The 57671-nt window shown below is 58.6% G+C and carries 49 protein-coding genes, 1 tRNA gene and 5 pseudogenes (2 of these 55 running past the window's edge); 31 read left to right on the forward strand and 24 right to left on the reverse strand.

The features are described from left to right. Together cysD and ACLI1T_RS10335 are read right to left on the reverse strand one after the other, a co-directional pair. On the reverse strand, positions 1–652 hold the 5' portion of the coding sequence (cysD, locus tag ACLI1T_RS10330) for a sulfate adenylyltransferase subunit CysD (RefSeq protein ID WP_411702620.1). Its footprint begins 248 nt before the window's first position; only the first 652 of its 900 coding nucleotides appear in the window; the start codon lies at positions 650–652; the stop codon falls past the left edge of the window. Further along, positions 652–1437 (reverse strand): phosphoadenylyl-sulfate reductase, encoded by a 786-nt coding sequence (locus ACLI1T_RS10335; RefSeq protein ID WP_411702621.1) that lies wholly within the window; start codon positions 1435–1437, stop codon positions 652–654. Before ACLI1T_RS10335 ends, cysD begins: the two co-directional genes overlap by 1 nt. A gap of 172 nt (positions 1438–1609) precedes the next feature. On the opposite strand from ACLI1T_RS10335, the gene ACLI1T_RS10340 reads away from it, so the two are divergent. From ACLI1T_RS10340 to ACLI1T_RS10350, 3 genes are all read left to right on the forward strand, one after another. Beyond that, entirely contained in the window at positions 1610–2026 is a 417-nt protein-coding gene (locus tag ACLI1T_RS10340) for a methylenetetrahydrofolate--tRNA-(uracil-5-)-methyltransferase (RefSeq protein ID WP_411702622.1), read from the forward strand. A gap of 125 nt (positions 2027–2151) precedes the next feature. Further along, positions 2152–3894, forward strand: a complete 1743-nt coding sequence (locus tag ACLI1T_RS10345) for an ABC transporter ATP-binding protein (protein ID WP_411702623.1) — start codon at positions 2152–2154, stop codon at positions 3892–3894. Beyond that, on the forward strand, positions 3894–5858 hold the full coding sequence (locus tag ACLI1T_RS10350; RefSeq protein ID WP_411702624.1) for an ABC transporter ATP-binding protein: 1965 nt from the start codon (positions 3894–3896) through the stop codon (positions 5856–5858). The genes ACLI1T_RS10345 and ACLI1T_RS10350 overlap by 1 nt, the downstream gene beginning before the upstream one ends. A 21-nt stretch (positions 5859–5879) precedes the next feature. Here the strand turns inward: ACLI1T_RS10350 and ACLI1T_RS10355 are convergent, their stop codons facing one another. From ACLI1T_RS10355 to ACLI1T_RS10365, 3 genes are all read right to left on the reverse strand, one after another. Then, positions 5880–6407: a hypothetical protein gene (locus ACLI1T_RS10355; RefSeq protein ID WP_239269257.1), complete on the reverse strand. Its 528-nt coding sequence runs from the start codon at positions 6405–6407 to the stop codon at positions 5880–5882. A 98-nt stretch (positions 6408–6505) separates the two neighbouring features. Beyond that, positions 6506–7273, reverse strand: coding sequence for a DUF6114 domain-containing protein (locus ACLI1T_RS10360; protein WP_411702625.1), 768 nt, complete (start codon positions 7271–7273; stop codon positions 6506–6508). Continuing rightward, entirely contained in the window at positions 7263–7703 is a 441-nt protein-coding gene (locus ACLI1T_RS10365) for a DUF6230 family protein (RefSeq protein ID WP_232208551.1), read from the reverse strand. Before ACLI1T_RS10365 ends, ACLI1T_RS10360 begins: the two co-directional genes overlap by 11 nt. Here ACLI1T_RS10365 and ACLI1T_RS10370 point away from each other — a divergent pair. The 10 genes from ACLI1T_RS10370 (at position 7702) to ACLI1T_RS10415 (ending at position 20654) form a co-directional block, all read left to right on the forward strand. Further along, positions 7702–7878 carry a hypothetical protein gene (locus tag ACLI1T_RS10370; RefSeq protein ID WP_349853653.1) on the forward strand — a complete coding sequence of 59 codons (177 nt, stop codon included), beginning with the start codon at positions 7702–7704 and terminating at the stop codon, positions 7876–7878. The two genes, ACLI1T_RS10365 and ACLI1T_RS10370, sit on opposite strands and share 2 nt — an antisense overlap. Positions 7879–8251: 373 nt before the next feature. Then, positions 8252–9328: an oxygenase MpaB family protein gene (locus ACLI1T_RS10375; RefSeq protein WP_239269260.1), complete on the forward strand. Its 1077-nt coding sequence runs from the start codon at positions 8252–8254 to the stop codon at positions 9326–9328. A gap of 78 nt (positions 9329–9406) precedes the next feature. Further along, positions 9407–10993, forward strand: coding sequence for a succinic semialdehyde dehydrogenase (locus tag ACLI1T_RS10380; protein ID WP_349853654.1), 1587 nt, complete (start codon positions 9407–9409; stop codon positions 10991–10993). A 166-nt stretch (positions 10994–11159) separates the two neighbouring features. Next, a complete protein-coding gene (locus tag ACLI1T_RS10385; RefSeq protein WP_349853655.1) occupies positions 11160–11966 on the forward strand; it encodes an NAD(P)-binding protein in 807 nt (268 codons plus the stop codon). Next, complete coding sequence (locus ACLI1T_RS10390; protein ID WP_349853656.1) at positions 11966–12865, forward strand: oxygenase MpaB family protein; 900 nt, start codon at positions 11966–11968, stop codon at positions 12863–12865. The genes ACLI1T_RS10385 and ACLI1T_RS10390 overlap by 1 nt, the downstream gene beginning before the upstream one ends. Before the next feature lie 106 nt (positions 12866–12971). Then, positions 12972–15917, forward strand: coding sequence for a (Fe-S)-binding protein (locus tag ACLI1T_RS10395; protein WP_411702626.1), 2946 nt, complete (start codon positions 12972–12974; stop codon positions 15915–15917). A gap of 34 nt (positions 15918–15951) precedes the next feature. Beyond that, the gene (locus ACLI1T_RS10400) at positions 15952–17259 is read left to right on the forward strand and encodes a cation:proton antiporter (RefSeq protein ID WP_349853658.1); all 1308 of its coding nucleotides are present in this window, start codon (positions 15952–15954) and stop codon (positions 17257–17259) included. Positions 17260–17334: 75 nt separating this feature from the next. After that, positions 17335–17985, forward strand: coding sequence for a DUF1707 domain-containing protein (locus tag ACLI1T_RS10405; protein ID WP_349853659.1), 651 nt, complete (start codon positions 17335–17337; stop codon positions 17983–17985). 55 nt (positions 17986–18040) lie between these two features. Further along, positions 18041–19270, forward strand: coding sequence for a pyridoxal phosphate-dependent aminotransferase (locus ACLI1T_RS10410; RefSeq protein ID WP_349853660.1), 1230 nt, complete (start codon positions 18041–18043; stop codon positions 19268–19270). A gap of 256 nt (positions 19271–19526) precedes the next feature. Next, positions 19527–20654: a YibE/F family protein gene (locus ACLI1T_RS10415; protein WP_411703316.1), complete on the forward strand. Its 1128-nt coding sequence runs from the start codon at positions 19527–19529 to the stop codon at positions 20652–20654. Here the strand turns inward: ACLI1T_RS10415 and ACLI1T_RS10420 are convergent. Continuing rightward, on the reverse strand, positions 20651–21973 hold the full coding sequence (locus ACLI1T_RS10420) for a UDP-glucose dehydrogenase family protein (RefSeq protein ID WP_411702627.1): 1323 nt from the start codon (positions 21971–21973) through the stop codon (positions 20651–20653). The genes ACLI1T_RS10415 and ACLI1T_RS10420 overlap by 4 nt on opposite strands. Positions 21974–22009: 36 nt before the next feature. Next, positions 22010–22579 carry a dCTP deaminase gene (dcd, locus tag ACLI1T_RS10425; protein WP_349853663.1) on the reverse strand — a complete coding sequence of 190 codons (570 nt, stop codon included), beginning with the start codon at positions 22577–22579 and terminating at the stop codon, positions 22010–22012. Between the two features lie 63 nt (positions 22580–22642). Between dcd and ACLI1T_RS10430 the strand changes: the two genes are divergently transcribed. Beyond that, a tRNA-Gly gene (locus ACLI1T_RS10430) sits at positions 22643–22716 on the forward strand. 262 nt (positions 22717–22978) lie between these two features. Here ACLI1T_RS10430 and ACLI1T_RS10435 read toward each other — a convergent pair. The 3 genes and pseudogenes from ACLI1T_RS10435 to ACLI1T_RS10445 all read right to left on the reverse strand — a co-directional run. Continuing rightward, positions 22979–23362, reverse strand: a pseudogene (locus tag ACLI1T_RS10435) (IS30 family transposase); the annotation flags it as partial. Positions 23363–23517: 155 nt separating this feature from the next. Beyond that, complete coding sequence (locus ACLI1T_RS10440; RefSeq protein ID WP_411703317.1) at positions 23518–23751, reverse strand: integrase core domain-containing protein; 234 nt, start codon at positions 23749–23751, stop codon at positions 23518–23520. A gap of 118 nt (positions 23752–23869) precedes the next feature. After that, entirely contained in the window at positions 23870–24097 is a 228-nt protein-coding gene (locus ACLI1T_RS10445; protein WP_411702628.1) for a DDE-type integrase/transposase/recombinase, read from the reverse strand. A gap of 121 nt (positions 24098–24218) precedes the next feature. On the opposite strand from ACLI1T_RS10445, the gene ACLI1T_RS10450 reads away from it, so the two are divergent. Then, positions 24219–25435, forward strand: a protein-coding gene (locus tag ACLI1T_RS10450) for an IS3 family transposase (RefSeq protein WP_411702629.1) whose coding sequence is annotated in 2 segments (ribosomal slippage) — positions 24219–24480 and positions 24480–25435 — 1218 coding nt in all. Because the reading frame shifts where the segments join, the coding sequence is not laid out codon by codon here. Positions 25436–25451: 16 nt separating this feature from the next. On the opposite strand, the gene ACLI1T_RS10455 is transcribed toward ACLI1T_RS10450, so the two are convergent. After that, positions 25452–25766 (reverse strand): IS3 family transposase, encoded by a 315-nt coding sequence (locus ACLI1T_RS10455; protein WP_411702630.1) that lies wholly within the window; start codon positions 25764–25766, stop codon positions 25452–25454. Beyond that, a pseudogene (locus ACLI1T_RS10460) lies at positions 25763–26105 on the reverse strand (transposase). The gene ACLI1T_RS10455 and the pseudogene ACLI1T_RS10460 overlap by 4 nt, the downstream one beginning before the upstream one ends. Positions 26106–26134: 29 nt before the next feature. Between ACLI1T_RS10460 and ACLI1T_RS10465 the strand changes: the two are divergent. Next, the gene (locus ACLI1T_RS10465; RefSeq protein WP_411702631.1) at positions 26135–26389 is read left to right on the forward strand and encodes a hypothetical protein; all 255 of its coding nucleotides are present in this window, start codon (positions 26135–26137) and stop codon (positions 26387–26389) included. An 80-nt stretch (positions 26390–26469) separates the two neighbouring features. Beyond that, positions 26470–26835 carry an SdpI family protein gene (locus ACLI1T_RS10470; protein ID WP_126318322.1) on the forward strand — a complete coding sequence of 122 codons (366 nt, stop codon included), beginning with the start codon at positions 26470–26472 and terminating at the stop codon, positions 26833–26835. A 183-nt stretch (positions 26836–27018) separates the two neighbouring features. Here the strand turns inward: ACLI1T_RS10470 and ACLI1T_RS10475 are convergent, their stop codons facing one another. Both ACLI1T_RS10475 and ACLI1T_RS10480 read right to left on the reverse strand, forming a co-directional pair. Continuing rightward, a complete protein-coding gene (locus ACLI1T_RS10475; protein ID WP_411702632.1) occupies positions 27019–28707 on the reverse strand; it encodes a VanW family protein in 1689 nt (562 codons plus the stop codon). Between the two features lie 34 nt (positions 28708–28741). Next, positions 28742–29869 (reverse strand): glycoside hydrolase family 3 N-terminal domain-containing protein, encoded by a 1128-nt coding sequence (locus tag ACLI1T_RS10480; RefSeq protein ID WP_411702633.1) that lies wholly within the window; start codon positions 29867–29869, stop codon positions 28742–28744. A gap of 58 nt (positions 29870–29927) precedes the next feature. Here ACLI1T_RS10480 and ACLI1T_RS10485 point away from each other — a divergent pair, with 58 nt between their 5' ends. From ACLI1T_RS10485 to ACLI1T_RS10495, 3 genes are read left to right on the forward strand one after another with little or no spacing between them, the layout of a single operon-like run. Continuing rightward, positions 29928–30434: a universal stress protein gene (locus tag ACLI1T_RS10485; RefSeq protein ID WP_034657804.1), complete on the forward strand. Its 507-nt coding sequence runs from the start codon at positions 29928–29930 to the stop codon at positions 30432–30434. A gap of 22 nt (positions 30435–30456) precedes the next feature. Then, the gene (locus tag ACLI1T_RS10490; protein ID WP_023024221.1) at positions 30457–30654 is read left to right on the forward strand and encodes a DUF2613 domain-containing protein; all 198 of its coding nucleotides are present in this window, start codon (positions 30457–30459) and stop codon (positions 30652–30654) included. Between the two features lie 14 nt (positions 30655–30668). Continuing rightward, positions 30669–33851 (forward strand): alpha-(1->3)-arabinofuranosyltransferase family protein, encoded by a 3183-nt coding sequence (locus ACLI1T_RS10495; RefSeq protein ID WP_411702634.1) that lies wholly within the window; start codon positions 30669–30671, stop codon positions 33849–33851. Here the strand turns inward: ACLI1T_RS10495 and ACLI1T_RS10500 are convergent. Beyond that, complete coding sequence (locus ACLI1T_RS10500; protein WP_411702635.1) at positions 33739–34890, reverse strand: acyltransferase family protein; 1152 nt, start codon at positions 34888–34890, stop codon at positions 33739–33741. The two genes, ACLI1T_RS10495 and ACLI1T_RS10500, sit on opposite strands and share 113 nt — an antisense overlap. Positions 34891–34940: 50 nt before the next feature. Between ACLI1T_RS10500 and ACLI1T_RS10505 the strand changes: the two genes are divergently transcribed. Both ACLI1T_RS10505 and ACLI1T_RS10510 read left to right on the forward strand, forming a co-directional pair. Continuing rightward, positions 34941–36131 carry a porin PorA family protein gene (locus tag ACLI1T_RS10505; RefSeq protein ID WP_411702636.1) on the forward strand — a complete coding sequence of 397 codons (1191 nt, stop codon included), beginning with the start codon at positions 34941–34943 and terminating at the stop codon, positions 36129–36131. After that, positions 36112–37590: a hypothetical protein gene (locus ACLI1T_RS10510; RefSeq protein ID WP_411702637.1), complete on the forward strand. Its 1479-nt coding sequence runs from the start codon at positions 36112–36114 to the stop codon at positions 37588–37590. Before ACLI1T_RS10505 ends, ACLI1T_RS10510 begins: the two co-directional genes overlap by 20 nt. On the opposite strand, the gene ACLI1T_RS10515 is transcribed toward ACLI1T_RS10510, so the two are convergent. Then, a complete protein-coding gene (locus ACLI1T_RS10515) occupies positions 37484–38593 on the reverse strand; it encodes a glycosyltransferase family 4 protein (RefSeq protein WP_411702638.1) in 1110 nt (369 codons plus the stop codon). The genes ACLI1T_RS10510 and ACLI1T_RS10515 overlap by 107 nt on opposite strands. A 24-nt stretch (positions 38594–38617) precedes the next feature. Here ACLI1T_RS10515 and ACLI1T_RS10520 point away from each other — a divergent pair, with 24 nt between their 5' ends. From ACLI1T_RS10520 to ACLI1T_RS10530, 3 genes are all read left to right on the forward strand, one after another. Further along, positions 38618–39364 carry a class I SAM-dependent methyltransferase gene (locus ACLI1T_RS10520; protein WP_411702639.1) on the forward strand — a complete coding sequence of 249 codons (747 nt, stop codon included), beginning with the start codon at positions 38618–38620 and terminating at the stop codon, positions 39362–39364. 46 nt (positions 39365–39410) lie between these two features. Next, positions 39411–40112, forward strand: coding sequence for a lysostaphin resistance A-like protein (locus ACLI1T_RS10525; RefSeq protein ID WP_411702640.1), 702 nt, complete (start codon positions 39411–39413; stop codon positions 40110–40112). A gap of 138 nt (positions 40113–40250) precedes the next feature. After that, on the forward strand, positions 40251–40979 hold the full coding sequence (locus ACLI1T_RS10530) for a hypothetical protein (RefSeq protein WP_232018304.1): 729 nt from the start codon (positions 40251–40253) through the stop codon (positions 40977–40979). A 1011-nt stretch (positions 40980–41990) separates the two neighbouring features. On the opposite strand, the gene ACLI1T_RS10535 is transcribed toward ACLI1T_RS10530, so the two are convergent. After that, positions 41991–43817, reverse strand: a complete 1827-nt coding sequence (locus tag ACLI1T_RS10535) for a phosphoenolpyruvate carboxykinase (GTP) (RefSeq protein WP_284636780.1) — start codon at positions 43815–43817, stop codon at positions 41991–41993. A gap of 361 nt (positions 43818–44178) precedes the next feature. Between ACLI1T_RS10535 and trmB the strand changes: the two genes are divergently transcribed. Genes trmB through ACLI1T_RS10560 form a run of 5 tightly spaced genes read left to right on the forward strand, consistent with a single transcriptional unit; the run spans position 44179 to position 49081 of the window. Continuing rightward, a complete protein-coding gene (gene trmB / locus ACLI1T_RS10540; protein WP_411702641.1) occupies positions 44179–44955 on the forward strand; it encodes a tRNA (guanosine(46)-N7)-methyltransferase TrmB in 777 nt (258 codons plus the stop codon). Next, positions 44956–45549 carry an NYN domain-containing protein gene (locus tag ACLI1T_RS10545; RefSeq protein ID WP_005285198.1) on the forward strand — a complete coding sequence of 198 codons (594 nt, stop codon included), beginning with the start codon at positions 44956–44958 and terminating at the stop codon, positions 45547–45549. 14 nt (positions 45550–45563) lie between these two features. After that, on the forward strand, positions 45564–47717 hold the full coding sequence (locus tag ACLI1T_RS10550) for an MMPL family transporter (protein ID WP_411702642.1): 2154 nt from the start codon (positions 45564–45566) through the stop codon (positions 47715–47717). Next, entirely contained in the window at positions 47718–48746 is a 1029-nt protein-coding gene (locus tag ACLI1T_RS10555) for a lysylphosphatidylglycerol synthase transmembrane domain-containing protein (RefSeq protein WP_411702643.1), read from the forward strand. Next, positions 48743–49081 (forward strand): DUF3054 domain-containing protein, encoded by a 339-nt coding sequence (locus ACLI1T_RS10560; protein WP_239275399.1) that lies wholly within the window; start codon positions 48743–48745, stop codon positions 49079–49081. The genes ACLI1T_RS10555 and ACLI1T_RS10560 overlap by 4 nt, the downstream gene beginning before the upstream one ends. A 177-nt stretch (positions 49082–49258) precedes the next feature. On the opposite strand, the gene ACLI1T_RS10565 is transcribed toward ACLI1T_RS10560, so the two are convergent. From ACLI1T_RS10565 to ACLI1T_RS10585, 5 genes and pseudogenes are all read right to left on the reverse strand, one after another. Then, on the reverse strand, positions 49259–49732 hold the full coding sequence (locus ACLI1T_RS10565) for a hypothetical protein (protein WP_411702644.1): 474 nt from the start codon (positions 49730–49732) through the stop codon (positions 49259–49261). A 128-nt stretch (positions 49733–49860) separates the two neighbouring features. Beyond that, the gene (locus ACLI1T_RS10570; protein ID WP_411702645.1) at positions 49861–50781 is read right to left on the reverse strand and encodes an IS3 family transposase; all 921 of its coding nucleotides are present in this window, start codon (positions 50779–50781) and stop codon (positions 49861–49863) included. Positions 50782–50784: 3 nt separating this feature from the next. Then, positions 50785–51121, reverse strand: a pseudogene (locus ACLI1T_RS10575) (transposase). An 85-nt stretch (positions 51122–51206) separates the two neighbouring features. Then, positions 51207–52551, reverse strand: a pseudogene (locus tag ACLI1T_RS10580) (IS256 family transposase). Between the two features lie 231 nt (positions 52552–52782). After that, positions 52783–52956 carry a hypothetical protein gene (locus ACLI1T_RS10585; protein WP_411702646.1) on the reverse strand — a complete coding sequence of 58 codons (174 nt, stop codon included), beginning with the start codon at positions 52954–52956 and terminating at the stop codon, positions 52783–52785. Positions 52957–52996: 40 nt separating this feature from the next. On the opposite strand from ACLI1T_RS10585, the pseudogene ACLI1T_RS10590 reads away from it, so the two are divergent. Next, a pseudogene (locus tag ACLI1T_RS10590) lies at positions 52997–53185 on the forward strand (transposase); the annotation flags it as partial. 405 nt (positions 53186–53590) lie between these two features. Here ACLI1T_RS10590 and ACLI1T_RS10595 read toward each other — a convergent pair. Further along, positions 53591–55147, reverse strand: coding sequence for an acyl-CoA carboxylase subunit beta (locus ACLI1T_RS10595; RefSeq protein ID WP_411702647.1), 1557 nt, complete (start codon positions 55145–55147; stop codon positions 53591–53593). Continuing rightward, positions 55122–57671: the 3' portion of a beta-ketoacyl synthase N-terminal-like domain-containing protein gene (locus tag ACLI1T_RS10600; RefSeq protein ID WP_411702648.1), read on the reverse strand. The gene runs 2211 nt beyond the window's last position; the window shows 2550 of its 4761 coding nt (coding positions 2212–4761); its start codon lies beyond the right edge, outside the window; it ends in the stop codon at positions 55122–55124. Before ACLI1T_RS10600 ends, ACLI1T_RS10595 begins: the two co-directional genes overlap by 26 nt.

The raw sequence follows: 57671 nt of genomic DNA on the forward strand, positions 1-57671 counted from the left end.
CGCCGCGGTTGAAGACCTCGCGCTGGTGCGAGTAATAAATGGGCGGCAGCTCGAGCCCGCGCGCGCCGATGTATTCCCAAATATCGGATTCGGTCCAGTTAGAAATGGGAAAGACGCGCACGTTTTCGTCGGCCATCTTGCCGCCGTTGTACAGGTCCCACAGCTCGGGGCGCTGGCGGCGCGGGTCCCAGCCACCGAAGGAATCGCGGATGGAAAAGATGCGTTCCTTGGCGCGGGCGCGCTCCTCATCGCGGCGGGCCCCACCCAGCACGGCGTCGTACTCGCGCTTGGCGATGGTCTCTACCAGCGGCACCGACTGCAGCGGGTTGCGCGTTCCATCGGGCCGTTCCTGCAGTTCGCCGCTATCGATCCAGTCTTGAACGTGGGCGACGTGGAGGCGGGCACCGGATTCTGCGACCAAGTCATCGCGGAATTTGATGACCTCGGGGAAGTTATGGCCGGTATCCACGTGGAGCAATTCAAATGGCACCGTGGCCGGGGCGAAGGCGCGGCGGGCCAGTTCGAAGACGACGACGGAGTCCTTGCCGCCGGAAAAGAGGATGCCTACCTTATCGAATTGCCCGGCCACCTCGCGCAGGATGTGGATGGATTCATTTTCTAGGTCTTGTAGGTGTGGGGAAAGTGTGCTCATTATTCGTGTAACCCGCATTCTGTCTTGCCATCTCCAAATACTCGCCCGGAGCGGGCGTCTTCACCATCGCCGACCGGGAAGGTCAACGGCGCGTCGCCGATGGACCGGTATCCCTGCAGGGTCAGCGGGTGGATGATGAGGTCATTATCTGCGATGTACTGATCGGTATCGTCCAAGTTCCAAGTGATCATCGGCGAAATCTTTAACCGCCCAGTGCGGTCCAGGCTGAGCGCTGGGGCGTGGGCGCGGTGTTCGGAATCGGCCCGGCGCAGGCCCGTGACCCATCCGACATAAGGATCCATTGCCATATTCAGTGGCTCGACCTTGCGCATGCGGTTATAGGCGGAAGTATCGCGCGCGTAGAGGCGCGGGCCGTACACCTCGTCTTGTTCTTCGGGGCTCAGCAGCGGCAGCACGCGGACAAGGGGGCGATCCGGGTAGCGCTTTTCCACCTCTTCGGCCACCTGAAGGGTCTCAGGGAAGTGCCAGCCGGTATCGATGAAGAGCAGATCCGCTGCGAGCCCGGCGCGGTGGGAGAGCTCTGCCAGCACGGTATTTTCCATGGACATGGTGACCGCAAGCCGGCCAGGGGCGTGCTCGGCGGCCCACTCGGTGATGTTTTCTGCGGATTCGTAGGCGAGCTTATCCGCCCACTTTTCCACTAGCTGTTCATTGCGCGCGGCCACGTCAGTGGAAAGCGGCGCGGTATCGCGCGTGCCTTCGGGCGAGATGTGGGGATCGCGGAAGGGCTTTCCGCCATCCAGCAAGTTCGTCGTTGGGTTCATGAGCTCACACACTAGGCAACCCCGGTAGCTCACGCAGCACGTTTTTCCGGAAACGGCGCTGAGCTTGGCCGAAGGAAAGAATAAAATGTTTTATTTCTGGACCAAGCTGACTAGATTTATAGACAATGTAGTCTATCTCGGACCGACTGGATTCGCCTGGGGAGGAACTTTTATGCAGCGTGTTGCCATCATTGGAGAAGGTCCTGCCGCCTTATCCGCCACGGAAAGGCTCCTGAGCGCCGGCATGTGCGTAGACCTCATCTCAGAAAAAACTGCACCGTTCGGTCTACTTCGTCGGTTTGCGGGGCTTGCCGGAGTGCTCGAGGAGGCCGTGCCGCACGAGTGCGCACCGGGTACTACTCCGCGGCTGCGCCTGCTGGGAAACGTGCGCGTGGGAGTAGACGGCGATATCACCCATAACGAGGTCCACCAGTTGGCCGCCCACGGTGACCGCGAGCTCATCGTCATGGAGTTAAAGGCCCGTGGTATTCCCGTCACCACGTGGGAGGGACTGTGCACGCCAATCACGGATTTTGAGGACTGGACCAGCGTCATCGCTCAGGCACAGATGGCACACGTCTTGGTCTAGATTCGGCCTTGCGGGCAGGTACCGAACGGGCAGGTACCAAAAAATAAATATCGTTCGACCCGCGTGCGCCAACCAGATATACTTGCGTGGTTAACCCCTATCAATCCCGAAAGAAGCGCAGGTTTATGGATCTTGTCCGAATCCTCTTCACCCGCTCGGCGCCTTATACGCTCTACGTCATAGCGGTACTTATCCTGCAGGCGCTGTCCACCGCGGCGACCCTGTATCTGCCGTCGTTGAACGCCAAGGTCATTGATGAAGGCGTATCTAAAGGCGATATCGACTATATCTGGCGCACCGGCGGAATCATGCTCATCGTGGCCTTTGTCCAAGTCATTACCGCCATCGGCGCGGTGTGGTGCGGAAGCCGCACCGCTATGGGTGTGGGCCGGGATCTGCGCAGCGAGGTCTTCCGCAAGGTCACCACCTTCTCCGCAGAAGATATGAGCGAGTTCGGCACGCCCACGCTTATTACCCGAGGCACCAATGACGTGCAGCAGGTGCAGATGGTCTACATGATGATGCTGAACTTCATGGTCACAGCACCCATTATGTCCATCGGTGGCATCATCATGGCTATCCGCGAGGACGCCGGACTGTCCTGGTTGGTCTGGGTTTCTGTCGCGGTGTTGCTCGGCACCATCTCCGTCCTCATCGCGCGGCTTATGCCGCTTTTTCGTGCCATGCAGGACAAGCTGGATACCATCAACGGCACCCTGCGCGAGCAAATCACCGGCATCCGCGTCGTGCGCGCCTTTGTGCGCGAGGCCTATGAAGCTGAGCGCTTTACCAAGGCCAATAAGGACATTACCCAGCTTTCGCTGAAAATCGGCCAGCTCTTTGTCCTCATGTTCCCGCTTATCACCGTCATCTTGAACGTGGCCACGGGCGCCGTGCTGTGGTTCGGTGGCCAGCGCGTGGATGCCGGGCTTGTCGATGTCGGCGGGCTCACCGCCTTCCTCCAGTACCTGCTGCAAATCCTCGCCGCCGTCATGATGGGCACGTTTATGGCGATGATGCTCCCGCGCTCCCTCGTATGCGCCCGCCGCATCACCGGGGTCTTAAGCCACGAGCCATCCATTACCCCGCCGAAAGATACCGTCACCCCGGCGACCAATTCCGGCACCGTGGAATTTCGCAATGTCAGCTTCTCCTATGCCGGCGCGGATGCCCCAGTGCTAGAGGATATTTCCTTTACCGCCACTCCCGGCACCACCACCGCGATCATTGGTTCCACCGGCTCGGGCAAGACCACGCTACTTTCCCTCATCCCGCGCCTGTACGTTCCGAGTAAGGGCGAGGTGCTTATCGATGCCACCCCGACAACCTCCCTCTCCCGCTCGGACATCGTCAGTCGCGTCTCGCTGGTGCCGCAAAAGGCCTACCTCTTTAGCGGCACGGTGGCCTCCAACCTGCGGTTGGGCCGCCCCGAGGCCACCGATGATGAATTATGGGAGGCGCTTCGCGTGGCGCAGGCGGACTTCGTCGATGACTTGGACATGCCCATCGCGCAAGGCGGTACCAATGTATCGGGCGGGCAGCGCCAACGCCTATCCATCGCCCGCATGCTCGTAGCCCAGCCGCGCATTTATCTCTTCGATGATTCTTTCTCCGCGCTGGATGTGGTTACGGATGCCAACGTGCGCGCCGCCATGCACAAGTCTTTTGCTCAGCGCGGCGAGGCCGTCACCACCATCATCGTCGCCCAGCGCGTGGCCTCCATCCAGGATGCCGATCAGATTTTGGTCATCGATAAAGGACGGATTGTCGCCCGCGGTACCCACACTGAGTTGCTGAAATCTTCGGGCGTGTACCAGGAAATCGTTGAATCACAAGAAACCGCTGGAGTAACTGGAGGAGAGCACTAATGGCCAAGGACACCACCCACAACTCCTCCGCTGAGGACGCCGAGCTCCAGGAGCTTGAGGCCAAGGTCGCCGCCGATGAATGGTCCGGTTCCGCGCCCCGCCAAGCCAAGAATTTCTGGCCCTCTGCCAAGCGCTTGCTACTACTTCTCATGCCCTATAAACGGCTGCTAGCGGTAGTGGCAGCGATGAATGTCGTCTGCGTCTTCCTCGCGGTCTTCGCACCCAAGGTCTTGGGCGATGCCATGGACGTCATTTTCTCCGGCGTTATCTCTCGCGAGCTGCCGACTGACATCTCGGCGCAGCAAGCCATCGACGGCATGCGTGCCCAGGGCCAGGATCAGGTGGCCGATATGGCCTCAGGCATGGATTTCACTCCCGGCGAGGGCATCGACTTTACCCGCTTGGGCACGCTTATCATCGCGGTGATCGCGATGTACATCGTCTCTGCCGGCTTCCAGCTCTGGCAGGGGCTCATCTTAAACCGCCTGACCATCGACACGGTCTACGAGCTGCGCCAGCGCGTGGAGGCCAAGGTGCATGCGCTGCCGTTGAATTACTTCGATTCCCACCAGCGCGGCGATATCCTCTCGCGCACCACCAATGACATCGACAATGTGCAACAGGCCCTCCAGCAGGCGCTCTCCCAGCTGTTTTATAACATCCTGATGATCCTGGGCATCACCGTGATGATGTTTAGCATCTCTTGGCAGCTCGCCCTAGTGGCGCTCTTGGCGCTGCCGCTAACTGGGCTGATCATCGGGGTCATTGGCGGGCGCTCGCAGCGCCAATTCAAAACCCAGTGGCGCGCTACCGGTCAGCTCAATGGCCAGGTAGAAGAGTCCTTCTCTGGCCACGATCTGGGCATCGTCTTTGGCCGCACTGAGGATATGACGCGCCAATTTGATGAGCGCAATGACGAGCTCTTCCGCTCCTCTGCGCTAGCGCAATTCCTCTCCGGCATCATGATGCCCATCATGCAATTCGTGTCCTACTTGTCTTATGTGGCCATCGCCGTCCTGGGCGGCCTGCGCGTGGCACACGGACAGATGACCCTGGGCCAGGCCACCGCTTTTATCCAGTACTCCCGCGAATTTAACCAGCCGCTGGGCCAATTGGGCGGCATGATGCAGCAGGTGCAATCCGGCGTGGCCTCTGCCGAGCGCGTCTTCGAGTTCCTCGATGCAGAAGAGCAATCGTTGGAGACCACCAGCGATGAACTAACTGGCCGCGCCCGCGGCCGCGTGGAGTTCCAGGACGTTAACTTTTCCTATTCGCCGGAGAAAGAACTTATTACCGGGCTCAATCTGCGCGTGGAGCCAGGCCAAACCGCGGCGATCGTAGGCCCCACCGGCGCGGGCAAGACCACCATGGTCAATCTGCTCATGCGCTTTTATGACATCGATTCTGGGCGCATTCTTATCGATGGCCACGATACCGCCCACATGCCCCGCACCGCCCTGCGCTCCCAAGTGGGCCTGGTGCTACAAGATGCCGTCCTCTTTGAGGGCACCATCATGGACAATATCCGCTACGGCCGGCTCGATGCCACAGATGATGAGGTCATCGCCGCGGCCAAGGCCACCTACGTCGATCGCTTCGTGCACTCCCTGCCGGAAGGCTATGACACCGTCATCGACCAAGATGGCGGCGCCATCTCCGCGGGCGAGCGCCAGCTCATTACCATCGCTCGTGCCTTTTTGGCCCAACCCGCATTGCTGATCTTGGATGAGGCCACCTCGTCCGTGGATACCCGCACCGAGGTGCTCGTCCAGGAGGCTATGAATGCCCTGCGCGCTGAGCGCACCTCCTTCGTCATCGCCCACCGCTTGTCCACCATCCGGGATGCGGATCTGATCTTGGTGATGGAAAACGGGGGCATCGTCGAGCAAGGCTCGCACGAAGAACTGCTGCGCGCCCAAGGCGCTTATTGGCGTCTGCACCAATCGCAGTTCAAAAAGGCTTAAAGGCAGGGAGCCGCTGCGTGGTTACTGCACGTTGAGCTGGACCTGCGGGGCGTGCAAATTAGCGCCCTGCAGGTTGACCAGCTCCATAGTGACATCTTGCAGCGAAATGTGCTCCATCAGAACGTTCGGGATAGGAGCATCGGGCACCACGTGCGGGTCAGGAACGCCCAATTGATCAAGTACCGCGTTGAGATCGCCGTTGGATAAATCGACGTTTACCGGAATGGTGGGGTGATCCACCACCGCGGGCGTTGTCTGCAGTCCAGTGGTCAGCACGGTGACCGGCCCGTCCGTGACGGTGGTCTCCACATCACCGGTAGTTAGCTTGCCCTGTCCCATAGCGGCGGGCAGGGTCAACGCGAGGTTTCGCGCGGCCAACTTATCACCTACGAGTTTCAGCGCTCGTTGTTCACCCTGTGCGGTAGGCACAGTAATGAGCGAGGCGCTTACGTTTCCAGTCAGGGTGACGTTATCAGCAGTCACCGTGCTGAGTTCAGATTGCGCTAAGGCCAAGCCTTCCTGCGCACGGGTCTCCTCAGGTTGGTTCACCGCACACACCGCTGTAAAAGCGCAGAGCACCCCGAGCGCACTACTTTTTACCACACGAGCGGAGCGACGACGCGGTAGTGAGCTCAGCCTGAATAGCTTCATGCTGAAACCGCCAGTTCTTTGGCCTGGGACTTTTTCTTCTTCTTGTGCTTCTTAGGAGACTTCTGGCGATCCTGTGGCTGCCAAGCAAATGAGAGCGCACCACCGATAATGCCTAAAAGGCTGCCTATAACGAAGCCACCCAGGTTGGTGGTGGGAAGCGCGACGATCGCTACCAAGATGGCTAAAACACCCAGGTAAGACGACGTCTCCTGCCTAAACCAAGATCCTAGGCCGAACATGATAAGTGCCGCACCAATAAGAAGCGTCGAAACGCCCGACACCGTGGAAATCATGACCAGCAGATCAGAAATGCGCACAGTAATATAGGCCGGCGCAGCGATGGCGATGCCGGACAAGATAAGCAACAAGCCACCCGCGAACGGACGACGCTTGCGCCAGTGTTTAAACCGCTTCCACCAGCTCTCTTTAGGGGCCACTCTGGTTACGGCTTTGTCATTCTTGTTATTCGCTGCGGAATCCTGCGGTTCATTAGCACCTTTGACCGCATCCGCTACCGACTGCGATGTGTTCTCTCCATCGCTTTCCGCCGTGGCCGTGGCTTCAGCACCAGCATCAGCGGTGTCCTCGGTCTTCGTCTCCGCAGCACTAGCATGGTCGGTGCCAACGGCGGCCTCACCAGCGGTATTTCCGGCCGACTCCTGGGAGGAATCTTGGGCGCTGCGTGCAGCTTCGCCGTTATCGGTATCGGTTTCGGTCACCGCAGGCATGCGCAAAGTCTCATCATCAGAAGACTTAGCAGCCATTGTTGTTGCTTCCCCTCTTCACCGTCACATTCACACCAGAGGCAGCGAGCCTTTCTGCTCCCACCGAGGTCGTACGAATATCATCCGCGCTCAGGGTCACCTTCTGCGCGTACAATCCCCACGAACCTGGATCTGCCTTGTCATTGACCTGGCTGGCGTCAACACCCACGTTGGCGTTCGTCAGATCCAGCTGACCCTTAATGTCGGTAGCACCAACCAAGAGGTTTTCTACCTCCACACTGTCATCACCATTCGCGCGAAGAGCGAAGGTGGTCTCGCCAATCCCCGGGACATCAGGAAGATTGGCAGACAGGCACAAGTTGGAAGCCACGGCGTGCTCAAACTTCAAGCGCGCGGCCGGGATGGTTTCCTCTCCCATCTTGTCCCTATCAACGAAGATCGACAATCCCTCACCCTCTAGGTGGCTCATGTTCACCTTAAAGAAGGTTCCTGAAAGTGCGATATTAGCGGTCAAGCCACCTTGGGCTACCGCAAAACCTGTTACACCAAAAGCCGCAAGCCCGGCAGCCAGTGCGGTTGCAAACTTTGGAATGCTAATCCTGCCCATGAAGGAACCTTTCTGTGGAATTGAAAAGGCGGGGTAGCAGCCTGTTTTAGCGGCATCCCCCGTCTACGGTGAATTTTCAGCCCACTCTTTACCGCGGCCAGAGGTACACAAGCCGACGATGAGTATTAGACCTACGCAATCCACTGATTAAATGAGCTTGAACACACGTTAACACTACCTGAGACACGTCACACAAATAGGGGTGCAATTAAATACGCCCGCAACGGTGTAGCCCAAGTCATATGTTTAATGAAGATTATCGCACCCCCTGCCGTTGTCAACTTCCGATCCCCCACTAAACCTGCAGCGCACATCGTTGCACCCCCAAATTTGTGCGCCATGTAATAGGTGCGCACCGGTGTGTGTTACGCTACACAACCATCAGATTTTATCGACTAAGGAGGGTCGAATTGTCCAACTCACTGAAACCCGAAAATGCACAGGCAAACGAAGAAAATACCCACATTGATTCCTCTCAGTCCGGTGCAGAAGAAGTAAACGCTCAGGACAAGAAGGAAGAAAAGCGCGAACTGCGGCGCGCTCCTTTGGGCCCGGATTCCCTGTTGTGGAAGTGGGGCTCGGACAACCGCCTGCAGCTGCTGCGCGGTTACACCGGCATTTTGCAGAATATGCACCCAGCGATTGGTCAGTCCCTTTTGGACCACTCGAAGTTCTTCGACGAACCTTTCGCCCGTCTGCAGCGCTCTACGCCGCAGATTATTCAGTCCATCTACGATGATGGGGACATCGGTGAGCGTATCCGCGACTACCACGTCACCATTAAGGGCACGCTGCAAAATGGCGAGCGTTACCACTCCCTGAACCCAGAGACCTACTACTGGGCACACGCTACCTTCGTCTACCGCGTTATCTACGCCCAAGATCTCTTCGGTACTCCGTTCACCAAGGAAGAGCGCGACCAGATCGTTCGCGAGGGCGTGACTTGGTGGGACAAGTACGGCATGTCTGAGCGTCCGGTCATTGATAACTACGATGACTTGATCAAGTACATGGATGACATGGCAGACACCGTGCTTGAGCGCAACCAGACCGTTGACTTCGCACTGCGCACCGCACGCGTAGAGCCGGTCAAGGCTCCGGAAGGCGTTCCAGAGGCCGTATGGAAGGTTATCTGGAAGCCCATTATGCGCAGCGCCATCTGGTTGACTGTGGCTACCCTGCCGCAGAAGTACCGCGACATCTTGGATCTGAAGTGGACCAAGCGCGACCAAAAGCGCTTCGACCGCATCGCCAAGTCCGTTCGCTTCATCATGGACCACCTCCCAGAGGACAAGCGCTACATGGAGCCTGGTCGTTCCTTGATGATCAAGAACGGCATGATTGAGGGCAAGTACAAGGAGCCGAAGAAGATCCAAGGCTACAACGCCGCCCAAGCTAAGGACTCTGCTGCCACCGCGGAATCTACCGACAAGCCGGATTCCGATGATGCAGTAGCCGCACGCCGTGCTGCCGGCTGCCCGTTCTAAAACACACCGGCTTCCCAATTGTTCGTGAGCTTTTTAGCTCACGAACCTTTTCATTGATCTTTCTGGAGCGTGCATTACATGTCTTTACCACGCCGTCTACAAGAACGGCCCTTGCCACAGCATTTACTGACTGAGCTACAACATCTCACCACTAACTACTCCACTGGTTCGCTGGATAAAGGCGAACACCAAGCGGTCCATTCCCCCCTATTCGAAGAAGAATTAGGATGGGTTGGAGTAGGTTCCGAAGAAGACGTAGATGAGGCTTTCCGCCGTTCGCGTCAGGCCCAAAAGGCCTGGGCCGACACCGACGTTAAGCAGCGCGTAAAGGTAATGAAGCGCTTCCACCACCTCGTGGCTAAACACCGCGAGCTGCTGGCGGATTTCATCCAACTGGAAACCGGCAAGGACCGCACGGCCGCTTTTGATGAGGTACTCGATGTACTAAATAACGCGCGTTATTACTCAAATAATGCGCCAAAGCTACTGGCCACTCAGAAGCAGCCGGGCGCATTTCCGCTCATCACCAAAACTCACTTGCAGCGAGTTCCTAAGGGCGTTGTGGGGCAAATCAGCCCGTGGAACTACCCATTAGCATTGGGCATCTCCGATGCCGTTGCGGCACTACTTGCCGGCAATGGCGTTGTGGCCAAGCCCGATGGATCCACCCCATTTTCTAACCTGATTTCCCTCTACCTCTTGAAGGAAGCAGGACTGCCGAAGGATCTGCTGCAGATCGTTACCGGCTCCGGCCGAGTTGTCGGCTCCGCCATCTCCGAACGCTGCGATTACCTGATGTTTACCGGTTCCACCAAGACCGGCAAGATTTTGGGCACCACCGTAGGCGAGCGCCTCGTTGGATACTCCGCAGAACTGGGCGGCAAGAACCCAATGATCATCGCGCCGGATGCGGACATCGACAAGTATATTGACACCATCGCTACCGCCTGCTTTTCCAATTCAGGCCAGCTGTGCGTGTCGATTGAACGCATCTACGTGCCCGATGCCATCTTCGATCAATTCATTACCGCATTCCGCCGGGCAACCGAGTCCATCAAACTTGGTTCCGGTTTGAACTGGGACTACACGATGGGTTCTCTCATCGGCCAGAACCAATTGGATGTGGTGCAGCACTTCGTCGATGATGCGGTAGAAAAGGGTGCCACCGTTATTACCGGCGGCAAGCCCCGGCCGGATATTGGCCCCTACCACTTTGAACCCACGGTTCTCACTGATTTGGGTGAAGGCACCGAGCTTGCCGAGCAAGAGGTCTTTGGCCCAGTGGTGTATGTGCAACGCGTGCGCGATGTTAAAGAGGCCATCGAGCAGGCAAATAAATTGCCCTACGGCCTGAACTCCTCTGTATTCGGCCAACCCGAGACCGCGCAGGGCATCGCCGAGAAAATCGATGCTGGCAGCGTGACCATCAATGATGGCTACGCCTCCACGTGGGCCTCGATTTCCACCCCGCTGGGTGGCGTCAAGGAGTCCGGCGTTGGCCGCCGCCATGGCCACGAGGGGCTGACCAAATATACGGAAGCGAAGAATATTTCCTCGCAAAGGATCATGCCGATGCGCGGGCCAAGTTGGCTTCCCAATAAGTATTACGGCACCCTGCTGAGCTCCGCGTTGCGCTTAGGAAAGGCCTTGCGCTTCCTCCCCTAAGCACTGCGCAGCATAACCAGCCAGCCTTTAAATCCAGTAACCCACTTCACAATTGTTGGGTATATGTGTACTATCACAACATATCCACAAATTGTGTTCTCTCTGAGTACATAAATTGCCAATACACAGCGGCCGTAAGCGCCCTGTGAAACTCGAAAGGAACAGTATGTTCAAGCCATACCGCCGACCGACCGTCGCAGTCGTCGGTGCCGGAGTAGCCGGATGCGCCGCGGCTTCTGAATGCGCATTCTCTGGATTCGACACCGTTCTTTTTGAACAAGAACCACACATCGGCGGTCACTTCAATTCCGCTGATGCCACCAAGGTCTCCCGGAAGTACCACTTCCGTACCCCGTACCTCCGCCTCACGAAAACTGACGGGTCGCCAGCTTCTGTAGTACGCCACCTTGAAGAGGCTGTTGCTGCCAGTGGCGCCGAGTTCCGCGGTTCCACCGCCGTTACGGGTGCCGAATTCGACCGCGCAGAAGGCAAATGGGAAATCTCCTACCTCGGTGATTCCGGTCAGGAAACCCAAACTTTCGATGTGTTGATTCGCGCCACCGGCGAGGAATCCCCGTGGATTTCCGTTCCGGGACGGTCAAAGGCCAGCGTCGATGACATGTACCTGCACCACGGTGTAGAGGTATTTGGGCTGCCTAATGCCCTCTTTGTTGACGGCCCCACCCCGCGCGACTCTTACCTCAAGCGTCGCCCACTGGCTGTCATCGAAGCCCGCGCCGATCACTGCCGCCGTTACGTCCGCCAGCTCGAGATTCGTGGACCAGGAGAACTAACCGTCAAGCACGATAAGTGGTTGGTTCAGCCCGGTACCGTACGCGGAATCCGCGAAGTGCTCGCAGGGTTCGATGCACCGGCCCACGATTTCAAGCGAGCATCCAACTACGCCCCTGAGTCCGCCTCGTCCGAACGCCAGAATCAACAAAAGTCCGCTACTGCCCTTAAGGAGGCATAATGACTACTCTGAGCAATCCTGAAAGCACTGTAAACGACAAGCACACCCAACCTGCAGATAACAACACCGATAACCTGCCTGAGCTGGGTCCAGATTCCATCCTGTGGCAGCGCTTTGGTGACTGGCGCTCCGCATTCGTCGCACTGTCTGCTGGTCTTTTGCAGATTGCCCAGCGTGACGTCAGCCGGTCCTTGGTGCAGCACTCGAACGTTTTCGATAACGAGGTTGCACGCTTGGTTCGCTCCGCCTTCCCGATCATCCGGACGATCTATGAAGGCCCTGAAGTTGGCGTCATGATTCGTGACTTCCACAAGGACATCAAGGGCACCCACCCAGATGGAAGCCGCTACCACCCGCTGAACCCGGATGTGTACTACTGGGCACACGCCACCTTCGCTGCAATGCCGTACCAGCTGGCCGGCAACTTCATGGATCCTCTGACCCCAGAGGAGCGCGAGCAGCTCTTCCAGGAGACCCGTACCTGGTACACCTTCTACGAGGTTGCAGAGCCCGACGATGCGCCAAAGACGTACGCTGAGTTTGAAGAGTACGTGGACAACATGATCGATACCCTCGATATCAGCGAAACCATCGAGCGCTCTCGCATCATCAACGGCCTTACCCTCGACACCCCAGATCCCAAGGTGCCCAACTGGCTGTGGAAGCCCATTGCACCTTACGCATCTCGTCTGCTGTTGTGGGTTGCTATCGGCATGATTCCGGACAAGCTGCGCAACAAGCTTGGCTGGGAGTGGACCAAGAAGGATGAGCGCAAGCTCAAGATCTTCTCCCGTGCCGTCCGTGGAGTCTTCTCCGTCCTCCCGCGTAAGGCACGTATGGTTCCTATCGCTACCCGCGCCTTTGAGAAGGCGGAAGCTGAAGGCGGCTTCCACTACTAAGGCCAATATCCCTTCACTCATAGTTACTGAATACTGACTCCCACGATGGCGCCTTGAGGCTTTAAGGTAGATAACAACGTGGAGCATCAGTAGTGAAGGAGCACGAATGACAACCGTGTCCGGTTGGATTGCTATAGCCACATCGATTCCGGTGTGGCTATACTTTTTCGCCCGCATAGGCGCGCTCATTAAGTTCATCCGCTCGGGCGGGCCAACCCAACTAGAGCGCACCAATAGCCCTCTAAAACGCCTCGGGCGCGTGCTGGTAGAGGTCTTCGGCCACACCCACTTCAAGGGAAAGCCATTGGTCAATGCCGCTCACTGGGCGGTCATGGTGGGCTTTTTATTCGGCATCCTGGTGTGGTTTGAGGCCTATATCCAAACCTTCGCCCCGGATAAAGGGTGGCCTGGCTTAAGCACCTGGCCGGTGTATCACTTTGTAGAAGAAATACTTGGCATCGGCACGGTGCTGGGCATCTGCTTCCTCATCGGAGTGCGCCTGAAACTAGGCGATACCGAGCGCGGCAGCCGCTTTTTCAACTCCCAAACGGCGGCGGCCCGGTGGGTAGAGGCCATTGTATTCATCGAGGGCCTCAGCATGCTCTTGGTCAAAGCTTCCAAGATCGCGGCCTTTGGTGGCGGTTCCGCAGTCGCGGATTTCTTGACCGTTCACTTAGCTAAGGCACTGCCTGAGTCCCCGGCACTGGTCAGCTTCTTCGCCTTGGTCAAGCTGCTATCCGGGCTCCTTTTCATCTTCTTTATTGCCCGCAATTTCCAGTGGGGTGTCATGTGGCACCGCTTCATGGCGTTTTTCAATATCTTTTTCCAGCGCAATACCTCTGGGGATAAGGCGCTTAAATCCCTGCCCACCCCGGACCTGGAAGAAGACATCACCCCTGGCAGCTGGAAGATGCTGCTGGATTCAACCGCGTGCACTGAATGCGGCCGCTGCCAAGAGCTGTGCCCGGCTTGGAATACCGATAAGCCGCTCAGCCCCAAAAAGGTCATGATGGACTTGCGTCAAGGTGCGCTAGATAATTACAACCCGCACGAGGGCCTCGATGTGCTCTCGATGGCTGGTGTCATCGACGATGACGTCCTGTGGTCCTGCACCAACTGCGGGGCCTGCGTGGATCAGTGCCCCACTGATATCGAGCACATCGACCATATTGCAGACCTGCGCCGCTTCAAGGTCTTGGCGGAATCCGATTTCCCCTCAGAGCTCACCGGCCTATTTAAGAACATGGAAACCAAGGGCAACCCCTGGGGCCGCAATAATTCCGAGCGCCGCGCTTGGATTGATGAGGCGCGTGCCGATGGCATCGAGGTACCCATCATTGGCGAGGACGCCGCCGACTTCTCCGATATGGAATACCTCCTCTGGGTCGGCTGCGCCGGTGCCTATGATGACAATGGCCGCCGCACCACCCGCGCCGTCGTGGATCTACTGCACACCGCCGGCGTAAAGTTCGGCGTGCTTTCTACGGGTGAGACCTGCACCGGCGACCCCGCCCGCCGCGCCGGCAATGAGTTCTTATTCCAAATGATGGCGCAACAAAACGTGGAAACCCTCAATAACGCTTTCGAGGGCGTGCCGGAAGGCCAGCGGAAAATCATCACGACCTGCCCGCACTGCTTTAATACCATCCGCAATGAGTACCCGGACTTCGACGGGCATTTCGATGTCTTCCACCACACGCAGCTACTCAACCGCTTGGTGCGCGAGAAGCTGCTGCAGCCTGTTCCGCGCACCCCAGAAAACCGCAAGCCCATCACTTATCACGACCCGTGCTTCTTAGGCCGGCACAATAAGGTCTTCGATCCACCACGCGAGCTTCTCGAGGCCACGGGCGTCGAGCTGCGAGAGATGGACAAGTCCCGCGATGAGGCCTTCTGCTGCGGCGCCGGCGGCGCCCGCATGTTCATGGAAGAAAAGCTGGGTTCTCGCATCAATGAGTTCCGCACGGAGCAGGCACTAGAGACCGGCGCCGAGGAAATCGCCACTGGCTGCCCGTTCTGCAATGTCATGATGACCGGCGGTGTGAAGTCTCTGGCCGCCGAGTCCACCCCCACCACCCAGGTCAACGACGTGGCCACCATGCTGCGCAATTCCATTTCCCTGGATGACAAGGGCACCCTTCCAGAGCCTCGCCCCAAGGCCTTCTTGGGCACCCCAGTGCGCCACCGTGCGGCCTCAGCTACCACCACCGCTGAATCCCCCAAGGCACCCACGCCTGCCGATGCCCCCTCCTCCAGCAATACCCCCACCGCTGCCACTCCACCTGCTGCGCCCTCCGCGCCTTCTGCTCCTTCGGCACCGGCAGCTCCAAGCGCGCCCTCTGCCCCAGCCACACCCTCTGCTCCGACGGCTCCGGCGGCTCCCAATGCTGCGGCTCCATCCGCACCGGCTCCTTCGGCACCGGCGGACCCCAAGGATCCTTCGGCACCCAACGCACCCAGCGCACCGAGTGCCCCGAAATCCACTAATGCCCCGGCGGCACCTACTCCACCTTCTGCACCGAGTGCCCCCTCCGTGCCCAGCGCACCAACCCCACCGGGTGCTCCCACGCCGCCAAAGGCTCCTAAGGCCCCAGCGGCTCCGGGTTCTTCTTCGACACCAAGTGCCCCGGCGGCTCCGAAGGCTCCGGCAGCTCCAGGTGCCCCGACTCCGCCGGCTGCTCCAGATGCGAAAGCACCCGCGGCACCCCAACCGCCTAGTGCCCCGCAGCCACGCGCTGCATCGCAAGCATCGGCTGCGCCGGAACCACCTGCAGCTCCACAACCGCCAAAGGATCCGCAAGCTGCCAAGGCACCACAGGCTCCGGCAGCGCCAAAGCCACCGCAGGCTGACAAAAAACCCGAGGCAGCTGCGCCGCCAGCCCCGCCAGCCCCGCCAGCCCCGCCGGCTCCGCCGGCATCGTCCGCGCCGTCCGCGCCATCCACTCCGCCTGCACCACCGGCGCCATCGGCAAGCGCAGAGCCTCCCAAGGCCCCCAAGCCACCGGAACCGCCGAAGCCACCCACGCCGCCGAAAGACACGAATACCGAGTAGGCATGTGCAGGGATGAGTGCGTACGCTGTGATCCATGCATTTAGATGTGGGATGGGCTGCGGATACTGTTGTTCTGGCAGCGGGTGCGACGGAAAACACCACTAGCCTCGTTTCCTTTGCCTGGATCATGTTAGCGGCGCTGTTGGCGCCCATAGTGTCGTTCATGTTGGGCAACCGGCTGCCGGCCGTTGCCCTTTTGATCATCTTTGGCATGGTCATCGGCCCATCGCTTTTGGATGTCGCGCATGAGGATGCCGGCATCAGCATGCTGAAAGAGCTGGGCGTTGGTGCGCTGTTCTTGCTCGCCGGTTTTGAGATCGAGATTTCTACGCTCAAGACCAAAGAGGCGGGAACCGCGCTGTCCACCTGGCTTATCTGCCTCGTGGCTTGCGGCATCGGTGCGTACTTCTTGGTCGATAATGTCCCAGGTGCCATCGTGGTGGCGCTCGCGCTGACGTCCACGGCACTGGGAACGCTGCAACCCATGTTGAAGCAGGACCGCGTGCTCGAGACCAAAGTGGGCAAATCGGTCATGATTCACGGTGCTATTGGTGAGGTCGCCCCCATTACCGCGATGGCGCTGCTGCTGAGCACGCGCTCCACGTGGACCACGCTGCTAATTATGCTTGCGTTCATCGGCATCGCCGTGGCCGTCGCCATCATGCCGGCGGCCATTGCCACGACGATTCCGTGGGTTAAAGCGGCGTTTATCTCCGGTGCGGGTTCCACCAACCAGACCATTTTGCGCCTCATCATTCTGATCCTTGCCACGCTCATGGCCGTCACGGCGGTCTTTGAGCTAGACATCGTGCTGGGTGCCTTCGCCGCCGGCATTATCTTGAACCGCATCATTCCGGATGAATTCCATCGCCGGCTAGAACACCGCCTCGATGTGGTCTTTCACTCCATGCTCATCCCGGTCTTCTTCGTGGTCTCTGGCATGACGATTAACTGGGATACCATCGCTAATAACCCGGGGAAGGTACTGGGCATCCCGGCGCTTATTCTTGTCACCCGCGGCCTGCCGGTATTCCTGCGCGAAAATGTGGGCCATACCGGCTCCGAAATTGAAACGGTGCGCGAGCGCCTCCAGGTCAGCTTGTACACGGCGACCGGCCTGCCGATCATCGTCGCCGTAACCTCGCTGGCGGTTAACTCCGAACTGATGAAGCAAGAAACCGCCTCGATCTTCGTCGCCGGTGGCGCATTGACCGTTGCCATCTTCCCGTTCCTGGCCAACTTGGTGGGAAGGAAGGACTCCAAGACGGTTGATGAATCCGATCCACAGAAGAAACCGGATTCTGACGAGGACGATAAGGAAGAAGAGTCGCAAGAACTCTAGCCTGTGTACTCCACGCTAGAAGCCATGCCCTGCCACCGTGGCAGGGCATATTCTTTTTGAATCAGCTTGTCTATTATGGTGACTGTGACTAATAGCTACGGATCCTCCCCTTATGACCGGACACTGCGTTTATCCGATTCAGAGCGCAACGATGCCCTGACCGATCTAGCCCGCGCAGTGGGCGAAGGCCGCTTGTCCATGGACGAGTTTGAGGAGCGCTCCGATAGCGTCATGCAGGCCGTGACTCAGAAGGACCTGGCACCGATCTTCAGCGATATCCCTGCGACCGGCTCGCAAGAGGTAAAGATCTACTCCCAAGGCGATGTGGACCGCGCCTTTAATGCCGCGAAAAAGCCCCGCATCGCTACCGCGCTGACCAGCTCGGTGGTTCTGCTCGCGGCATCGCCTACTCTTGTCGCGCTGAGCGCCACCATGAATAGCCCGTGGCTGCTGGCGGGCGGCGCCGCGGCCGCAGCGCTCATTCCCATCGTGTGGATCCTGTTGTACGTGGCCAAGATAGGCCCGCAATCGTGGCATGCCCCGTCGGTGCGGCAAATTGAGCGCCAACAACAGCGCGAAATCCGTGCACTGACGGCTCACGAGCGGGCGCACCAAAAAGAATTAGAGAAGAAAATGTGGGCCGAGCGCCGCCAGCAGGCCGGTGAAATTACTGGTCAAGCTATGGAAATGGCGAAGAAGCAAATCAGCAAGTGGAATAAAAAATAGCACTGAGTTGCGCTGCAATCCTTCTTAGCGCTGTGAAAGATGGCACAATATGGCCATGACTTCTCCCACACCCCGCATCTTTGACCAGTCCGAAAAACTAAAAGGCATCGCCTACGATATTCGCGGTGAGGTCTCAGCGGAAGCGGAGAGAATGGAGCTAGATGGCCACACCATCTTAAAGCTCAATACCGGCAACCCTGCCGTATTTGGTTTCGATGCACCCGATGTCATCATGCGCGATATGATCAGCGCCTTACCCACCTCCCAGGGCTATTCCACGTCCAAAGGCATTAGCTCGGCCCGCCGGTCCATCGTCACGCGCTATGAGCTCGAGGACTTCCCACCTTTTGATATTAACGATGTCTTCTTGGGCAATGGCGTATCCGAGCTCATCACCATGACCACCCAGGCGTTGCTCAATAATGGCGATGAGATTCTCATCCCGGCGCCGGATTACCCGCTGTGGACGGCAGCAACCTCGCTGGCCGGTGGTACCCCAGTGCACTACCTATGTGATGAGGAAGATGAATGGAATCCGTCTATCGAGGATATTAGATCCAAGGTCACCGAAAAGACCAAGGCCATCGTGGTCATCAACCCGAATAACCCAACCGGTGCGGTGTATTCGCGCGAGGTCCTGCAACAAATCGTGGATATCGCGCGCGAGCACAACCTACTCATCTTGGCCGATGAGATTTATGACCGCATCCTTTATGACGATGCGAAGCATATCTCCATCGCCTCGCTGGCCCCCGATCTCTTGACCTTTACCTTTAATGGCCTGTCCAAGGCCTACCGAGTATGCGGCTACCGCGCGGGCTGGATGGTCATTACGGGCCCGAAGCATCATGCGTACGGACTCATTGAGGGGCTCGAATTGCTGGCAGGTACCCGCCTGTGCCCGAATGTTCCCGCGCAACACGCCATCCAAGTGGCGCTGGGCGGCCGCCAATCCATCTTCGAGCTCACCGGGGCTGGGGGACGATTGCTGCGCCAGCGCAATATCGCCTATGACAAACTCAACGAAATTCCGGGTGTCTCCGCAGTAAAGCCGAAGGGCGCGTTGTATCTCTTCCCACGCTTGGATCCCAATGTCTATGACATTCACGATGATTCCAAACTCATGTTGGACATCCTCAAGGCGGAAAAGATCCTTATGGTCCAAGGCACCGGCTTCAACTGGCCGCACCCGGATCACTTCCGCGTGGTCACGCTGCCTTGGGCCTCCCAATTAGAAAACGCCATCGAACGCTTGGGCAATTTCTTAGTAAGCTACCGCCAATAGCACCCCAGCAGGCGATTGGCAATTGCAGTGATAATCGTTCACAATACATCGTATGGGACGGCATTCCTCGGTTTCTAATTCCACTTCGGGCTCGGCTTCGCGGCATCGGCAAGCGCAGCGTCGGTCGGGGCCCAGCGGGCATGCGCAGAACCGGTCAACGGTAGAACGCTTAAATCCAATTCAGCTGGCCCAGGAGGTATCCGGCCACCCGTGGCGCATTGGCCTGGTCACCGCCATCGGTGCGACCCTTATCGCCATGCTGATAGGCCTCGTCCTACTCTGGCCCTCTAGTGCCGCCTCTGATCACACCTCGGAGGAGTTCGAGTCCACCTACGCGCTGAACCACCCGCAGGTCGAGGGAACTGTGGAGAAGACCGACCATTCGGCGTGCCAATCGGAGCAGACCGGCCTGGCCTTCGATACCCCGCCGCTGATTCCGGAAAAGGAAGAAGTGGACTGTGACCGGGCGCTGGTGAAGATCACCTCCGGCGAGGACGAGGGAAAGATGACCCAATTGGTCACCTACGGCAACGCGGGCGACCCAGAATTGCAGCCGGGCGATGACATCGTGTTATCCAAGGCCACCGATCCTGCCGGGGCAGTATCCTATGCCTTTGCCGATTATCAGCGCAGCAATAGCCTCCTGCTGTGGGGAGTGGTCATCGCTATTGTCATCATCGCTTTCGCTGCGTGGCATGGGGTGCGCGCGATCATCGGCTTGGGGTTGAGCCTTGGTATCGTCTTCAGCTTCCTCATCCCAGCGCTCATCGCGGGCACCAATCCCCTGTGGGTGGCGCTCGCCGCCTGCACCGCCATCATTCTCCTTGCCGTGCCGCTTGTCCACGGCGTGAATTGGAAATCCGCCTCTGCGGTCGGCGGTTCACTGACTGCGCTGGCCCTCGCCGCGTTTCTGGCTTGGGCGGCCATCGATAGTTCGCAGCTGCAAGGCTTTAGCTCCGAAGATAACCTCAAGCTGCTGTTATATATGCCCAATGTTTCCATCCTGGGCGTGCTGCTGTGTGGCTTCGTCGTCGGCGCATTGGGCAGCCTTGCCGATGTCGCCATTGCCCAAGCCTCCACCATCACCGAGCTGCACGAATCCGATCCCGCGGCCACACCGCTAGAGCTTTTCTTATCCGCCATGAGGGTCGGCCGCGACCACATTGCCTCGATGGTCTATACCCTCATTTTGACCTATACCGGCGCCGCATTGCCCCTGCTCCTGCTCATTACCGCCGCCGAACGCCCCGCGGGGCAAATACTTAGCAGCGATCTCGTCGCCACCGAGCTCCTGCGCTCCGGCGTCGGTGCCATGGCGCTGACCCTCGCAGTCCCAATTACCACGCTGATTGCCGCGTTTACGGTCCCGTCGCGCCGCCGCTAAAGCGTGCGGCCCAGCGCCTGTATCTTCCAACCGGCGTTGGACCAGGCCGCAACGTCGAGTACATTGCGGCCATCGATAATGTGCTTATTATCCACGAGCTCGCCAGCCTCATTCGGGTCCAGATCCTTAAATTGCTGCCATTCGGTGGCCAGGATGACCAATTCCGCCTCCCGCAAGGCGGATTCCGTATCGGCGGCATAGTCCAAGGTGGGGAAAACCTTCTTAGCGTTGTCCATGCCCTCAGGGTCATAGACGGTCACCGCCGCACCCGCCAAGGACAAGGACCCAGCCACAGAGAGCGCCGGCGAATCCCGCACATCATCCGAGTTCGGCTTAAAGGCACAGCCCAGCACGGTGACGCGGTGGCCCAAAAGCGAGCCATTGAAGGCTTCTTTAGACATATCCACCATGCGATCGCGCCGGCGCATATTAATCGCATCCACCTCGCGCAGGAAGGTCAGCGCTTGATCAGCGCCGAGCTCACCGGCGCGCGCCATAAAGGCGCGGATATCCTTGGGCAGGCATCCACCGCCAAAGCCCAGGCCCGCGCCGAGAAACTTGCGACCAATGCGCTTGTCTATGCCAATGGCATCCGCCAACGCCACCACGTCCGCCCCCGCGATCTCACAAATCTCGGAGACTGCATTGATGAAGGAAATCTTGGTGGCCAAAAAAGCGTTGGCGGATACTTTCACCAGCTCCGCGGTCTGCAGATCAGTCGCGATGAAGGGCGTGTCCTGCGCTAACGGCTGCGCGTAGATCTCGCGGGCAAGCTCTTCCGCGCGGGATTCTGATTCGCGGGTGCCAATGACAATGCGGTCCGGGGTAATGGTGTCGTGCACCGCATAACCTTCGCGCAAAAATTCCGGATTCCACGCGATTTCCACGCGAGTTCCCTCGGACGCTAAACCGTCCGCAAGTTCCTGGAGCTCCGCCGCCGTACCGACCGGAACGGTGGATTTGCCGAAGATAACGTGTTCCCCGCGCAGCTTGGGTACCAAATCCGTGATGACAGCCTTGACATAGGTCATGTCTGCCGCATAGGAACCGCGGCGCTGCGGGGTTCCCACGCCGAGAAAGTGCACGTTGGCAAACTGTGCGGCCTCGTCATAATTCGTGCTAAATCCTAAGCGCCCAGCAGCGATATTGCGCTCGAGCACCTCCGGCAGCCCTGGCTCGAAGAACGGAACCTTGCCCGATTGCAAGACGGAGATTTTATCCTCGTCTACATCGACACCTAAAACTTCATGCCCCAATTCCGCCATGCAGGCGGCATGGGTAGCACCCAGGTACCCGGTGCCAATAACAGTCATCCGCATAAAACCTCATCCTAGAGATTTTATGTAAATACCAGATTAATCCCTGCGGAAGTTCAGGTAAGACTTTGATGGCGTTGGCCCGCGCTGGCCCTGGTATTTCGATCCCAAGGCACCCGTACCGTACGGACTTTCCGCCGGCGAGGTCATCTTAAAGATAGCAAGCTGGCCCACCTTCATCCCCGGCCACAGCGCGATGGGCAAGTTCGCAGTATTGGAAAGCTCCAGGGTGATGTGACCGGAAAAGCCGGGATCGATAAAGCCCGCGGTGGAGTGGGTCAAAAGACCCAGCCGCCCTAACGAGGACTTTCCCTCCAGCCGTCCAGCCAGGTCAGCCGGAAGGGTGAATTTCTCCAGCGTGGCACCAAGGACAAATTCGCCGGGGTGGAGAATGAAGGATTGCTCCTCTTCTACCTCCACCAAGGTGGTAAGCTCCGGCATCTCCGCTTTGGGGTCAATGTGGGTATAGCGGGAGTTATTGAATACCCGGAAGTACTTATCCAAGCGCACGTCAACGGAAGAAGGCTGGATAAGCTCACTATCAAAGGGCTCAATGCCCAGCTCTCCGGAATCAACGGCGGAACGAATATCACGATCTGAAAGAAGCACGGACCCAATTCTACTCAATCCCCTACCTAAGGTGTATAGTAGGGAAAGCGCATTTAGCGCAGTGCCGACGTAGTTTAATGGTAGAACTGCAGCTTCCCAAGCTGCTGGCGCGGGTTCGATTCCCGTCGTCGGCTCCACTCAAAAAATCCCCACTACCTGCATAAACACTTTTGCAGGGTGGGGCTGTACTGACTCTGTACCCAGCGATATGTAGCTAAAAGCGTAGCTGAAAAAGAATTTAGCGCCCGTGTGATCTGGGCTGTTATTATAGCTGTGCATCAGCTTTTCAGTTTCCTTTCTGACTGATGCAGAGCCCCCACGTTTATGGCGTTGCAGCGCCGTGGGGGTTTCTCGTTTTAGGCTGCGCGGGGCGGATTCTAGTGGTCGTGGAAACACTTTCTATGTTTCGGTTGAGTTTATCAGTGCGGCCATTTTCTCGGCTAGTGTTTGACCGTCCAGGGTTTTGCGGGGACGGCGGTTGAGTTGCATGGCGACGAATTCTAGGTCTGCTGCACTGTGGACGCTTAGGTCTGTTCCTTTAGGGAAGTACTGCCTTAGTAGTCCGTTGGTGTTTTCATTGGTGCCTCGCTGCCACGGTGAGCCAGGATCACAGAAGAACACGGGACAGTTTGTAGCTACGGAAAAGGCCTTATGGCAGGCCATTTCACTTCCCTGATCCCAGGTAAGTGAGCCTTTGAGATGGCTTGGCAAGGTAGCAATTGCTTTAGTAAGTGCTGCGTTTACTTCGGTAGCACTATGCCCATTAGGTAAATGCAGCAAAATGCATGGTATTAGTACGTCATCGGATAACTCTTTTTGGGCCAGCCTAGCCTGGGTTTCGTTTACTAGGTACTTTGGCATCGGAAAATCGATGGTGGCGTTAGGAGTTTTCGTCACGCTAAGTATGGATAGTGTCTGAAGTGCCCCGAGTTTTGTTCCTAGGCATTTGCCTTGATTTCCATTATTGCCCGTGGCGGGGTCTGCTTCCAAAATTCGGTTTCCACCTCGGCTGGGGTTCGGTATCCCAAGCTTTGGTGGAGCCTTGTCTCGTTCCACCATGACACCCACTCGAACGTCGCAATTTCTACCTCGATAACATCATTCCACCTGCGAGTATGGATGAGTTCGTTCTTATGAGGGGCCGTTAACGTTTTCAGCCAGTGCATTGTCATATAAGTCACCACACTTCCGGTGGAAGCAGTGATCCCGTGTTGGGCAAGTCGCTGGTTGTAGACCACGCTGACATACTGCGATCCGTGATCCGAATGATGAATGAGACCTGTTGTTTCCTCAGCACACACGATTGCCTGGTTGAGAGCTTGCAGCGGCAGTGCTTGAAGTCCGCATCGAGTCTGATAACGCCCACCCAACGATCCGTCGGGAGTAAACGTCGGTGACAAACGCGGCATACACAAAGCCTTTCTTCGTGCGCACATACGTAATGTCGGCCACCCACAGCTTATTCGGGCCCCGGGCTTTAAATTCACGCTCAACCAAGTCCGGGCGCAAATCAGGCACGTTAGCTTTTCGGGTTGTAATCGGTGATCCGCCTTTGCCTTTGCCAGAAACACCGGCCAGGTGAGGTTACCCTCGTTTGGTGGACACCCGATTAGTGCGGATTTTGTGTCCGTAGGAGAGGATGTTCATTGTGAGTCAACAACGCCAGAAATACACGCCTGAGTACCGGCGTGAAGCCGCAAACCTAGTAATCGAGTCAGAACGCCCGATTGCTCATGTAGCCAAAGAAATTGGTGTCGCACCTGGCCTTTTAGGCCGGTGGGTGAAAAATGAGCGTCAACGCCGAGGATCCTCTGATGGGCTAAGCGAGGCGGATCTTCGTGCTGAGAACGCTCGTCTGCGTCGTGAGCTGGCAGAAGCCAAGATGGATAACGAGTTTTTGTCAAAAGCGACAGCCTTCTTCGCCGCAAAGCAACGCGATCAGAAAAGTTCGAGTTAATGCAGCAGGAGAAGGCGAATTTCAGTATCAAGCGCATGGCGCGCTTGTTGAAGGTATCTCGGTCTGGATACTACAAATGGGCCCATATGCAGCAGCAACGCTTATCCGGTAATGATGATCGGACATCTTTTTACGATGATGTTGATCGTAAGATTCATCAGATCTGGAAAGACTCCGATGAGGTCTATGGTGCTCCGCGGATTACCGCAGAACTCGCCGATCGCTACCAGATCAGTGTGAATCGTAAGACTGTGGCTAAGCGGATGCGCCTGATGGGAATTGAAGGGATTTCACCGCGTGCTTTTGTGCCCGTGACAACGATTCAATCTAAACGTAAGTCGAGTCTTCCTGACCTGGTAAAGCGCATGTTTGATACCGGCGAACTCAACCGGGTATGGATGTCGGACATTACCTACCTGCGCACCGGCGAGGGTTGGTTGTACTTATGCGCAGTTCGCGATGGCCATTCCCGCAGGGTACTGGGCTGGGCTATGGATAGCGTGCAAGATACAAGTTTGGTCGAACGAGCACTGCGGATGGCGCATACGCTGCGCGGTGATGTTCCTGACGGGCTGGTGTTTCACGCTGACCGGGGGACGCAATATACCAGTGAGAAGCTCTGGGAGGTGTGCCGCAACCTAGGTGTTGTTCAGTCTGTGGGGCGTACCGGGGTGTGCTTCGATAACGCGATGGCCGAGTCGTTCTGGTCGACGCTGAAAACCGAGTTCTACGACCGGAAGCGCTGGCCAACCCGCGATGCTGCCCGCAAGGCCGTTGCCTACTGGATTGAAGTGGTCTACAACCGTCGCCGCCGGCACTCCGCCCTCGGGATGGTCAGCCCCGTCGATTTCGAAAACCACACCACCCAAACCAGAAACGAAGAAGAAATAGCTGCCTAACCACTAGGTAGCTTGACTAGGTGTCCACGATTTGCGGGCAACCCCACAGGCGCATCAGTCGGGTAGCGTGTTCACGCCCGATATCGATTCCTTCACGGCGAAGCGCATGCCGCATTTTCCGCACGCCGTAAACACCGTAATTGTCCCGATGAACAGCACCAATGCGTTCAACCAGCACGCCGTCACGAAGTCGACGAGCACTTAACCCACGAGCCTTGGACTGGCGATAACCACGCGAGGTGATAAACCCACCAGCCCGGTTATTTTTCAACGTCTTACAGATGAACTCGACAGAGAAACGATTCCGGTATTCATCGATGAACCGGATCATTTCCGACGTTTCGGGTCGAGTTCCGACGCGAAAAAAGCCGAGGCAGCCTTCAACAACTCATTAGTATCGCGTAGCTCTTGATTTTCACGACGTAGCCTCGCGTTTTCGGCAGCCAAATCTTCACACACAGGTTCTGGGATGCTCCCGGCACGGCGGGCCTGCTGGGTCCATTGACGAGCCGTGTGCCATGAAACCCCCAGCTTTGGGCCTACTGCCTGGCACGCGGCCTGCATCGACATATTTTCCGCCAAGATGCGGTCCTCTACGAGACGGACCACACGGTCCTTCGCATCCTGGTCAAATTTCCTTGGCATGTTCCAGATTTTCCCATCTACTCAAACGGAACAAAACCTGGGACACTTCAGACCGTGATTGCGCTAACTTGGGGTACTCTGTTGCTCGAATTATTGCTGGCAGAAGCTTGGATTTCTAATGTGCGGGCGAAAGTAATTTTGCTATTTGTCGGGATTGCCTTTCATGTAGGCATAGCTGTTTTTATGGGGTTAATTAGTTTCTCTATGGCGATGGCGGGCGCCCTCGTGATGTACTTAGGGTCCGCTACTATTTACTTTGGAGGTGTCGAAGTGGGGCGTCGGCGCTATAGATCCCACGTGCCAGATTAATTCATGCTGGCGAGTATCTCGTATTTAAATTTGCTACTGCTCAGGCCGAAAATGTTCCAAAGGGTAGAAAAGAGACTTTAATGCTTGTTTCGACAGTTTTTATCATTATTGTTTTTAATGTTTTGAGTTTGTTGTGCTTCTTCATCTCTAAGGAGTCACCCAAGGGAAGCTTTAAGTCATGGGATTACAGCAGGATGCCTGGTATCATGACGTCTAACACGTTAAGTTCTCGAGAAGCTTGGAAGGCAGCACATCGTTCTACTTCCTTTTATTTCATGCTTCTTGCTGTCTACTTTGCTCTGGGATCCGTCGTTAATCTAGTTGTTTTATGGGCAAGGGTGGATGTTAATAGCGAGGTTGTTTTCACCGTAACCATTATGCTTGGTATTGGCATGTTTTTGGGTCTTGTGATCATGGGGGATCGGGTTGCTTCGCGAATTAAGTAGGTCGGTTTTTCTTCGGGCGCTCGGTTTGATGGTAGGGCGGACTCTAGTGATTCTTCCACGTCGATAAACCTGTCGAGGCCGCGGCGGGATGCTGTGGTGAATCAATTCTCATTGTCGCCGAGGCTACCGCGCACGATGTCTTCCACCCCACGGCTAACCCATGCCCTGAGGCGTAGCCGCTAGCTAGCTACACCGCACGATGGGCTGCGGATCGTAGACCGTGGTCTTGGTCTCTCGGGAAAGCTCCTTGCCGCTGAGATCCTTGATGATGCGGGTATCGGACGTCGTAAAGCCCGGGGCACCGGATGATGGCGAACAGTCGCTGCCTGGCACGGACCTCGGTTGTGGCTCGGTCTTGGCCCAACGGCCGTTATTGATGGATTCCACCTCTACCGTCTTGGTGCCTTTCAAGCGGACAGTGATTTCGCCGCCGCCAAAATTAGTCTCGATCTGCACTGGGGTATTGAAAGTATTGGTAAATTGCAGGTCAATGGCGCCCTCGTACACGGTAGCCTCGCGGCCGGCCGGGTAGCGGGAAATGTAGTACGAGTGCGGGGTGTGCGCGGTATCCTGCATGCCCGCGAAGTACGCGGCGTTATACAGCGTGGTGGCGAACTGGGAGATGCCACCGCCCACGGCGGTACCGGAATGGCCGTCGATGATGATGCCGGATTCCACATAGCCCTGCGCGGTGCCGCGGGGGCCGGTATAGCCGTTGAGGGAGAAGGTCTCACCTGGGTTCACAACGGCACCGTTGACCTCTTGGGCTACCAGCTGAATATTGCGGCCGGAGGCAGAAGAGAAGCCACCGGTGGAGAACTCGCCCACGGTATCGTTAAACGTCGCGTTTTCGGCGTCTTCGGTGGTGAACTCGGCTGGGTCCGGCTTGTAGGTAGCGTCCCACTCGCGGTCATCGCCAGTCACGCGCTTGTCAAAGCCTTCCATGGTCGGCTTCCAGTCAATAATCTCGCCGTCCTGGGAGGGAGTGACCTGCTTGGAGCCACCAGCGAATTTCACTTTGGCGTTCACGCCAGGCACATCGGCGCCATCGGTGCGCTCTTGCAGCAATTGCTGCGCGCGGTTGCTATCGACTACTAGGTGCAGCCTACCATCCTTTTTCTCAATGCTGGTGAACTGGGAAATCTCCGGCTTATTGAGCGTGGCGGTTACGTTATTTTGGGCCTTCAAGGTTAACGGATTATCCAGGGCCTTGGCGGCGTCACCGGTACGCATCTTTTCAATGGCCGCGTCATTAATGGCCGGCTCAATTTCTTCCGGCTCCACCTGCACGCCAGCCTTATCGAGCCAATTCGCTGCCACCGCATCGTGCAATTCGGTGCCTTCTACGGTCTGCCCCAACGTGGGATCGGTGACCTTGAGCTGACCATCATTAAGCTCCAGCATGCCGTCGACCGGCTCGGTAGAAAGCTCGTCTTTTACGCGGTCAAGGGTGGGCTGCAGCTTATTATCGTCTACATCGGTTTCTACCGGGATATCTTCGGTAGAGCGAAAGAAGCTGGCCAGGCGGGTAATCGGGTTGAGCGAAGGCTCCTCAATGCCATCGACGGCGGCCTGATTATCCAAGGCCAGGCCGGATTCGGCAGGGATAAAATCAGACTGCAGTTTACCGGCGGTCACGGTCACGGGCTGGGTCTCAACGTCCTTGAGCTCGTCCTCAAGCTTGGCCACGGCGGCGGTGCGCTCCATGGCGGAGATATCCACGCCGCCAACGGAGACGCTGCGCGGGATCTTGTCCTGGTTTGCTATGACATCCCAGGCATAAGCGATGCCCGCAATGAGGACAAAACCCACGATCACGCCAAGCGTGATGAGCCAGCCCTTTGCACCGTTTTTTCCTTCTGCCTTCTTCACGCTTTAAAGGTTAACGGGTGCAGGGGCGTTTTTCCTAGTCGCTGTCCCCAGTGTGGACATGGTGGGCGGCTTCACCAAGGCGCTCAGGGTTCAATCTGCCCTCATCGACTGCGCCCACGACGGCATCGATCACGGCGTTGATATCGGCCTCGGTGGACCACAGGGGCATGTCGGCACCGGCGGCGAGGGAGGTAATGACGGCATCGGCAAGCGGAAGCGAGTCCGAAATGGCCGCCATGCCGCCAATATCATCGGTATAGATGGTGCCGTCATAATCTAAGGCCTCGCGGGCAAGGCCATAGGCCTCCGGCAGGATGGAAGCAGGGGTCTGGCCATCGCCCAGGCCCGGCACCGCGAGGTGGCCCATCATCAGCGCCGCATTCGGTGCTGCGGGCATGGCATTCCGGAAGGGAATGAACTCATGGTTCTCAAGCTCTTCGAGCGGCGGGGTAATGGCCTCCGCCAGGTGGGTATCGCCCGAGGCTCGTCCATGGCCTGGGAAATGCTTGAATACGGCCTTGACCCCGGCTGCATCCAGCCCGCGGGCGAAGGCGGCGCCGTATTCACCGGCTTGGGCGGGATCGGTGGAAAAGGCGCGATCGCCCACAACCTCGAGGTCATCCCCATCGACATCGAGTACCGGCGCGAAGTCCACGTTGATGCCGTAGTCCATGAGGCGCTTGCCGATGTCCCCTGCCAGCTGTTCTACCTGCTCCGGCGAGTTTTCCGCCGCCATCTGCTGCGCGGAGGGATATTCGCCCAGGATTTCTGAAAAACGCTGCACGCGCCCGCCCTCGAAGTCGATGGCGACCTCAAAATCGCGACCTACCTCCGCACGCAGGGCGTTAATATTCCGGCCCTCTTCTTCTAGCAAGCCAGGATCCGCCCAACTGGGGATGAAAATTCCTCCCACGCCGGCCTCCAACTTGGCTTTGGCATCCTCATAGCTGGTCGCCGGCGGCATAAGAACCGAGGCGGCGGTGGCGCGAATATCCTCCGGCGCTGGTGCTGGGACCGCATCCGTGGCGGATGCGGCGGTATCGGACGACGAGGGCGCGGGAGCCGCGGAGTCGTGTGCCTTGTCCTCCTCCGAGGTGGAATTAGAGCAGGCGCTAAGCACCGCCACGAGGCCCAAGCTGGCAATGATGCGGGAATATGTCATGCCTTCCAGTGTGCAGCATTCCTCGCGAACTGTCCCAAGCGGTGGGTAGACTAGTGACATGAGTAACGGCAAAACAATGTTAATTGCCTATGATGGCACCGAACGCGCCGACCGCGCCTTGGAGTACGCCGCACAGCTTTTACGCCCCTCCACGGTGGAAATCCTCACCGCTTGGGAACCGGTGGCTCGCCAAACCGCACGCGCCGTGAGCCGCACGGGCATGCACCAGTCCACCGTGTCCCCCGATAGCGTGGAAGACGATCCCGCCTACGAAGAGGCTCTGAAAATCTGCCGCCAAGGCACCCAATTGGCCGAAAACCTAGGCCTAGCCGGTCGCGCCCACCTCGTGGAATCCGCCACCACCATATCTTCGGCGATCGTGGATGCCGCGCACGAGCTTGACGTGGATGTCATCGTGACCGGCACCCGCGCGCTCACCGGCTTTCGCGCCTGGTGGACCAACTCCACGGCGGACCAGATCGTGCGCAACGCAGGCCTACCCGTCTTTATCGTCCCGCAAGAAAACGATGAAGACGCGGAAGATGACGATCCGGAATACTTCTAAGTAGCTGCTACTATCTTTAGCCATGGCTCTGGAATCCGATTCTTTAAACAAGCGCACCCTCGGCCCCGCTGTGGGTAGCGCTGTTGTGGGCATCGCCCTGGGCATTATCACCATCATCGGCATCGCCCAGTTCTCCGGCAGCGATACCGTGCCCGAGGGCAATGCGGTCTCCGCCGATGATGCAGTGCTGGGCGGGCCTGAATACGGTTCCCGCAATTAGATGGGCGCACCGGCGTGCATGACCGGACCAATCAGCTCCCCCGGGGCCCACATAGCGGTTCCTATGTACACCGCTACCGCACACTAGCCCGCGCCCTACGCCACCGCTGCGCGCGCCTTTCCCGGCCCTACCCGCTCGGCATTATTGCCTTGGCGCTCATCCTCGCGGTACAACCGTGGGGGCTGACCGCCGCCGATACCAAACACGATCTGGCCGCCAACCCGTGGCACTTCCTGCGCGGCGCGCTTGATGCCTATACCGATATCTTTACCCTGGGGCAGCTGCAGAACCAGGCCTACGGTTACCTCTTCCCACAGGGCCCCTTTTTTGTTTTAACCGAGCCCCTGCCGGATTGGATAGCCCAACGCCTGTGGTGGGTGCTGGTCTTAAGCGTGGGCTTTAGTGGCTTTTACAAGCTGGCCACCCGGATAGGCCTGCGCGGCCGGTGGGTCTGGGTGGCGGCGATGCTCTATGCCCTGTCCCCGCGCTCGCTGTCCACGCTGACGGCCATTTCTTCTGAAACCTGGCCGGTCATGCTAGCCCCGTGGGTCATCCTGCCCTTCCTGCGGGAAAAACTCACCTGGCGCGATGCTGCCGCCGCCACGATTCCCGTGGCGCTGATGGGCGCGGTCAATGCCACTGCCACGCTCGCGGCGTGCACCCCGGCGCTTGTCATCGTGGCCTACCGCCGCGCCTTCAAGCCCGGCGCGGCTTGGTTGCTTGGCTGCCTGTGCGTATCCGCGTGGTGGATTGGCCCGCTTATAATCTTGGGCCGCTACGCCCCGCCGTTTACGGAATTTATCGAATCCTCCCGCGTGACCACCCGGTGGCTGAACCTGCCGGAAATCCTGCGCGGGACGACGAGCTGGTCGCCGTTTGCGGATGCCGAGCGCATCGCCGGCAACGAGCTCGCGACCTCTGCCTTCTTTGTCCTTATCACCATGGCCGTGGCCGCGATAGGCATTTATGGCCTGTGCCGACTGCCCCGCGTGTGGTCCATCATGCTCATTACCGGCGTGGCGATTTTGGGCTGCCAGGCGGCGTGGTACCTCGACGCGCTCGATGGGGCGCTGGCTCCCCTGCGCAACCTGCACAAATTCGATCCGTTGGTGCGCATCCCGCTGCTGTTGGGCTTTGCCCGCGCCTGCCAGCGCCTGCCGCTGCCCACTGGGCTGCGGCCCACCAAGAAGCAGACCGTGGGCGCGCTGGTGCTGCTCGTGTGCATCAGCGCCCTCTCCCCAGCCTGGTCGCAGCGGCTGCTGCCCTTAGGCGCCTATGACGAGGTGCCGGACTATTGGCACCAAGCCACGGACTACATCAACGAGCACGCGGAGAATACGCGCACCCTGATCTATCCTGAGGCCTCCTTCGCGCGGCAAGAGTGGGGCTGGACCCGCGATGAGCCGGCGCAGCCGCTTCTTGATGTCCCCTGGGCCGTTCGCGATGCCATTCCCCTCGTACCCCCGGAGGCCATACGGGGCCTCGATGGCGTGATGACAGCGCTTGAGGAGGACCCGGCCAGCGGCGTGCGTGCCTTGCAGCGCCTAGGCATCGGTGCGGTGATGGTGCGCCACGATCTCTTTGGCGCCGATAATGACACCTTGAGCAGTAAATTTGGCGGTGAGGTGCATACTTTTGGCGAGGTCGATGTGATTATGCTCGAGCAGCATTCCATGGCATTGACCTCAACCGATCCCGTCCGCGTGGCTGGTGGCGGCGAGGCGCTGGCCTTCCTCGATGCCCATAATGGCCCGGCCGCCCGCGAACTGGTGGACAAGGATGCCGATATCGTCACCGATACCCCCACGCTGGTGGATCGCAATTACGGCACGCTCCATGGAGCCGCCTCGGCGCCGCTATCCACAGACGATCCCAGCCACGTTTATAACCGCCTGCGCGATTATCCCTCCGCCGGCCCGCTGACCACGGTGGAGACCCACGGCGGCGATGTGGAGGTCTCTTCTTCTGCCGCCGACGCCACCGCCTTTGGCGGCGCCCAACCGGAAAAGTCCGCCACCGCCGCCGTCGATGGGGAAAATTCCACCGCCTGGTGGCCCGCGCCCGGCGACGATGAAGGCTGGATCGAGCTGCGCGGTGACTTCAGCCAACCGCGCCTAAAACTCATGGCCACCAGCTCCACCACGGTCACGGTGCGCTCGGGTGGTGCTGCAGTAGAGGTGGATCTCCAGCCCTTCCGCTCCAAGACGGTGCGCGTGCCCGGCGGGGATTCCCAGGCCATCCGCGTGGAGCTATCCCACCGCACCGGCATCGCGGAACTGGAGGTAGAAGGCCACCCCATCGAGCGCGTGGTGACCGTACCGGATACCTCGCCGAATGTGCACCAATTCTTCTTCCAGCAGATGGTGCACGATACCGGTGTGCTCATTCGCGATGTCACCGTGCCGCGCCGCATGGAGGTCACCGTGGATTCCACCAAGCCGGTGCTCATCGATTCCCACCGGTACTCCCCCGGCAGCACCCTGAGCCTCGAGCCCGGCGTCCACCGCGTGCGCACCACCGGCGCGTGGGTGTCCATGACGGAGAAGGGCTGGACCCCGCCGAGCGATTATCGCCTCACCGATTTTTCTATCGCTGCTGCAGAGGATGAGCGTCTGCTCATTACCGGCCGCGCCTTTAATAAGGGCCTGCGCGGGTTTATAGGCGATACCGAGCTCGCCCCGTACGAGATCGATGCCGCCACCCAGGCATTTATCGTCCCTGCGGGCACGCATGGGGAATTCCGCATGACCTTTAAGGCGCAGCCTGCCTACCGCGCCGCCCTGCTCTTTGGGGGCGCGCTGGGCCTGGCCGCGCTAGGGTTCTGCCGGCTTTTCGCCGCGCGCCGCAGCCCGCAGCCCACCTGGCACCCACATCCTGGCGGCATGGCCTCTGCGGTGTACTCGCTGGTCTGCCTGGCACTGGTGGGGTGGCCGGCAGTACTTGCGGGCATGGCCGCCTGGCTCATCGTGCGCTGGACCACCATTCCGCGGGCCTTTTTGGCCAGCGGCGTGGTAGCGGCGGCCGGGGCCATCCTCGCCCGAGCCCCGTGGACCTCAGGGGCCTATGCCGGCGATTCCGTGCTGCTTATGTGCTTATGTGCCGCGGGGCTGGCCTGCCTTTTCGCCGCCGACGGCCCTGGCCCCGGCCCCGGACCCGGCCGCGGCCCATCAGAAGGTCGCGGCCCGGGCGCTCGATAAGCGTGTAGCTCGCCGCAGAGACCACAACGGTGCCTATCACCGTGACGGCAAGGATCACCCAAAAATCCAGCGGTTTCCCGCTAAACAGCGCCACCCCGGTCAGCGGAAAGGCCACGGCGAGCACCGCCACGTGCCACAGGAAAATGGAATAGGACCACGCGCCCAGCGCCTGCATCAGCGGCGAGGTAAGCCACGAGGTTCCACGTGGAACCAAGGCCACCGGCACTACCACGCAGGCCGCGAATACCGCCCCGGCGATGATGCGGCGGGCAAATTCCGCCGGCTCCGGATGCACCAACCCGGCCGGCCCAAACCAGTCCCGGCTCGCTACCCATAGCACTACTGCCGCCAGCACAACCCAGGCCCAGCGCACCTGCAGGAGGCGCGCCGTGCGCTTGCCGATGCCCCTTTCTTCCACCTCCGCCGCCAGCATGCCCACCGCGAACCACGAGGCATAGGCCGGTGGCCAGATTTGCGAGTTGACCTGGTCCTCGCCGTAGTCCGCGACAAAGGGGATAAATCCCCAGCCCCAGCTCAGTACGGCAACGCCGGCGATAACGGCCATGCGCCAGCGCTGCGGCAGGCTGCCAAGGGCCCACACCAGAAGCGGTAGTACCAGGTAAAAGAAAAACTCCACGCAGAGGGACCAGAGGTGGGTAAGGCCCGGGGCAAGGCCATCGACCACATAGATCTGCGTGGAGGTCAGGTTGGCGAGGATCTGGGTGGGGGTGATGGAGTGGGCATCGGGAAGCAGCAGCAAAACCGATACCACGCAGGCGTAATAGGCCGGTGCCAAGCGCGCGATGCGGGAGTGGGCATAGCCGCGCACTGTATGCAGCCCCCGCCGGCGCCACAATAAAAAGGCGCTGAGGGCGAAAAAGACGGCGACGAAGAAATCGAAACGCCCGGCAAATCCCCACCCGGTGCCGGTTTGGAAGGATACGTGGGTGACAATGATCCCTAGTGCTGCAACCGCGCGTAGGCCGTCTAGCTCCGGCAGGTGCTGGGGTAGTCTTTTCACAGATGCCTGCGTGCGCACGCTTGCTCCTTTACCCCGGAAACCTGAAACTGATTGGATATAGTACTGCAATGAGCCGCTACCTTTGGCCACGCTCGCCACGGACGTGGGTTGTCATTGCCGCAATCATTTTCCTCCTCATTGGTACCCTCGCCCCGACCCTCTACAATAACCGGACCCGCCCGCTGGGCTTGGATCAAGATTTTTCCACCTCGAGCGGACCCACCGATGCGGTATGGATGGACGTGCGCGCCCTCATGGACGGTGAAGCCCCCGCTACCGCATCCGGCGATGACCCGCGCTGCGCCGACAAATCCGCCCCGATGTGGTGCTACCAGCACCACGGGCCGCTGACCTTGGAGCGCACCATTGCCACCGGCGAGGTAGACGATGATGACACCATCGCCACCACCGATTCCGTAACCAGCCTGCTTGCCGGAAAAGACGGGGACTCCCAAGAGGAAATCGCCTCCGTTGATCAGCACTCGGTGCTCAACCGCGAATCCACGTTCCCGGTAGCGGATCCGGTCAATAAATGGGCCCTCGCCCTGCCCGAGTTCAACGCCGATCTGACCCGGGAGGACTTCGAACGAGACGGCCTGACCTATTTCTTCCCCTCCGGTACCGAGCAGCGCTCCTACGCATTTTTTGATTTCCTGGCCCAGGAATCCACGCCGATGGACTTTACCGGCGACTCAAAAATGGATGGCATCCCCATCTATTCCTATCACCAGGACTTACAGCCGCTGCCGCTGAAGAACACCTTTAGCAATATCAGCGCAGATTTGGGCAGCACCACTAAAACGGACGAGCTGAAATCCGGCGATTTCCAGTTGAAGGGTCCCGCCAGCCGTTTTTATGACCGCCACTCGCGCGAGCTTTTGGACTTGGATGCGGATGCGACCGTCATTGTCGAGCCTTTTTATACCGTAGGCCGCGATATTTCGGTCGAGCCCACCACCGGCACCATCGTGGATGTCCGGGAAAACGTCAAAGTCTTTTTCGCCACCGATATCCAGCAGGCGGGAACCCTGATCGCAGAGGATGACACAGAGGATCGCTCCGTGCTGGCAGCGGATTTCCGGTGGTCAGAGGACACCCGCTCGGAACGCCTCGCTGAGGTCCGCCCGGTAATCTACGCCATCCGGGGGCTGATGGCCGTTGACTGGCTGGGCAAGGCCATCGGCGTTTCCCTGCTCATTTTCGCCGCCTACCAGTACATGCGCCGCCACCGTGACGCCCATGATGCCGCGCACGCCTAGGCGCATCCTCCTCGGGCTGTGGGGAATTCTTCTCGTGGCCGCGGTGTGCTGGCCCTTCGCACTGCCCGGTGAATTCCTCTGGCGCGATATGGTGCTCTTAAACGATCCGGGGCTTACCCCATCCGCGCTGGGTGCGGGAAGCCTGCCAGCCCGCAACGCACCACAAGATGGGTTTTTGGCATTACTCGGCGGCGCGTGGACCGCCCGGGTCCTTATCTTTACCGCCGCTGGGGCCGCCGCTCTCACCGCCGCGCTGTGGTCTCGCACCACGGTAGCGGCGCTGGCCGCGATGACCATCGCGGTGGCCAATCCCTTTGTCATCGAACGCCTCCTGCAAGGCCAGTGGTCCTTGGCCATTGCGGCCTGGTTACTCCCGGTCATCGCCTGGGCGGGGCGCCGCCACAGCTGGCTGGCATGGCTGGCCATGTGGGGAGCATCGCTTACCCCCACCGGCGGGTTATTTGCGGTGGTCACCGCCCTGTTTACCTGCCGGAAGCGCGTGGCCCTGGCGGGCTGCCTCTTGTGGCTGCCGTGGCTGGTTCCAGGTCTCTTCCAACCCAGCGTGCCCGGCGATGCCGCAGCCGCCGTCGCGGCCTTTTCCCCGCGCGCCGAAGAACACGTGGGCACGGTGGGCGCGCTGCTGCGCCTCGGCGGAATCTGGAATGGCGAGGCCGCCCTGGGCTTGGCCGTATTCGGCCTCTTCGTCGCAGTCCTCGCACTGGCGGGCGCCCACCGCGTCCCGGCGCGCTTGACCGTCCTAGCCGCGCTGGGCATAGGTGGGGCGCTGGCATGTTGGCTACTGCCCGGCATGCTGGAATGGGCCATCGATAACGTTCCAGGGGCGGGACTCTTGCGCGATAGCCACAAACTCACGATGCTCGCGCTGCCGCTATACGTTGCCTCCATCGGTGCGCTGCCACAGATTCCAGCCGCGCTGGCGCTGGTGGCCGCCACGATCCAGGTCCTTCCCGCCCCGTCCCGCCTTGCCGTGCTTACTCCCCGCGATACCGGGGTGGATGAGCAGTTGGTGCGCGATATCGACGGCCGCCTGGCGTTTTTCCCTGAGCGGCCCAATTTGGTGGAGATTCTCACCGGGAATGGCGGTCCGCATGGGGAGACCCCAGGAGTCGCGGTCGATCCCTATTCCAAGGCCGTGCCCATGGTGGAATCCGGCGAGCTCAGCGTGGACGGTGAGGTCATCGATCAGGCCTCGCCGCAGTACCGCGCGGCGCTGCGCGCCTGGCAGGACCAAGATATGGCAGGCCTTGCGGAACTTGGGGTGGGCGTCGTGGTGATAGATGGCGCCATCGCCGCAGAGACCGACGCCCCGCGCCCCGAGCTGCCGTGGGCGCTTACCGCCCTGTGGATGACCGCCCCGCTACTAGGTCTTGGAGCAATTGCGCAAAGGCAGCGCCGGTCTTCTCCCACGAAAAGCGCGCGGCAAACTCCCGGGCATTAGAACCTAAGCGCCGGCGCAACTCCGCGTTCTCCAATAACTCTTGGGTGGCCGCCACGAAGTCGCCCTCTTCTTCTACAAGGATCCCGGTCTCACCGTCGATTACGCTATCGCGCAGGCCAAATGCATAACCTACTGTGGGAACCCCATGTTGGGCGGCCTCCATGACGGCAAGGCCCCAACCCTCTTTGTGGGAGGGCATGAGGTGGGCATCGGCACGCGCGAGCAAGGCGTGCTTATAGTCTTCCGTAACCTGGCCACGAAAACGCACGCGATCCGTCACGCCGAGCTTTTCGGCATAATCGCGCAGGTTCGACTCCCACCAGCCCGAGCCAATCACATCCAAAACCGCGCCCGGCGTGCGCGCCACCGTATCCATGGCGTGCTCGATCTGCTTGTGTGGGACTAGCCGCGAGAGTGTCACCAGGTGCTTATCCGCCTCGCGCTCGAGGGAAGGCACGTGCGCCGGAATGGGGTCCAAACCATTGGCGATGATCCGTGCGCCCTCAATGCCGAGCGCCTCCAGATCCTCGCGCGAGGCCTGCGAGACCGTGACGTAGGTCGAATCCCGATATACCCGCGGTGCCACGCGCGATTCCAAGAACCAGCCCAGCCGCCCGAGCACCGGACCGGCCACGGGCCACTGCTCGCGGTGGCAATGATGCGTCAATAGCACCGTCGGCGCGCCAGAAATCAGCCGCGCGAAGAAGGGAATGCCGTTTTGGGTATCGACCACCACATCGACCCCGCGCAGATCCCCCAGGCCTAGTCTTCCGGCCACAATGGCCGCCCACGCGCGCGGGTACACGCCGAACTTGGCGCCGCCGCGGCTATAGCGCACGCCATCGCGGACTTCCCGGCGCGCCGCATTCATGTGCTTGGAGGTGCGAAAGACCACCTCATGGCCTTGTGCCGCCAAGTACTCCCCCACACGTTCAAGGTAGCGTTCGGAGCCGCCGCCCTGCGGGTGGGTGGAATCGCGCCAGCAAAGTAGAAGAATTTTCATCGTGGGGTATTAGCCTAGTGGTTTATGAAACATACCCGCGACATGGCCACGCTTTCCCGCTCTTGGCGGCTATTGCGGTCCTTCCGCTTTGAACAAACCCGCCCCGATATTTTCTACGGCGGCTTAGCAGAAGATACGGCCATGCTGGTGGAAAACTTGGGCCACGACTTGGGCGTGCCGCTTGCCGATGCCCTCGTGCTCGACGTAGGCGGCGGCCCCGGCTATTTTGCCTCTGCCTTTGCGAACCGGGGTGCGTCCTACGTGGGACTGGAGCCCGATGCCGGGGAAATGTCCGCCGCTAATATCCGCTTAAGCAATTCCGTGCGCGGCGACGGCACGCGCCTGCCCTTCGCGGACGATTGCTTCGATATGGTTTATTCCTCCAACGTGGCCGAACATATTCCCCGCCCGTGGGAGATGGGTGAGGAGATGCTACGCGTTACCCGCCCCGGCGGGCTGTGCATCTTCAGCTATACCGTCTGGCTCGGCCCCTTCGGCGGCCACGAAACCGGGCTGTGGGAGCACTACGCGGGCGGCGAATTCGCCCGCGACCGCTATACCCGCCGCCACGGGCACCCGCCCAAGAATGTCTTTGGCACCTCGCTATTTAATGTCCCCTGCTCCGCCGGCCTTAACTGGGCCGAGTCCACCGGCGCGCTCAAACTCGCTTTCCCGCGCTACCATCCCAGCTGGGCGTGGTGGCTGACCAAGGTTCCTGGCCTGCGCGAATTGGCCGTATCCAACCTGACGCTGGTACTACAACCGGACTAGACCGCGCCACAGCTCGCACCGAGGTTGTCCTACTATACTGCTCAGCATGCCGGACCAACTACAGCGCTCACAGCTCTCCCCCACCGTTCGCGGAGCTCACCTGGGGTGGGCCGTAGCCAGCGTCGTCGCCACATTTGCCGGTGCGGCACTCATTGGCATCGCCTGTGGCCTCATTACAAAGAGCGGTTCCTGGGTCGCCTTTGGCATCGCCATCGGCGGCGCCTTCTTCGGCTTGGGAACGGTCTGGTACGGATTTTCCCGCCGCTTGGGCTGGTCGTGGCGCGATGCCGGGTTTGTGAAATCCGAGCATTCCTTATGGCACCTGCTGTGGTGGATTCCCCTCGCCATCCTGGGCTCTGGTGCGGCCACGGGCGCCGTCAATGCACTCCTGGGCAGCGAACCAGCCGGCAATAACCTTTCCGCCGGCCTAAAGATCAGCCCCGCCGCCACCATCATGGTGGTACTCAGCACCGCGCTTGTCATTCCCCTCGTAGAAGAGGTGGCCTTTCGCCGCGTCCTATTGGATTGGCTGCAAAATTCCATGCCCACCTGGGCGGCAGCGCTTATCACCACCGCCGTCTTCGCCCTCGCACACGGCATCCCCGCAGTAATGCTCTACATCGCATTCTTTGGCACCTTCTTAGTGCTAGCGCGCCTCTGGTTCAAGACACTTACCGCTCCCCTGTGCATTCACATCGCAAATAACACGGTCGTGGCAATCACGGCCCTAGCGGGACTATCAGGCTAAGCAGTCCCTGCGCAGCGGGAGAAAACGCTAGTTCAGTAGCCGAGGTGGAAACTACGTCCAGAATGCTTCAATGTACCCAGAAGTACGGAAAGGTTTCTACAGTATTTTATGGACACAACTTCTGGCACCATGGAGAGAGTGAAGAGCTCTAACCGCAAGAAGATCATTGAAAATTTGGGCAAACCCCGCATTGAGCCGTATCTAGAGGCTGCAAATGGAAATGAGAAGCATGCACTTGCTCTTTATCGTTGGGGCGTTGAGATGACTGCCTCCGTTCAAGAAACACTGGGTATTACCGAGGTTTTTCTTCGTAATTCCATTGATACACAATTGCAAAAGTGGAACAGCGAACAACTTGGACAACGCAGTACCAGTTGGCTCCTCGAGGCCCCAGCAAGGCCTTTACGTAGCCTAACGCAAGGCAAGAGGTTAGAAGCTAAAAGGCGGGCTCAGAAGTCAGCAGATCGTCGCCCTGCTAGTCATTTTCGGCATGGGCAGGCGATTACACACGATGATGTGCTTGCTCACACGATGTTCGGGATGTGGAAAGATATCCTCCCTAATCATGCACCTGGCGCAGATCCGGAAAAGACCGAAAATAAAAACCGCTTCACCTTATGGGAAGGGGCAGTAAAGGACGCTTTTCCTTTCGCAGATGATTTAAGTGGCGAAAAGACTTACTGGAGAGTTGCCCACCTGCACGATCTTCGGAATCGCGTCTCACACATGGACAGTCTGTTAAACGTAGATATTTTGGACGTTACCAAGGATGCCTTTACCCTAGCAGAAAGTATTAATTCTGCATTAGCCAGTTGGTTGACCAGTACTAGCACTGTTAGTGCAGTACACAAGAAACGACCGATATAAGAAAAGGCCAACAGGCGCTTTTCGTCCTGTTGACCTTTTCAACTCATGACAAGGGAACCTGTCCTTGCCTTCTCTGATCCTTAGCATACATGATTTGCATACCTGTGACAAACCGACCATCGAAGTTGGTGAAACTCTAAACTATTCGGGGTAGTTTCGCTGAAATGCTAGCTAATTTGACCCCAGAACACTTTACTCCGCAGGGAGTACTTCAGGATCTGCAGCGAGACGACGAGTAATGGCTGCAGATTGAGAGGGCGTAGGGTATCTCGTAATTCGATATCTCGGGCTATAGCAAAAGCTATAGCTTTTGATTCTCATTCTCCTGAAGCTTTTTGTTCTTAGACTCCTGGTACCTTTTGGTTGCAAGATAAGTGCTGAAGGCGCCCATTAACGCGCATGCACCGGAGCTGATCAAAAGTCCCGTAGACGGATTAGATGTGGATATTGAGAAAATAAAAACCCCAACTCCAATAGTCAACGCAAACAAAGCTGCGATTAGTATTGATGATTCGCGCATATTTCCTCACAATCCTGGGACAGTATCTGTCTACCCGGGACTGAAGAACCCCGGATTTTGTCCCTAGACATTTGCCTTGATTCCCAATTTACCCTAGGGAACGTTTCGAGGCTTTCAAGATAAAAACTAGCATTTTCAATCCAAAATCGACCTCAGTACCGCTATTCCAGTGGTTTCATCGGGACCAGCCCTGGAAAGCAAATTCCTCTTGGGGTTTAAAAGTCGTAGTAGAATAATAAGGGCCCCAACGAGTGCTCGCTCGTTGAGACCCTCGGGCCTAAAGACCCACGTGAAGAATCGCGCTAACGAACTTCACGGTAGCGGTCACAAAGTTGAGGACTCCGCTCACCAAGTTAAGGATTACGGTTCCTTTGGTGGCGGGGTCTTTTCCGTTGTAACTGGGGGATCGGTTTAACCCCAACAAAGAACTAACCCCAGAGCTTTACGCTGCTGGGGTTAGCTTTATGCGGGATTTACCGCGGATGAACGCGTTAGGAAGCTGCGTCCTCCACGCGCTTCTTCAGGGCGCGGAACTGGTTCCACACTTCCTCGGGCACGCGGGAGCCCAGGAAGTTCAGGTACTCGGCGTTGTCTTGCATATCGCCTTCCCATTCCTTCGGGTCAACGGCGAGTGCGGCGCGAACGTCGTCGACATCGAAGTCAAGGCCTTGCAAGTCGATGTCCTCGGCGCGGGCGGTGCGTCCGACCACCGTGTCCTCGGCCTCTACGTTGCCTTCAATGCGGTCGATGATCCACTTGAGGACGCGGGAGTTCTCGCCGAAGCCCGGCCACAGGAAGCGGCCATCGTCGCCGCGGCGGAACCAGTTAACCAGGAAGACCTCTGGCATGCGGTCGCCGCCCTTTTTACCCATGTCAATCCAGTGCTGCAGGTAGTCACCGGCGTTGTAGCCCATGAACGGCAGCATGGCCATCGGGTCGTGGCGCAGCGCGCCAACTTCGCCCTCTGCGGCTGCGGTCTGGCCGGAGGACAGCAGTGCACCGATCATGGTGCCGTGGTCCCAGTCGAAGGACTGGGTAACCAGCGGAACCGTGGTCTTGCGGCGGCCGCCGAAGAGGATGGCATCAATCTTGACGCCCTTCCAGTCGTCGTATTCCGGCGCGGCGGTGGGGCACTGGGAAATCGGTACGCAGTAGCGGGAGTTCGGGTGGGCGGCCTTGGTGGACGATGCTGGTGTCCAGTCCTCACCGGTCCAGGAGATGAGGTGGTCTGGCGCCTCCTCGGTCATGTCCTCCCACCAGACATCGCCGTCATCGGTAAGCGCGACGTTGGTGAACAAGGTATTGCCCGGCTTCATGGTATCCATGGCGATCGGGTTGGAATCGTAGTTGGTGCCAGGGGCAACGCCGAAGAAACCGTTTTCCGGGTTCACGGCGTAAAGGCCGTCCTCGCGCAGGTGCAGCCAGGCGATGTCATCGCCCACGACCTCGGCCTTCCAGCCAGGAATGGTGGGGGTGATCATGGCTAGGTTGGTCTTACCGCACTGGGATGGGAATGCGGCGGCGACGTGGTAGTTCTTTCCCTCTGGGTTCGTCAGCTTCAGGATGAGCATGTGCTCAGCCATCCAGCCTTCTTCCTTGGCCATGACGGACGCGATGCGCAGCGCGTAGCACTTCTTGGCCAAGATGGCGTTGCCGCCGTAGCCGGAACCGTAGGACCAAATCTCCTTGGTCTCTGGGAACTGGGTGATGTACTTGTTGTCGTTGCACGGCCAAGCAACGTCCTCTTCGCCTGGCTGCAGCGGGGCACCGACGGAGTGGAGGGCGTGGACGAAATCGCCGTCCGTACCAATCTTGTCCAGCGCTTCTGCGCCCATGCGGGTCATGATGCGCATGGACAAGACCACATAAGCGGAATCGGTCAGCTGCACGCCGAGCTTGGGCTCTGGATCGCTGATCGGGCCCATGCAGAAAGGAACGACGTACATGGTCCGGCCCTTCATGGATCCACGGAAGGCCTCCGTCATTTCTTCCTTCATGGCCTTTGGCGGCGCCCAGTTATTGGTTGGGCCCGCGTCTTCTTCCTTCGAGGTGCAGATGAAGGTGCGGGATTCCACGCGGGCAACGTCCGCAGGGTTGGACCGCGCCAAGTAGGAATTCGGGCGCTTTTCCTCATTGAGCTTGATGAGGGTGCCTTTTTCTACTAGCTCCGCGGCGAGGCGGTCAGCCTCTTCCTGCGAGCCATCCACAAAAGCCACCTCGTCCGGCTGGAAAAGCTCAACGCTTTCATTAATCCAGTCGATCAGTTTTTGATTGTCTGTAGGCAGCTCTCCAACGAGGCCCTGAATGGTGGCGGTCATTAAAAATTCTCCTCTGGATAGGATGTGAAAATCGGGGCACATCACGGCCCAACTTTGCCTTCCGCCTCCAGATTAACCGGCAGAGCCAAAATATTGGTCACATTAAGTGTCATTTTTCCCACTCCGGTTATATCCACCGCCGTGAGCGGACGTTTACCAAGCGCACCACGAACAATTGTGATATTAGGCGTGATATCCTCCACACCATTTCAGGGGTAGCAAAGTTGCCCGTTCGCCCGTTCCGCGCCACAAGACACCACCCCCGTCAAAGCCTCCGGTTATCCCCCTCCCCCATGCGGCGGGGAAAATACCCGGCGCGGCATATTGCTTGCCATGCCTGGACAGGGAAAAATAGGGCGCGATGAATAGCACGGATAATTCTCAAAACACCCCTGCCGGAGAAATGCCGCCGGGGCGTCCACCGCAAACGGACTTCAATGCGGTCTTTGACAATGACCTGGACTACCCGCGTCTGGGTAATGTCACCTTTCGCCGCGGCACGCTCACGGATAACCAGCACCAGCTTTTTGAGCAACGCTGGCCCGAGCTCGGCCGCGTGTTAAACGATGAGCTTATCGATGTCGATGAGTGGTTCGGCCGCACCGGCGCCAAGACCATCGTAGAAATCGGTTCCGGCACGGGTACCTCCACCGCAGCCATGGCACCACTGGAGCAGGACACCAATATCATCGCGGTGGAGCTCTATAAGCCTGGCTTGGCCAAGCTCATGGGGCAGGTGGAGCGCGAGGGCATCGATAATATCCGCATGATCCGTGGCGATGGCGTGGAGGTCATGGTGCGCATGATCGCCCCCGAATCCCTGGACGGCATCCGCGTCTTTTTCCCGGACCCCTGGCCCAAGGCGCGCCACCACAAGCGCCGCATCATCCAATCCGGCACGCTCAACCTCTTTGCCTCCCGGCTGAAGAAGGGCGGCGTCCTGCACGTTGCTACCGACCACGCCGGCTATGCCGAATGGATAGATGAGCTCGTGCACGTCGAGCCCAGCCTGGAGTACAAGGGCTGGCCGTGGCCGGATTGCCCGCAATTGGTGGACCGCCAGATCATCACCAAGTTTGAGGGCAAGGGCCTAGATAAAGAACACGTCATTACTGAATACCTGTGGGAGAAGAAGTAAATGAGCACCTATCTACTGGTGTGGGACGCACCCAATATGGATATGGGGCTCGGCTCCCTGCTCGGCGGGCGCCCCACCGCGGCACATCGCCCGCGTTTTGATGCCATCGGCCGGTGGCTGGTCTACCGCGCGGTGGATGTCGATGCCGATCCGCAGGCCGCGGTCTTTACCAATGTCTCCCCCGGCGGTGCCGATGTGATTCGCCCATGGGTAGAGGCCATCCGCAATGTGGGCTTTGGCGTCTTTGCCAAGCCGAAGATCCACGAAGATGATGACGTGGATCCGGATATGATCGACCACATTGAAAAACTGCGCGATGATCTCGCCGGCGTCGTGGTGGCCTCTGCCGATGGCCAGAATTTTCAGCCCTTGTTAGAAGAGCTCATCGATGAGGGCCTGCCTGTTACCGTCCTGGGTTTCCACGAACACGCCTCCTGGGCCGTGGGCCACCCCGAGATCGAGTTCGTTGACCTAGAAGATATTGACGGCGTCTTCCGCGAGCCGCTGCCGCGCGTCAACCTGGATAACCTGCCTGAAGGTGGTGCATGGCTCCAGCCATTCCGCCCGCTGGCTGCGCTACTGAATAATAGCTAGGAGGCTTACCCCACATGTTTGAAAAATGGGGACGATTTTCCTACGCACACCGCAAGGTCATTCCCATCGTCATCCTCGGTGCCATCCTTGCCCTCTTCGTAGGCTTTGGAACCCAGCTCGAGGAACGCATGAGCCAGGAGGGCTGGGAGGACCCGAATGCGGCATCGACAAGCGCGGCGCAAATCGAACAAGAAACGTTCGGCCGCGATAATTCCGGCGACGTGATTTTGCTCTTTAGCTCGCCCGATGAGAATTTCGATGCCGCCAAGGAGCACTTGGCGCAGCTCAAAGAGGACTACCCAGATCAGATTGACTCTGTCACCAGCTATTTCGATAGTAAGAACCCCAACCTAGTCAACGATGATCACTCGCTGGCCTTTGCCGCCATTGGGCTCAAGGGCGATGACGAACAAACCCTGAAGGATTTCCGCGCCATCGAGGGCGCGCTGACGGATACCTCCGCGCCGGTCAAGGTTGCCGGCGCCACGGCCGTGGCGGACGCCCTCGATGAAGGCATGGCAGAAGATATTGCGCGCGCTGAAAAGGCAGCGCTCCCGCTCGTTGGCCTGCTGCTTCTGGTGGTCTTTGGTTCCGTAGTGGCGGCGTTCATGCCGCTTATCGTCGGTGGCCTATCCATCCTGGGCTCGCTGGGCATTTTGGCCGTCCTGGCCGGTTTCCTGCAGGTCAACGTCTTTGCCCAGGCAGTGGTCACGCTGCTGGGGCTGGGCCTGGCCATCGATTACGGCCTATTTATGGTCTCCCGCTTCCGCGAGGAACTGAACAAGGGAAGCTCCACCAAGGATGCCGTGGCCACCACCACCGCCACCGCCGGGCAGACCGTGGTCTTTTCCGCGGCGATGGTCGCCGTCGCGCTCTCTGGGCTCTTCCTCTTCCCCCAGGCCTTCTTGAAGTCCGTTGCCTATGGCTCGATTTCCGCCGTCGGCCTGGCGGCCCTTTTGTCCGTCACCGTCTTGCCGGCCCTGTTTGGCATGCTCGGGCCCAAGATCGACCTGTGGTCGGTACGCCGTACCTCCCGCACGGCCCGCACCATTCAGGACACCTGGTGGTACAAGCTGCCGCGCTGGGCCATGCGCCGCGCCAAGGGCCTGACCCTGGCCATCTGTGGCCTGCTCATTGCGCTCGCACTGCCGATCATGAGCATCACCTTCGGCGGCATCAACGAGACCTACCTGCCACCCAACCACGACACCCGCGTGGCGCAGGATACCTTCAACGACGAGTTCCCTGCCTTCCGCACCGAGCCGGTCAAGCTCGTGGTGGAAGGCGCCACCAACGAGCAGCTTGTCGATGTCGTCATGCAAGTCCGCGGCCTCGACGGCCTTACCGAGCCCATGGGGCCATCGACCGCCACCAAGGACGGAACCACGGTCCTTTCGGCCGGCATTAAGGACCGCGAGGACTACGCGCGGATCGTCCACGAGCTCGAGGACGTCAAAGCGCCCGAGGGCGTCAACCTGTATGTCGGCGGCACGCCAGCCATGGAGGTGGAATCGCTCGATGCGCTCTTCCACAAGCTGCCGTGGATGGCGCTGTACGTCGTACTCGCCACCTTCATCCTCATGGCATTAGTCTTTGGCTCCTTCGTGCTGCCGATTAAGGCCATTGTCATGACGCTTCTGACCCTGGGCGCCACCCTAGGCATCCTCACGCTCATGTTCGTCATCGGCGTGGGCTCCGGCGCGCTGAACTTCTCGCCCGGCCCGCTCATGAGCCCCATTCTGGTGCTGATCATCGCCATCATTTATGGCTTGTCCACCGACTACGAGGTCTTTTTGGTCTCCCGCATGGTGGAGGCGCGCCGGCGCGGCGATTCCACGGACGAGGCCATCGCGGCCGGTACCGCGCATACCGGCGGCATCATCACGGCGGCGGCCCTGATTATGATCGTGGTGGCGGGCGCGTTCGGCTTCTCCGATATCGTGATGATGAAATACATCGCGTACGGCATGATTTTTGCTCTGCTTATCGATGCCACAATTGTCCGCATGCTCCTCGTCCCCGCCGTCATGCACCTGCTGCGCGAGGATAACTGGTGGGCGCCTAGCTGGCTGCACCACTTGACCACTAGGCTTTCCGGTAGTACCACCCGCCGTGGGAAGACCGTTCCCTTCAGTGAGTTAAAACGGCGCCTCGAAGGAGATAAATAATTGAAAAATTGGCTGCAAGTTATCGCCTCGCTCATAGTCCTGGCCATCCTCATCTATGTTTTCCGCGATGAGCTGGACTTTTTGAGCGAAGGCTTCTCACGGCTCTCCCACGCCGAACCAGGCCCGGTAACGCTCGTGGTCATCGCCTCCATCCTCTCCGTTGTGGCGATGGGTGAGGTCATGCGCCTGCTCATCCGGGCCGGCGGCGTGGAAGTGGAGGGCACAGAAACCGCTGCTCTTACCTTTGCATCCAACTCCTGGTCCACCACCATGCCCGCAGGCCCGGCCTTTTCTGCTATCTTGACCTTCCACGTGCAGCGCACCTGGGGCGCCTCGGTGGTCCTGTGCGGTTGGTTCTTCGTGCTCTCTTCCGCCATTTCCACCCTGTGGTTGGTGCTCATTGGGCTTGGCGGCGTGCTCTTCCTCAACGCCGATATGGCCCTGTGGTCCCTCATCGGCACATTGGCAGCGATGCTGGCACTCTCCGGCGGGCTCTTTTGGCTGAGCAATCATCCTGAAACGCTGGAACGCTGGGTGAAAAAGCAGCGGTTGGTAAAAGGCTCCAAGCGCGAGGCCCTGCTTGAGCACGTCGAAAGCCTCAAGGAAGTACACCTCACCCGCCGGCAATTCGCTTGGGCGTCGTTCTACTCCTTGGCCAACCGGCTCATTGACATGGTCGCGCTCTGGGGCTGCGTATGGGCCGTGACCGGCCAGATGCCCACGACCGATTCGGCCGATAACACCACCACCATCGCCGGCGTCGCGCTGGCTTATCTCACCGCCAAGCTGGCCGGCTCCGCCCAGGTCACCCCGGCAGGTCTGGGCACGGTGGAAGCGGCGATCATCGCCACGCTCGTGGCCACGGGCATGACCGCAGTCGATGCCACCAGTACGGCGATCATCTACCGCCTAATCTCTTTTGCCTTCATCACCGCTATTGGCTGGGTCATTTACTTCTGGCACTATGCCCGCAAGGGCGTTACCTACGCCGCGCTATCCCGTAAAGAAAAAGAAAAGGAAACCGTATGACTTCGACGCGTATCGCTCCGCTCATTGACATCATCGCCTTGATGATTTTCGCCATCGCCGCCCGCCTCGCCCACGGCGGACTGAGCTTTTCCAGCTGGGTCGATGCCTTCTGGCCCTGGGCGGTAGGCGCGCTCATCGGCTGGGCCATCATCCTGGCCACAAAGGTCCAGGGCAAGTGGAAAGAGGGCGTTGTAGTCTGGCTGTCTGCCATCATCGGCGGTATGGCCTTGTGGATCATGGTCAATGGCCGCCTGCCTCATTGGAGCTTCCTCATCGTGGCAACCGTGATGTCCGCCCTGTTCTTCTTTGGCTGGCGGCTATTTGCCCGCAAGTAGCAGATGCGACACAGCGGCTTTTCCTCTATAGGGAAAGCCGCTTTACATTTGGCACGCATCAGTCAAAACTGGTCGCTCCCACTGGTGTGGTGCATATGGAGCCGGTGGTGAGCCTCGTGCCTGCGCACAAGGGCCTGACCCCTGGAAAGTGGACACGTCGGGGGTTAGGTCCCTGCCTTACAAGAGCTTCTCTAGAGGGAAATCCTTACTGATCCAGATTCTTTCCTTAGCACGCTCATTTAAGTCCTCATAGTAGCTTAAGAAATCTCCGATGGACTGCGCTTTTGCATCTGTAGCTTCTTCTCCTCCAGCCCATACAATTTTGTCCGGTTCGGAAAAATCTGCTTTAAGGATCGGATAGTCGCCGGCTAATGTATCGAAAACAATCGAATCAGCGATTTCGTCGTATAAATAAGGTGACCATGTATAGCGTTGGTAGCCTGCCTCATATCCTACGATTGCCGTCTGTTTTAGGGCTTTAACACGGAGGATAAGGGCGATCTCGAAATGAGAAGGACATTGCACTATGAATAATGGAGCTATATCTGTCTTGTTTTTATAGCTGTTTTCTTCAGCTATCCATTTGTCTAGTGCCACCGACAGCTTTATTGCTAATCGGCCAATATCGATTTGTTCGATATCTATCCACATAGATCTTCCATTCCGCACTTCAGAATTTGGGCCTGACCCCGGAAAGTAAACGCATTGTTCTCTTAGACGGCCACACCATCGCGTGTGAACTGTTCCCAGTACGTAGTGAAGTGCCCCGGGTTTTGTTCCTAGGCATTTGCCTTGTTTTCCATTATTGCCTGTTGCGGGGTCTTCTTCCAAAATTCGGATTCCACCTCGGCTGGGGTTCGGTATCCCAGGCTTTGGTGGAGCCTTACCTCGTTCCACCATGACACCCACTCGAACGTCGCGATTTCTACCTCTACAACGTCATCCCACCTGCGGGTATGGACTAGCTCGTTCTTGTAGGAGCCGTTAACATTTTCAGCCAGAGCATTATCATAGGAGTCACCAACAGTGCCGGTGGAAGCTGTAATGCCGTGCTGGGTAAGTCGCTCGTTGTAGACAACGCTGACGTACTGCGATCCGTGATCCGAATGATGAATGAGACCTGTTGTTTCCCTCGCGCTCACAATCGCTTGGTTGAGAGCTTGCAGCGGCAAAGCTTCGGTCCGCATCGAATCTGACAGCGCCCATCCGACGATCCGCCGGGAGTAGACGTCGGTGACAAACGCGGTGTAGACGAATCCTTTTCGTGTCCGTACATAGGTAATGTCGGCCACCCACAGCTTGTTCGGGCCCCGGGCTTTGAATTCACGCTCGACCAAGTCCGGGCGCAAATCAGGCACGTTAGCTTTTCGGGTTGTAATCGGTGATCCGCCTTTGCCTTTGCCAGAAACGCCAGCCAGGCGCATCAGTCGGGCGGTTTGTTCACGCCCGATATCGATTCCTTCACGGCGAAGCGCATGCCACATTTTCCGCACACCGTAGACACCATAATTATCTCTATGAACAGCACTAATGCGTTCAACCAGCACGCCGTCACGAAGTCGACGAGCACTTAACCCACGGGCTTTGGACTGGCGATAACCACGCGAGGTGATAAACCCACCAGCCCGGTTATTTTTCAACGTCTTACAGATGAACTCGACAGAGAAATAATTCCGGTATTTATCGATGAACCGGATCATTTCTTAACGTTTTGGGTCGAGTTCCGACGCGAAAAAAGCTGACGCGGCCTTCAGCAGCTCATTAGTGTCGCGTAGCTCTTGATTTTCACGGCGTAGCCTCGCGTTTTCGGCGGCCAAATCTTCAGGTACAGGTTCTGGGGTGTTTCCTGCACGGCGGGCCTGTTGAGTCCATTGACGAGCCGTGTGCCATGAAACCCCCAGCTTTGGAGCTACTGCCTGGCACGCAGCTTGCATCGACATATTTTCCGCCAAGATGCGATCTTCCACGAGACGGACCACACGGTCCTTTGCATCCTGGTCAAATTTTCTTGGCATGTTCCAGATTTTCCCATCTACTCAAACGGAACAAAACCTGGGACGCTTCATAGACATGGTCGTAGACTACAATTGTGAGCGTGTCAAGTTGTTTGTGTGTGGGGCTAGGTTTATAGGTATTTGTCGAAGCAGGCGGGAAAGGCTACGGCCATTTGGTTGATGGCTTGTTTCCAGCCGGAAACTCGGGCTCCTTCCACGAGCCTGCTGGCGGTAGCCGAGGCTCGTTTGCCTTGTTTCGCTCTCTTTGCGGCTCGTTTGTCTTCAATGTTGCAGATCATCAACCACAGCGTCTTGAGCGCGGATTCATCGTTAGTGAACTGCACCCTGTTGCGGGTGGCTTTACGCAGCTGGTTGTTAAACGATTCAATGGAATTCGTTGTATAGATGACCTTCCTTGCTGCTGGTGGGAACTGCAAAAATGGCACGAATCTATCCCATGCGTCCTGCCAGACCTTGACCGACTGAGGATACTTCACACCCAGTTCAGACTCGGAAAATTCCTTCAACGCTGCTTCTGCCGTGGATTCATCAGTAGCCGTATAAACCTTCTTCAACGCGGCTGATACAGCCCGGCGATCCCCGTAAGACACCCACCGATTCGCGGCACGAATTAAGTGCACGATGCAGGTTTGTACCATGGAATTCGGCCAGGTTGCCTCCACTGCCTCTGGTAGGCCTTTCAGCCCGTCACAGCAGACAATAAAGACGTCTTTGACCCCGCGGTTAGATAAGTTGGCGCACACGTGTGCCCAAAAGGAAGCACCTTCTTCTTTGGCAATCCACAATCCCAAAATATGCTTGATCCCGTCGAGGTCCACCCCGATTGCCATGTACGCAGACTTGTTAACTACCCGGCCGCCGTCGCGGACTTTAATGCGCAACGCATCCAGGAATATCACGGGGTAGAACTCGTCTAACTGGCGGTTTTGCCAGATCATGACCTCATCCAAGACTGCGTCTGTAACCGCCGAAATCGTCTCATGGGAGATATCAACCCGCATCGCAGTTGCCATATGGTGCTGGATATCCCGAATGGTCATTCCGCCGGCATATAAGCTGACAATCATATCGTCAACATCTGTTAGCCGCCTAGAGCCTTTGAGGAACCATGGTTGGGATAAACGTCCCGGCCCGGTCTCGTGGAACATCAATGTTTACTGGCCCGTAGTTAGAATCCACGGTTTTCGGGTAGGTGCCGTTGCGGTGATTGTCTGTTTCAGCAGTAGCTTTAGCTGCTCTATCGCCGGGCTCATAGCCTAGGTGGGCATCCATTTCAGCATTCAAACCCCGGGTAATTGAGGCTTGCAACATGCCCCGAACTAGGTCGTTGGCATCCGTGGTGGACGTGCCTAGCTCATCAATCAGTTTCGCGATTTCTGGGTTAGCAAGCAGCTTCTTTTCAATCGCATCAACCTTGGCCTTATCAGCCGGATCTCGTCTCGCCATAGTAGTCATTCTGGTTCATCTCCTTATGCGGGTTAGGTTCCCACACACAAACCATTAGACACTCTCACAATTGTGCCAACCCGACCAGGCCGGTATCAGATGGCCACCAGACAGGGTTCATCTCCGAGGGCAGGAGAGCACGCGAATCCCCGCCAAACAACGCAAGAATAAACGATGACCAAACGTTTCGTCAGGATGACGAGATGGGGTTAGTGTCCGGCAGACGATTTTACTCACCGGTTATTCCTGATGCCTGTTTTGGTTGCGGTTGACCAGTACTGCTCCAACTATGGTGAGCAGTATGAGGATGAGAAACCCGAGGATCGACTTGTTTGCGATACCGACATAACCTGAAATTGCCAGCCCAAATAGTGCAACGACAATCGCATTAGGAGATATTTTATGCCTGTTCATTAGGCCTCCTTCACACTTGATCGTTAAATGGGCCTGACCACCGACAAAACGACTGAATCCGGAAATCCGGCGGCGTACCGACGTTGTAGGGATCTTCCCTAACCGCAGTTCTGCGATCCGCCTGGTCGGCTCTAGGCTAGCCGAACAAGATGATGATTGGATCCAGCAAAAGCGCTACATGTCTGTCCTCGATTCAGAAAGAACAGATACACCACTTCTACGGACTTGACCATCCCCGCCACAGACAGGGTATCGAGGATGATTTTTACTCATCCTTTCATCGTGATCCGAACCGGCTAGCACAGCAGGAAGTTGTGTACGGTATTTCCCAGTCAAAGACCGGTTATCACCGTAGAAGAGTGAAAAGGGCTAGTACCACTAGCCCAGACCCACTAACGAGCCAACCTCAACCACGCATCCTGCCGTCTAGCCTCGGAGCCTTAAATCTGTGCGAACGTTCTCAGCTTAGAACGGCACGTTAATTGGCAGGCCTGCTGCGAACTGGTTGTACGCCCAGTAAGCGTAGCCAATGATCTCACCAATCAGGTCGAGAGCGTAGAGCAAATTAAACAAGGGATTCTCCTTTAGCTGTCACGAAACTATTATTTAGGTATCGCAACAGCGCAGCACGGCGTTACATCGGCGCAATATTGTGCTTTTTGGGCAGGTCATGCGCCGACTTCGTAGCCAATTGCCGCAGCGCCTGGCGCAGGGCAATGCGCGATTGATTCGGCTGAATCATGGCATCGAGGTAGCCGCGTTCCGCCGCAACGTAGGGTGCTGTCATGGTCTCATCGTAGAAGTCCATGAACATCTTCTTGGTCATCTCGCGCTGCTCTGGGGTCTCGGCGGCCTCGAGCTGCTTGCCCGCGATCATGACCACGGCGGCGGCCGCGCCCATGACGGCGATCTGCGCGGTAGGCCACGCCAAGTTAATATCGCCGCTTAAGTTCTTCGACCCCATGACGGCATAGGCGCCGCCGTAGGCCTTGCGCACGATGAGCGAGACCTTCGGCACGGTCGCTTCCACGACCGCGAAGGCAAACTTCGCGCCGCGGTGAATCAGGCCCACCTTCTCCTGCTCTACGCCCGGCAGGTAGCCCGGCGTATCGACGACGAAGACGAGCGGGATATTATAGGCATCGCAGATGCGGATAAAGCGCGCGCCCTTATCGGCGGCATCGGCATCGATGCAGCCGGCCAAGTGCATAGGGTTATTGGCCACAAAACCCACCGTCTTGCCGTCGATGCGGCCAAAGGCGGTGATCATATTTGGTGCGAAATTTTCTTGGATTTCGATGAGCTCATCGTCATCGCCGAGCTGAGTGAGCAGATCCATCATGTCGTAGCCAGCATTGGTGTCATCCGGCATGAAGGAATTCAGATCCTCGTCCTCGGTGATTTCGGCATCAGAAGGCGCGGGGAAGGTCGGCGACTCATCAAAGCAGGTCAGCGGCAGGTGATCCAAAATATCGCGCACCATGTCAAAGGCGTCTTCCTCAGAATCCACCACGGCAGAGACGTTGCCGTTCAGCTCCTGCTGGCGGGCACCGCCGAGTTCAGCGGAGGTGACGTCTTCACCGGTAACCTCACGGATGACGTTGGGGCCGGTGACATACATTTCCGCCTCCTCATCCACGGCGATGACAAAGTCAGTGGTCACCGGCGCGTAGACCGCGCCGCCGGCGGATTTACCCATCATGATGGAAATCTGCGGGCTGCGGCCAGATAGCGGCAGCTGGCGGCGGGCGATTTCGGAGTACATCGCCAGCGAGGTCACCGCGTCTTGGATGCGGGCGCCGCCGGAATCTTGGATGCCGATGACCGGGCAGCCAATCTTGATGGCCATATCCATGATCTCGGTGACCTTCTTGCCAAAGGTCACACCCACGGAACCGCCGTAGACCGTCTTATCGTGGGCATAGATACACACGGGCCGGCCGGATACGCGGCCATAGCCTGTGACCACGCCATCGGAATAGATGGCCTCAGGGTCACCCGGGGTCTTGCCCAAGGAGCCGGTTTCGACAAAGGAACCTTCATCCAAGAGCTCGTTGATGCGCTGGCGAGGAGTGGTACGGCCTGCCTCGTCGCGGCGTGTGCGGGAACGCTCACTGCCTGGATCTTGCGCCTCTTCTAGGCGCTTGCGCAGGTCAGCGAGTTTCTCAGCGGTTGTTTGCTTGGCCGCCACGTATCTTCTCCTCGATCCAATCGTTCATATGCTTGCCCACGGTGCCAATGGCTGGCTCGTCCGGCACTGCCAAGTGATCGCCGGGCAGCCGCACAATTTCTAGATCCTTAACGATAACGCCCCAGCCGCCATCCGGATCAATCTCAGCGTAGCGCGGCTCCAGCTCGATCGCACCGTCATGCATCCGCTCCGAGCGGAAGAGCAGCACGGGAACGCTGACATCGGCCCAGCGGTGGAAATCAATCTTGGCCAAAATCTGATTATCCACAAAGGACGCGCGCTGGTGCTCCAAGACGCCGGCGGAAAGGCCGTGTTCGGAGGCATCCGTCGTGGCCAAGAAGTCCGCCAGCATGGTCATCAGGGCGTCCTCACCCATGGTATCCAGCATCTCGTACGGCGGCTCGAAGTCCAGGCCGTAGGTCTTCTTGGCAAAGGCAGCGTAGCGCTCCCACCGGGCGCGGGTTTCTTCCGGCGTATCCGGTGCCGGGTGGGAGGGCTGCGTGGTATCGAGCAAGGAAATGAAGGCGACCTCGGCGCTCTCTTCCCCGCGCTTGCTGCGCTCTTCCAGCTGGTAGGCCACCTCATAGGCCAAGGCGCCACCAAAGGACCAACCGCCCAGGACGACCTTGCGGCCGCGCGCATAGCGAACGATGTCCTCGATATAAGCAGCGGCGCGCTCCTCTAAGGAGCCTTCAATCCTTTCGACTCCGTAGACGGCGACATCCGCTGGCAGCCTGCGGGTCAGCGGCTGATAGACCACCGTGGTTCCACCGGCCGGGTGGAACATGAATACGGCTGGCCCATCGGCCTCGCGCAGGACGCGAATATTACCTTCCACCTCGGTCTCAAGGCCCTCGCGGACGAGGTCAGACAAGGTTTCCAGCGCTTCGGCGTCGAGGACTTGCTGCGCGGTGACATCGATGTGGGCGCGCTCGCGCAAGCGCTCGGCAATCTGTGCGGCCACCTCCTCAGAGATTTCCGGAAGCGGCGAGGTCACGCCCGCCGGGGCCTTGCCGGTAATGCTTGCCCATGTGCCAAAGACCATGCGCTCAGAGGCATCGCGCGGGGCAACGCCCACACCCTGCTCCGAGTCTTGGGTGGTCTCGTCTGCTGCTGCCGCGGACTCCGTAGCCGCCGGTGCAGCGTCGGCGCTGGTGTCACTGTTATCAATGCGACCGCCGGCGACGGCTTCCTCAACCATGGTGATGACGTCTGCCAAGGAGGCATCGCGAAGCGCCTGCACCTGCAGCGGTGGAATCTGGAAGTCATTTTCCACGCGGTTTTTAATGCGCATGCCCATCAAGGAATCCAGGCCCAGGTCAATCAGCGGCAGCTCGCGCGGCAGATCCGAGACGTCATAGCCCATGGATTCGGACACGATAAGCGCCAGGCGGTCCTCGACGGTCTCTTGCCGCGGATCCCAGCGCACCGCATCTACGCCCGCCTCATCGACAGCCGTTTCTGAGGTGGCGTTGCTCTCTGGCACCGCTGCAACCCCAGGGATCGCACCCGCACCCAAGTCCAGGCCGGAGGAAAAACCTTCCGCCAAGAGCTCAGTGCGCGTGTCCTGCACGCTATAGACGGCAATGGACATGCCGCCGATGGACGTGGTGACGACGGTGGTAATTTCCCCGTACGGCGGGAGATCGCGGTGTTCCTCCGCAGCCACGATGTGTGCCCCAGGCTGTACCGCTTCTGCGGCGGCCTCCACGATGGCCAGCGCGGACGGGGCTTGGTCAGCGTTGGTGGAAAAGGCCACCTTGCCCTCCGGCAAGTTCACGCGGGTGCCGGGCAGCCCGGAGACCCCGGCCGAAGGCCGCGCATTGGTCCAAAAACGCTGGCGGTTGAACTGCGTATACGGTGCTTCCGCATGCGAGCCCGAGCCCACTACGGCGGCGAAATTAACCGGAGTTCCCGTTACGTAGAGCTTGCTCAACAGATCCAACAAGGACTCGGTGGGGTCCACCTTGCGCTTTAAGCTATACAGCAACTGCGCATCGGCCTTGCCCACGGCAAACGCGGTAGACATAAGCCCCATGAGCGCCACCGGGTTGGGCGAAATCTCCACCAGCTGGGTGTGCCCTGCGGCAAAGGCTTGTTCCGTAGCGTCCTGCAGATACACCGGATAGCGGGTCATGCGCAGCCAGTAATCCTCATCGTGGACGGTAGTGCCGGGGCGGTAGACCTCGCCCTTATCCACGGAGGAAAAGAGCGTCGTATGCAGCGGGCGGGCTTCCATGCCGGCGATGGCAGCTTCGAGCTCGCCCAAGATCGGGTCGACGGCGGAGGTATGTCCCGCGGCCTTCACGTTGAGCGCGCGGGCAAATTTTCCTTCCCCGTCGAGTTTCTCCACCAGATCCAGCACCGCCTGGCGGGGACCGCCCACGGTGGTCATGCCGGGCCCGGTATAGACGGCTGGCTCGATGGCTGCATCGAGGGCGGCGATGCCCTCGGCGGATAGCTCGACGACGGCCATGGCTCCTTGCTCGGACTCGCTTAGCGATGCCTCTCCCTCGCCCATCAA

This window comes from Corynebacterium tuingiense (genome assembly GCF_046718165.1).
Taxonomy (GTDB): Bacteria; Actinomycetota; Actinomycetes; order Mycobacteriales; family Mycobacteriaceae; genus Corynebacterium.

Coding starts and splice junctions, on each gene's coding strand:
- ACLI1T_RS10545 (WP_005285198.1), top strand. CDS start 44,956: ATGAGCACCTATCTACTGGTGTGGGACGCACCCAATATGGATATGGGG.
- ACLI1T_RS10400 (WP_349853658.1), top strand. CDS start 15,952: ATGCATTTAGATGTGGGATGGGCTGCGGATACTGTTGTTCTGGCAGCG.
- ACLI1T_RS10550 (WP_411702642.1), top strand. CDS start 45,564: ATGTTTGAAAAATGGGGACGATTTTCCTACGCACACCGCAAGGTCATT.
- ACLI1T_RS10490 (WP_023024221.1), top strand. CDS start 30,457: ATGGCTCTGGAATCCGATTCTTTAAACAAGCGCACCCTCGGCCCCGCT.
- ACLI1T_RS10525 (WP_411702640.1), top strand. CDS start 39,411: ATGCCGGACCAACTACAGCGCTCACAGCTCTCCCCCACCGTTCGCGGA.
- ACLI1T_RS10585 (WP_411702646.1), bottom strand. CDS start 52,956: ATGAACAGGCATAAAATATCTCCTAATGCGATTGTCGTTGCACTATTT.
- ACLI1T_RS10385 (WP_349853655.1), top strand. CDS start 11,160: ATGTTCAAGCCATACCGCCGACCGACCGTCGCAGTCGTCGGTGCCGGA.
- ACLI1T_RS10335 (WP_411702621.1), bottom strand. CDS start 1,437: ATGAACCCAACGACGAACTTGCTGGATGGCGGAAAGCCCTTCCGCGAT.
- ACLI1T_RS10415 (WP_411703316.1), top strand. CDS start 19,527: ATGCTGATAGGCCTCGTCCTACTCTGGCCCTCTAGTGCCGCCTCTGAT.
- ACLI1T_RS10565 (WP_411702644.1), bottom strand. CDS start 49,732: ATGTGGATAGATATCGAACAAATCGATATTGGCCGATTAGCAATAAAG.
- trmB (WP_411702641.1), top strand. CDS start 44,179: ATGAATAGCACGGATAATTCTCAAAACACCCCTGCCGGAGAAATGCCG.
- ACLI1T_RS10365 (WP_232208551.1), bottom strand. CDS start 7,703: ATGAGCCACCTAGAGGGTGAGGGATTGTCGATCTTCGTTGATAGGGAC.
- ACLI1T_RS10515 (WP_411702638.1), bottom strand. CDS start 38,593: ATGAAAATTCTTCTACTTTGCTGGCGCGATTCCACCCACCCGCAGGGC.
- ACLI1T_RS10370 (WP_349853653.1), top strand. CDS start 7,702: ATGTTCACCTTAAAGAAGGTTCCTGAAAGTGCGATATTAGCGGTCAAG.
- ACLI1T_RS10390 (WP_349853656.1), top strand. CDS start 11,966: ATGACTACTCTGAGCAATCCTGAAAGCACTGTAAACGACAAGCACACC.
- ACLI1T_RS10420 (WP_411702627.1), bottom strand. CDS start 21,973: ATGCGGATGACTGTTATTGGCACCGGGTACCTGGGTGCTACCCATGCC.
- ACLI1T_RS10470 (WP_126318322.1), top strand. CDS start 26,470: ATGCTTGTTTCGACAGTTTTTATCATTATTGTTTTTAATGTTTTGAGT.
- ACLI1T_RS10410 (WP_349853660.1), top strand. CDS start 18,041: ATGACTTCTCCCACACCCCGCATCTTTGACCAGTCCGAAAAACTAAAA.
- ACLI1T_RS10535 (WP_284636780.1), bottom strand. CDS start 43,817: ATGACCGCCACCATTCAGGGCCTCGTTGGAGAGCTGCCTACAGACAAT.
- ACLI1T_RS10505 (WP_411702636.1), top strand. CDS start 34,941: ATGAGCCGCTACCTTTGGCCACGCTCGCCACGGACGTGGGTTGTCATT.
- ACLI1T_RS10480 (WP_411702633.1), bottom strand. CDS start 29,869: ATGACATATTCCCGCATCATTGCCAGCTTGGGCCTCGTGGCGGTGCTT.
- ACLI1T_RS10395 (WP_411702626.1), top strand. CDS start 12,972: ATGACAACCGTGTCCGGTTGGATTGCTATAGCCACATCGATTCCGGTG.
- ACLI1T_RS10345 (WP_411702623.1), top strand. CDS start 2,152: ATGGATCTTGTCCGAATCCTCTTCACCCGCTCGGCGCCTTATACGCTC.
- ACLI1T_RS10440 (WP_411703317.1), bottom strand. CDS start 23,751: ATGACAATGCACTGGCTGAAAACGTTAACGGCCCCTCATAAGAACGAA.
- ACLI1T_RS10350 (WP_411702624.1), top strand. CDS start 3,894: ATGGCCAAGGACACCACCCACAACTCCTCCGCTGAGGACGCCGAGCTC.
- ACLI1T_RS10455 (WP_411702630.1), bottom strand. CDS start 25,766: ATGATCCGGTTCATCGATGAATACCGGAATCGTTTCTCTGTCGAGTTC.
- ACLI1T_RS10360 (WP_411702625.1), bottom strand. CDS start 7,273: ATGGCTGCTAAGTCTTCTGATGATGAGACTTTGCGCATGCCTGCGGTG.
- ACLI1T_RS10520 (WP_411702639.1), top strand. CDS start 38,618: ATGAAACATACCCGCGACATGGCCACGCTTTCCCGCTCTTGGCGGCTA.
- ACLI1T_RS10570 (WP_411702645.1), bottom strand. CDS start 50,781: ATGATCCGGTTCATCGATAAATACCGGAATTATTTCTCTGTCGAGTTC.
- ACLI1T_RS10560 (WP_239275399.1), top strand. CDS start 48,743: ATGACTTCGACGCGTATCGCTCCGCTCATTGACATCATCGCCTTGATG.
- ACLI1T_RS10485 (WP_034657804.1), top strand. CDS start 29,928: ATGAGTAACGGCAAAACAATGTTAATTGCCTATGATGGCACCGAACGC.
- ACLI1T_RS10340 (WP_411702622.1), top strand. CDS start 1,610: ATGCAGCGTGTTGCCATCATTGGAGAAGGTCCTGCCGCCTTATCCGCC.
- ACLI1T_RS10510 (WP_411702637.1), top strand. CDS start 36,112: ATGATGCCGCGCACGCCTAGGCGCATCCTCCTCGGGCTGTGGGGAATT.
- ACLI1T_RS10380 (WP_349853654.1), top strand. CDS start 9,407: ATGTCTTTACCACGCCGTCTACAAGAACGGCCCTTGCCACAGCATTTA.
- ACLI1T_RS10405 (WP_349853659.1), top strand. CDS start 17,335: ATGGTGACTGTGACTAATAGCTACGGATCCTCCCCTTATGACCGGACA.